At 50.4% G+C, this 57,671-nt stretch carries 50 protein-coding genes and 1 tRNA gene (2 of these 51 only partly in view); 32 read left to right on the top strand and 19 right to left on the bottom strand.

Going from position 1 to position 57,671, the window contains the following annotated elements; all coding sequences use genetic code 11:
- From GmarT_RS20980 to GmarT_RS20955, 6 genes are all read left to right on the top strand, one after another.
- On the top strand, positions 1–93 hold the 3' end of the coding sequence (locus GmarT_RS20980) for a hypothetical protein (protein WP_002643942.1). 1,917 nt of this gene lie to the left of the window's left edge; the window shows 93 of its 2,010 coding nt (coding positions 1,918–2,010); its start codon lies off the left edge, out of view; it ends in the stop codon at positions 91–93.
- A gap of 302 nt (positions 94–395) precedes the next feature.
- The gene (locus GmarT_RS20975; RefSeq protein WP_002643943.1) at positions 396–1,721 is read left to right on the top strand and encodes a tetratricopeptide repeat protein; all 1,326 of its coding nucleotides are present in this window, start codon (positions 396–398) and stop codon (positions 1,719–1,721) included.
- 40 nt (positions 1,722–1,761) lie between these two features.
- Positions 1,762–3,441, top strand: a complete 1,680-nt coding sequence (locus GmarT_RS20970; RefSeq protein WP_081459371.1) for a CRTAC1 family protein — start codon at positions 1,762–1,764, stop codon at positions 3,439–3,441.
- A 181-nt stretch (positions 3,442–3,622) separates the two neighbouring features.
- Positions 3,623–4,630: a DUF1559 domain-containing protein gene (locus tag GmarT_RS20965; protein WP_044236140.1), complete on the top strand. Its 1,008-nt coding sequence runs from the start codon at positions 3,623–3,625 to the stop codon at positions 4,628–4,630.
- Positions 4,631–4,845: 215 nt separating this feature from the next.
- Positions 4,846–5,172 carry a hypothetical protein gene (locus GmarT_RS20960; protein ID WP_149303198.1) on the top strand — a complete coding sequence of 109 codons (327 nt, stop codon included), beginning with the start codon at positions 4,846–4,848 and terminating at the stop codon, positions 5,170–5,172.
- Between the two features lie 192 nt (positions 5,173–5,364).
- Positions 5,365–6,816, top strand: coding sequence for a DUF1501 domain-containing protein (locus GmarT_RS20955; protein WP_002643947.1), 1,452 nt, complete (start codon positions 5,365–5,367; stop codon positions 6,814–6,816).
- A 72-nt stretch (positions 6,817–6,888) separates the two neighbouring features.
- On the opposite strand, the gene GmarT_RS20950 is transcribed toward GmarT_RS20955, so the two are convergent.
- Both GmarT_RS20950 and GmarT_RS20945 read right to left on the bottom strand, forming a co-directional pair.
- Positions 6,889–8,181, bottom strand: a complete 1,293-nt coding sequence (locus GmarT_RS20950) for an outer membrane protein assembly factor BamB family protein (protein ID WP_002643948.1) — start codon at positions 8,179–8,181, stop codon at positions 6,889–6,891.
- Positions 8,182–8,259: 78 nt separating this feature from the next.
- Positions 8,260–9,255 carry an NAD(P)H-dependent glycerol-3-phosphate dehydrogenase gene (locus tag GmarT_RS20945; protein WP_044236144.1) on the bottom strand — a complete coding sequence of 332 codons (996 nt, stop codon included), beginning with the start codon at positions 9,253–9,255 and terminating at the stop codon, positions 8,260–8,262.
- 386 nt (positions 9,256–9,641) lie between these two features.
- Between GmarT_RS20945 and GmarT_RS20940 the strand changes: the two genes are divergently transcribed.
- The 10 genes from GmarT_RS20940 (at position 9,642) to GmarT_RS20895 (ending at position 19,760) form a co-directional block, all read left to right on the top strand.
- Positions 9,642–9,881 (top strand): hypothetical protein, encoded by a 240-nt coding sequence (locus GmarT_RS20940; RefSeq protein WP_002643950.1) that lies wholly within the window; start codon positions 9,642–9,644, stop codon positions 9,879–9,881.
- Between the two features lie 562 nt (positions 9,882–10,443).
- Positions 10,444–11,598, top strand: coding sequence for a hypothetical protein (locus tag GmarT_RS20935; protein WP_149303196.1), 1,155 nt, complete (start codon positions 10,444–10,446; stop codon positions 11,596–11,598).
- 101 nt (positions 11,599–11,699) lie between these two features.
- Entirely contained in the window at positions 11,700–12,446 is a 747-nt protein-coding gene (locus GmarT_RS20930) for an NTP transferase domain-containing protein (protein WP_002643953.1), read from the top strand.
- A 214-nt stretch (positions 12,447–12,660) separates the two neighbouring features.
- Positions 12,661–13,608, top strand: coding sequence for a ribose-phosphate diphosphokinase (locus GmarT_RS20925; protein WP_002643954.1), 948 nt, complete (start codon positions 12,661–12,663; stop codon positions 13,606–13,608).
- Positions 13,609–13,660: 52 nt separating this feature from the next.
- Positions 13,661–14,161 (top strand): hypothetical protein, encoded by a 501-nt coding sequence (locus GmarT_RS20920; protein WP_002643955.1) that lies wholly within the window; start codon positions 13,661–13,663, stop codon positions 14,159–14,161.
- A gap of 19 nt (positions 14,162–14,180) precedes the next feature.
- A complete protein-coding gene (locus tag GmarT_RS20915; protein WP_002643956.1) occupies positions 14,181–15,098 on the top strand; it encodes an SDR family oxidoreductase in 918 nt (305 codons plus the stop codon).
- Positions 15,099–15,234: 136 nt separating this feature from the next.
- Positions 15,235–16,521: a 3-phosphoshikimate 1-carboxyvinyltransferase gene (aroA, locus tag GmarT_RS20910; RefSeq protein WP_002643957.1), complete on the top strand. Its 1,287-nt coding sequence runs from the start codon at positions 15,235–15,237 to the stop codon at positions 16,519–16,521.
- A complete protein-coding gene (rsmB, locus tag GmarT_RS20905; RefSeq protein ID WP_002643958.1) occupies positions 16,503–17,936 on the top strand; it encodes a 16S rRNA (cytosine(967)-C(5))-methyltransferase RsmB in 1,434 nt (477 codons plus the stop codon). Before aroA ends, rsmB begins: the two co-directional genes overlap by 19 nt.
- A 213-nt stretch (positions 17,937–18,149) precedes the next feature.
- Positions 18,150–19,475 carry a DNA-directed RNA polymerase subunit alpha C-terminal domain-containing protein gene (locus GmarT_RS20900; RefSeq protein WP_149303194.1) on the top strand — a complete coding sequence of 442 codons (1,326 nt, stop codon included), beginning with the start codon at positions 18,150–18,152 and terminating at the stop codon, positions 19,473–19,475.
- A 214-nt stretch (positions 19,476–19,689) separates the two neighbouring features.
- A tRNA-Gln gene (locus GmarT_RS20895) sits at positions 19,690–19,760 on the top strand.
- Between the two features lie 74 nt (positions 19,761–19,834).
- Here the strand turns inward: GmarT_RS20895 and argS are convergent.
- The 9 genes from argS to GmarT_RS20850 form a co-directional block, all read right to left on the bottom strand.
- Positions 19,835–21,799, bottom strand: a complete 1,965-nt coding sequence (argS, locus tag GmarT_RS20890; RefSeq protein ID WP_149303192.1) for an arginine--tRNA ligase — start codon at positions 21,797–21,799, stop codon at positions 19,835–19,837.
- Between the two features lie 117 nt (positions 21,800–21,916).
- Entirely contained in the window at positions 21,917–22,267 is a 351-nt protein-coding gene (gene rsfS / locus GmarT_RS20885; RefSeq protein ID WP_052301200.1) for a ribosome silencing factor, read from the bottom strand.
- A 171-nt stretch (positions 22,268–22,438) separates the two neighbouring features.
- Complete coding sequence (locus GmarT_RS20880; RefSeq protein ID WP_002643963.1) at positions 22,439–24,955, bottom strand: sodium-translocating pyrophosphatase; 2,517 nt, start codon at positions 24,953–24,955, stop codon at positions 22,439–22,441.
- Between the two features lie 484 nt (positions 24,956–25,439).
- A complete protein-coding gene (locus tag GmarT_RS20875; protein ID WP_149303190.1) occupies positions 25,440–25,856 on the bottom strand; it encodes a Minf_1886 family protein in 417 nt (138 codons plus the stop codon).
- Positions 25,857–26,158: 302 nt separating this feature from the next.
- On the bottom strand, positions 26,159–27,010 hold the full coding sequence (locus GmarT_RS20870; RefSeq protein ID WP_002643965.1) for a PSP1 domain-containing protein: 852 nt from the start codon (positions 27,008–27,010) through the stop codon (positions 26,159–26,161).
- Positions 27,011–27,209: 199 nt separating this feature from the next.
- A complete protein-coding gene (holB, locus tag GmarT_RS20865; RefSeq protein ID WP_002643966.1) occupies positions 27,210–28,271 on the bottom strand; it encodes a DNA polymerase III subunit delta' in 1,062 nt (353 codons plus the stop codon).
- A gap of 19 nt (positions 28,272–28,290) precedes the next feature.
- Positions 28,291–28,566, bottom strand: a complete 276-nt coding sequence (locus GmarT_RS20860) for a lipoyl domain-containing protein (protein ID WP_002643967.1) — start codon at positions 28,564–28,566, stop codon at positions 28,291–28,293.
- Positions 28,567–29,466, bottom strand: coding sequence for a lipoyl synthase (gene lipA / locus GmarT_RS20855; RefSeq protein WP_002643968.1), 900 nt, complete (start codon positions 29,464–29,466; stop codon positions 28,567–28,569).
- Positions 29,453–30,256, bottom strand: a complete 804-nt coding sequence (locus tag GmarT_RS20850) for a lipoyl(octanoyl) transferase LipB (protein ID WP_149303188.1) — start codon at positions 30,254–30,256, stop codon at positions 29,453–29,455. The genes lipA and GmarT_RS20850 overlap by 14 nt, the downstream gene beginning before the upstream one ends.
- A gap of 446 nt (positions 30,257–30,702) precedes the next feature.
- On the opposite strand from GmarT_RS20850, the gene GmarT_RS20845 reads away from it, so the two are divergent.
- Positions 30,703–32,826: a COG1361 family protein gene (locus GmarT_RS20845; protein ID WP_002643970.1), complete on the top strand. Its 2,124-nt coding sequence runs from the start codon at positions 30,703–30,705 to the stop codon at positions 32,824–32,826.
- 138 nt (positions 32,827–32,964) lie between these two features.
- On the opposite strand, the gene GmarT_RS20840 is transcribed toward GmarT_RS20845, so the two are convergent.
- Together GmarT_RS20840 and GmarT_RS20835 are read right to left on the bottom strand one after the other, a co-directional pair.
- Entirely contained in the window at positions 32,965–34,488 is a 1,524-nt protein-coding gene (locus GmarT_RS20840; RefSeq protein ID WP_002643972.1) for a trypsin-like peptidase domain-containing protein, read from the bottom strand.
- A 264-nt stretch (positions 34,489–34,752) separates the two neighbouring features.
- Entirely contained in the window at positions 34,753–35,133 is a 381-nt protein-coding gene (locus tag GmarT_RS20835) for a TraR/DksA family transcriptional regulator (RefSeq protein WP_149303186.1), read from the bottom strand.
- 503 nt (positions 35,134–35,636) lie between these two features.
- Between GmarT_RS20835 and GmarT_RS20830 the strand changes: the two genes are divergently transcribed.
- Positions 35,637–36,794, top strand: coding sequence for an LptF/LptG family permease (locus GmarT_RS20830; protein WP_149303184.1), 1,158 nt, complete (start codon positions 35,637–35,639; stop codon positions 36,792–36,794).
- Between the two features lie 18 nt (positions 36,795–36,812).
- Here the strand turns inward: GmarT_RS20830 and recG are convergent, their stop codons facing one another.
- The 3 genes from recG to infA all read right to left on the bottom strand — a co-directional run bounded on the left by recG (position 36,813) and on the right by infA (position 39,816).
- On the bottom strand, positions 36,813–38,888 hold the full coding sequence (gene recG, locus GmarT_RS20825) for an ATP-dependent DNA helicase RecG (RefSeq protein ID WP_002643977.1): 2,076 nt from the start codon (positions 38,886–38,888) through the stop codon (positions 36,813–36,815).
- A 66-nt stretch (positions 38,889–38,954) separates the two neighbouring features.
- Positions 38,955–39,449 (bottom strand): ribonuclease HI, encoded by a 495-nt coding sequence (gene rnhA, locus GmarT_RS20820; RefSeq protein ID WP_002643978.1) that lies wholly within the window; start codon positions 39,447–39,449, stop codon positions 38,955–38,957.
- A gap of 148 nt (positions 39,450–39,597) precedes the next feature.
- Positions 39,598–39,816 (bottom strand): translation initiation factor IF-1, encoded by a 219-nt coding sequence (gene infA / locus GmarT_RS20815; protein ID WP_002643979.1) that lies wholly within the window; start codon positions 39,814–39,816, stop codon positions 39,598–39,600.
- A 381-nt stretch (positions 39,817–40,197) separates the two neighbouring features.
- Here infA and GmarT_RS20810 point away from each other — a divergent pair, with 381 nt between their 5' ends.
- The 5 genes from GmarT_RS20810 to GmarT_RS20790 all read left to right on the top strand — a co-directional run bounded on the left by GmarT_RS20810 (position 40,198) and on the right by GmarT_RS20790 (position 44,156).
- Entirely contained in the window at positions 40,198–40,371 is a 174-nt protein-coding gene (locus GmarT_RS20810; protein ID WP_002643980.1) for a Flp family type IVb pilin, read from the top strand.
- Between the two features lie 143 nt (positions 40,372–40,514).
- Positions 40,515–41,258, top strand: coding sequence for a 2-amino-4-hydroxy-6-hydroxymethyldihydropteridine diphosphokinase (gene folK / locus GmarT_RS20805; protein WP_002643981.1), 744 nt, complete (start codon positions 40,515–40,517; stop codon positions 41,256–41,258).
- 136 nt (positions 41,259–41,394) lie between these two features.
- Positions 41,395–42,738 carry a DUF1501 domain-containing protein gene (locus GmarT_RS20800; protein ID WP_002643982.1) on the top strand — a complete coding sequence of 448 codons (1,344 nt, stop codon included), beginning with the start codon at positions 41,395–41,397 and terminating at the stop codon, positions 42,736–42,738.
- 82 nt (positions 42,739–42,820) lie between these two features.
- The gene (locus GmarT_RS20795; protein ID WP_002643983.1) at positions 42,821–43,354 is read left to right on the top strand and encodes a hypothetical protein; all 534 of its coding nucleotides are present in this window, start codon (positions 42,821–42,823) and stop codon (positions 43,352–43,354) included.
- A 133-nt stretch (positions 43,355–43,487) separates the two neighbouring features.
- A complete protein-coding gene (locus GmarT_RS20790) occupies positions 43,488–44,156 on the top strand; it encodes a nitroreductase family protein (protein WP_002643984.1) in 669 nt (222 codons plus the stop codon).
- A gap of 314 nt (positions 44,157–44,470) precedes the next feature.
- On the opposite strand, the gene GmarT_RS20785 is transcribed toward GmarT_RS20790, so the two are convergent.
- Positions 44,471–45,844, bottom strand: a complete 1,374-nt coding sequence (locus GmarT_RS20785) for a dipeptidase (protein ID WP_002643985.1) — start codon at positions 45,842–45,844, stop codon at positions 44,471–44,473.
- Between the two features lie 123 nt (positions 45,845–45,967).
- On the opposite strand from GmarT_RS20785, the gene lhgD reads away from it, so the two are divergent.
- The 6 genes from lhgD (at position 45,968) to GmarT_RS20755 (ending at position 53,892) form a co-directional block, all read left to right on the top strand.
- Positions 45,968–47,167 (top strand): L-2-hydroxyglutarate dehydrogenase, encoded by a 1,200-nt coding sequence (gene lhgD, locus GmarT_RS20780; protein ID WP_002643986.1) that lies wholly within the window; start codon positions 45,968–45,970, stop codon positions 47,165–47,167.
- 18 nt (positions 47,168–47,185) lie between these two features.
- Positions 47,186–48,361 (top strand): glycosyltransferase family 2 protein, encoded by a 1,176-nt coding sequence (locus tag GmarT_RS20775; RefSeq protein WP_002643987.1) that lies wholly within the window; start codon positions 47,186–47,188, stop codon positions 48,359–48,361.
- Between the two features lie 590 nt (positions 48,362–48,951).
- Positions 48,952–49,518 carry a sigma-70 family RNA polymerase sigma factor gene (locus GmarT_RS20770; protein WP_002643988.1) on the top strand — a complete coding sequence of 189 codons (567 nt, stop codon included), beginning with the start codon at positions 48,952–48,954 and terminating at the stop codon, positions 49,516–49,518.
- Entirely contained in the window at positions 49,505–50,941 is a 1,437-nt protein-coding gene (locus GmarT_RS20765; protein WP_149303182.1) for a FecR domain-containing protein, read from the top strand. Before GmarT_RS20770 ends, GmarT_RS20765 begins: the two co-directional genes overlap by 14 nt.
- A gap of 108 nt (positions 50,942–51,049) precedes the next feature.
- The gene (locus tag GmarT_RS20760; RefSeq protein ID WP_052301201.1) at positions 51,050–51,889 is read left to right on the top strand and encodes a DUF1559 domain-containing protein; all 840 of its coding nucleotides are present in this window, start codon (positions 51,050–51,052) and stop codon (positions 51,887–51,889) included.
- A 77-nt stretch (positions 51,890–51,966) separates the two neighbouring features.
- Positions 51,967–53,892, top strand: coding sequence for a metallophosphoesterase N-terminal domain-containing protein (locus GmarT_RS20755; RefSeq protein ID WP_002643992.1), 1,926 nt, complete (start codon positions 51,967–51,969; stop codon positions 53,890–53,892).
- Positions 53,893–54,142: 250 nt separating this feature from the next.
- Here the strand turns inward: GmarT_RS20755 and GmarT_RS20750 are convergent, their stop codons facing one another.
- Positions 54,143–55,435 (bottom strand): EDR1-related protein, encoded by a 1,293-nt coding sequence (locus GmarT_RS20750; RefSeq protein WP_002643993.1) that lies wholly within the window; start codon positions 55,433–55,435, stop codon positions 54,143–54,145.
- A gap of 409 nt (positions 55,436–55,844) precedes the next feature.
- Between GmarT_RS20750 and GmarT_RS20745 the strand changes: the two genes are divergently transcribed.
- Positions 55,845–56,534, top strand: a complete 690-nt coding sequence (locus GmarT_RS20745) for a coiled-coil domain-containing protein (protein WP_002643994.1) — start codon at positions 55,845–55,847, stop codon at positions 56,532–56,534.
- A gap of 105 nt (positions 56,535–56,639) precedes the next feature.
- On the opposite strand, the gene GmarT_RS20740 is transcribed toward GmarT_RS20745, so the two are convergent.
- On the bottom strand, positions 56,640–57,143 hold the full coding sequence (locus tag GmarT_RS20740) for a hypothetical protein (RefSeq protein ID WP_002643995.1): 504 nt from the start codon (positions 57,141–57,143) through the stop codon (positions 56,640–56,642).
- A 63-nt stretch (positions 57,144–57,206) separates the two neighbouring features.
- Here GmarT_RS20740 and GmarT_RS20735 point away from each other — a divergent pair, with 63 nt between their 5' ends.
- Positions 57,207–57,524 (top strand): hypothetical protein, encoded by a 318-nt coding sequence (locus GmarT_RS20735; RefSeq protein ID WP_002643996.1) that lies wholly within the window; start codon positions 57,207–57,209, stop codon positions 57,522–57,524.
- 31 nt (positions 57,525–57,555) lie between these two features.
- Positions 57,556–57,671, top strand: partial view of a DUF4259 domain-containing protein gene (locus GmarT_RS20730; RefSeq protein WP_002643997.1) — the 5' end (the start) only. 289 nt of this gene lie beyond the right edge of the window; only the first 116 of its 405 coding nucleotides appear in the window; its start codon is at positions 57,556–57,558; its stop codon lies beyond the right edge, outside the window.

The raw sequence follows: 57,671 nt of genomic DNA, 5'->3' as shown, positions 1-57,671 counted from the left end.
CCAGTTGCCATCAACAGTGTCAGACAGAAGCTGCGACGACTTACAGGGACGAAAAACCAACCCGGCCGAAATACCCCTCGTCGACAACAGTAAACGCTGCCTGCTAAATATTGTGCCGCTTACGGATTGTAGCTGTACGATTACAGACAACCCATTTCAGACGGCGAAACCGTGTTAGACAGAAGGGAATCAACCTTGCTATACTGTCTTGACAGCATTTCTGTACAGAACAATTTCTGATGATTAATTCAGAGTTGTCGTTAACTGTTTTATTGCGCTCGATGAAAAAAACATACTGATTAAAAGCCGGGTTATGCCAGCTGTGACAGGCTCATGTTCTCAGGTCTCATCGAGAGGTTACCGTTTCACCAGATTTTAGTTCGTAGTTAGCGTTCATGGTATCACATCGGGAAGACGAGTCTGGAAATCAGCATGGTTCCGGCAAACGCATTTCATGGATTCTTCCGGGAATACTCTGCGCAGGATTCCTGATCGCAGGCTTGATCTTGTGGAAATCAGTCTGGATTGAAATCTGTCAGTGGCAGGCTTCGAGGAATCTGCAGTCACACCATACGACTGAAGCATTGAGCTGGATTCAGCAGGCATATGAGTTAGATCGGCAGAACGCAGAAACCCTCCTGACTCTGGCACGTGCCCAGCGACGCACAAATCAGGTTGAAGACGCCGTGGAAACGCTGAAAAAATTATTTCAACTTTCCGGACAGACAGAAGAACTGCAGCGTGAACAATGGCTGGTGGAGGCGCAGGTTGGAGACCTGAAGAATCTGGAACAGCATCTGGCTGATATGTTAATTGACCCCAGGGGAAATGCGGCTGATATCTGCGAAACCTTTGTTAACAGCTGTATTCTGAATTATCGATTTGCAGATGCACAACGCGTGATCGAAGTCTGGCAGGCAGATTTTCCTGAGGATCCACTTCCCCATTATTACCAGGGACGAATCCTGGAACATCAGGGAAACTGGAACCAGGCAGAAACTGAATTCAATGCGGCGTTGAAGTTGAGTCCGGAACATATCCCTTCTGCCTATAACCTCGCGCGCATCAAACTGTCACAAAATCAGGTTGATGCCGCTCTGGAAATTTATCAACGTTGTCTGCAGCAGCAACATCAGCATGCTGCCGCACTGTTGGGAATGGCTCGCTGTCTGAGCATGCAACAGGATGTGGCAGCAGCCCGAAAAATCCTGAATCAGGTTCAGCAGATGCCTGAAAATCAGATTATGAAAGATTTTCGTGAAGTCGGCGATCCCGCGTACGCCGCCAGGAATGCAGTTGCATTGCAACGGGGGCAACTGGAACTCTCTGCAGGAAATTATCAGCAGGCGATCACGAACCTGGAAACAGCTGTATCACTAAACCCTAAAGACAGAAAAGCACGTCTGTCATTAGCGGATGCCTATCGGGGACTGGGTGAACTGAAAAAAGCAGAAGTACAGCTCCAGGTCATCCAGAAGTCTCAAGCCGCAATTACACGCCTGGATGAATGTTTTGACCTCTTGCAGAAAGATCTGACAAACGCAGAGTTGCGCGCGGAGATTGGAGAGATCTTTCTGGAACATATCTCAGAAAACCAGGGAATCGTCTGGCTGAAAAACGCCTTGTACTATGATGCGGATAATCAGAGGGCCACTCAGGCATTAAAAAAATATTATGAGCAACTTGAAAATGAGAAACAGAATCAGGTTTCGGAAGAATAAGAACTCCTGAGCGTTTTCTCAAATTTGTGATTGAGGTGACATGAGTTTACGATTTTGTTTCTGCTTTGTATGGCTTTGTTTATCTGCAGGCTGTGGTTCTCAATCCCCGGTACAGCCCCCGTCGTCGGTCAATCAGACAGAAGATGACAGTCCGTCACACATGCGATTCGTCGATCGTACGGAAGAACTCGGGATTGAATTTGTCTATCAGAATGGTGAAGCTGCCAATAAATATACTATCCTGGAGTCCATTGGCGGAGGAGTGGCGATCTGTGACTATGACCTGAATGGCCTGGATGACCTGCTGTTTCCCGGCGGAGGTTTGTTTTCCTCGGAAAATCAGCTGTCAGGTCTGCCGACGGCGCTCTTCAGTCAGGTTTCTTCGGACCAGTTTGTAAATCAGAGCCTGAACAGCGGGATTGCGGCAGCGCGATATTATTCGCACGGTTGCAGTGTTGCAGACTACGATAATGACGGGTTTCCGGATGTGGTGATCACCGGCTATGGTGGGATTCTCGTCTGGCATAACCTGGGGGACGGGACGTTCGAAGAAGTCTCTGAACAGTCTGGTCTGATTGATCCGAGCTGGAGCACTTCTGCCGGCTGGGGCGATTTAAATGGCGATGGTGCACTCGACTTGTATCTCACACATTATGTGGACTGGTCTTTCAAGAATGATCCGCTGTGTGGGGATGCAGCGAAACCACAGGATGTCTGTCCGCCCCGGAGATTTAAAGGCCTCGATGACCGCGTGTTCTTCAGTAACGGGGATGGTACCTTTCATGATGCAACGAAAGAAGCCGGATTGGTTAGTGCCGGGAAAGGTCTGGGGGTCGTGCTGGGAGATCTCGATGAGGATCTCGACCTGGATATCTACGTAGGAAATGACACGACTGATAACTTTCTGTATCTCAATCAGGGACAGGGGAACTTTCAGGAAGCTGCTCTGGTACGTGGTGTTGCCGTCGATGATGAAGCTGTGGCGAATGGAAGCATGGGGGTGGACATCGGCGACTACAATGGAGATGGCCAACCTGATCTATGGGTTGCCAATTATGAGGCAGACCGATTTGCATTGTATAAAAATATCGGCAGTGGTCAGTTCCTCTATGCCAGTCGAGAGACAGGAGTCGGTACGATTGGCAAACTGTTTGTAGGCTTCGGTACGAAGTTTGGTGATTATGATTCGGATGGGGATGAAGACATCATCGTTTCGAATGGTCATGTGATTCGTTATCCCAAACATACGACGGTACGCCAACTCCCGTTGTTGCTGGAGAATCGCGGCGGACGATTCCAGCGGCTTACTTTTGATGAAAAGAGTTACCTCGGAATGTTGCATCACGGTCGCGGTCTGGCGACAGGAGATCTCGACCAGGATGGTGACCTGGATCTGGTATTTGCCAACTGTAACGAGCGAGCCACCATCCTGGATAATCAGACCGAGACTGACTCAAAGTCAATACAGGTCAGGCTGATTGGCACAAAATCAAATCGTGATGGGATCGGTGCCCGATTAGTGTTTCATACCAGTCAGGGTGACATTTCCCGTTATGTGACAGGTGGTGGCAGCTACCTCTCACAAAACCGCTATCTAGTTCATTGTGCTCTTCCGTCTGATGCTAAAATGGAGGCATTTACCGTGTACTGGCCATCTGGTAAGAGGGATGTCTGCGATAAACCTCTGGCGAATGGTCTTTTGTATAATTATGTAGAATAGTTAACAATCTACTAGGTAAAAAACGCTCAAAACAACGGAATGGTCGTTGCTACAAACAGCAATTTTAAGGTACGATTTATAAAGCGTTAATTTTTCGAGAGTAAGTACCGCTTCCTGTCTAATTGGTGAAGAATGAGCGGTGTATCATGTATTTATTACTTATTTATCTGGGGAGAATCTGATGAAGCGCTTATTAAGTCGCAGGGGATTCACATTGATTGAATTGCTGGTGGTGATTGCCATTATTGCGATTCTGATCGCGTTATTATTACCTGCCGTTCAACAGGCACGCGAAGCCGCTCGCCGCTCAACGTGTAAGAACAACCTGAAACAATTTGGTCTGGCGATGCACAACTATCATGATGCACACGGCATGTTTCCTATTGCCAATGCGCCTTCTGTTTATGATTCCAGTGCGGGAGCTTATTCCTGGCGTGGAATGAGCGCTCATGCTTTGATGCTTCCTTATATGGATCAGGCGAACCTTTACAACCAGATCAACTGGAATCAGATGTATAATGATTCGGCTTCATCCAGTAATGATGCTGTTGGCAACAACACGGTTCCTGCATTCCTGTGTCCTTCCGATTTGAAGTGGGCGGGGGCTGATGCTGGTAACAATTACTATGTCAGTGCCGGTCCTTCAGTCTGGTGGAACCTGGGATGGTCGCAGCAGATTGGCATGTTTAATTATCGTAAACCTACCCGGATCAGCGATGTGCTTGATGGAACATCAAACACGATCGCCGCTGGTGAAAGAACAATTGGCGATAATGATGGCAGTAAATTTAATGTGAAGACGGACCTGGTCCGGGCACAGGCATTTCCTTCAGGCTGGTCGAACACGTTTACTTCTAAAGCAGCCCTTGATGCCTACGGGGCTCAGGCTCTGGCAGGGACGACCAACACTCACAGTCATGTGGGACGCGAATGGATGAACGGAGTAGGGAGTCAAACTGTCTTCAATACCCTGAACCCACCAAACTCACCAAACCCGGATGCCCATCCTTGTAGTGGTTGTGGCTGGTACGATTCTGCCGGAGTCTGGTCTGCCCGTAGTCGGCACACTGGTGGTGCCCATGTTCTAATGGGAGACGGTGCCGTCCGATTTGCCAGTGATAACATTGATATCACACTCTGGCAACACCTCGGTTCAACCGCTGGTGAAGAAGTGATTGGTGAATGGTAAATCTTTCGCTTGAGTTGTAATCAACTGAAAGAGCGATTCTCGTTACCATGAGTTTCGCTCTTTTTTAATTTAATCATTGCCAGTTTCAATCTTTCCCCGTTTCCTGATGAGGAAACAGCATTAACCTGCCGCGATAACGGGTAATCAGGATGGAAAACTGGTACAACTATCCCATACATCAATGACCTGAAATTGCTCAAAAAGGAACCGAACTGATGAGGATGACGTCGACAATTCTATTGCTCTTTACGATGTTTTTTGTGGGCTGTGGTAATGGAACTAACCAACCCTCCAGCGAAACCGATGCGGTTAACACAAACAATATCACGTCCACCGCGGATATGAAGGCTGCCCTTGAGTCTATTGCCGAGACCGGAGAAATGGGAAGTGCCGCCATGGGATTCCGAGAGACGCTGGAAGGTCTGAAGCAGTCAGATGCAGCGAAAGCGGATAAACTGTTATCCGATCTGGACAAGCTGGAAGCTTCCAAGTCCCCTGCTGAAACGAAAAAAATTGCCAAAGAAATGGCCGGGAAGCTCTGAAAAACCACGTTTTTACTAAGCCTCTGAGAAAAAGAAACTTTCCAGAGGCTTTTTTATTGCGCAGTATCTTTCAGCTGTTTTACGGGTTCGATTAGACAGAGTAGCGAACCGCATGGTATAATCCCGATAAACTACGATAGAAAATTACGCGCTCAGTCCAAAATCAATTTCGGACACCATTCAGGCATCGAGATGAAACAGCAATTGAACAGAAAGCAGTCCAATCAGGGGCCGACAGGAGCATCCCGGCGCGAATTCATGCGAATCGGCCTGGGGGGCTTCAGCAGTCTGTCTCTGCCCGGATTATATCAACTGCAGGCGGCCGCGGAATCGCAGAAAAAGACTCCAGCCACGCCCAAAAAAGAACGGACGGCAGTTATTCTGGTCTGGTGCCGTGGTGGCGTCAGTCATCTGGATACCTACGATCCCAAACCTGATGCTGCTTCTGATTATCGTGGCCCCTTTTCGCCGATCGCGACGAACACAGAAGGTCTGCTCATCAGCGAGTTGCTCCCCCGGCATGCACAGATCTCGGATAAATATACCATTCTGCGTTCAATCACCCATACCGGAGGTGGCCACCCCGCCGGTTCACTGCAGGTGCTGGGAGGCGATCCGGATCGCATTGATAAGCGCAAACCCAAACTGCCCGACTTCATGTCGGTTGCCAATTTTCTCCGTCGCGATTCAAACAATGCTCTACCCAATTATGTGGGTATCAATGCCATCACGAATTACGACAGCTTTCAGATTGCCGGCCCCACCTACCTGGGACCGGGGGCCGGTCCTTTCCAGATTAGTGGAGACCCCAGTGCGCCTGATTTCAAGGTTCCCAATATTGGTCTGACGGATGCTAAACAGACAGCACGACTGGCGCAGCGAATTTCACTGCGTCAGCAGTTCGATCAGTATCGTCGCGATCTGGATCTGGATGGCTCCATGGAAGCGATGAATCAGTTCGAAGCCCAGGCGACGAATCTGCTGACCAGCAAACAGGCTGCCGATGCTTTTGATTTAACCCGCGAGCCACAACATATTCGTGAGCGGTACGGCATGCATCAATGGGGGCAGCAATGTCTGATGGCGCGGCGACTGGTGGAAGCGGGAGTGGAAATCATTACGACCGAACTTTCCGGAAAACTATGTGGTCGGGTACAAAACTGGGATGATCATGCCGTCAATCACCACGTGTTTGATGCGATCAAATATCGGATGCCGTTCTATGACCAGGCAGTGACGGCTTTGATTGAAGACATCTACCAGCGGGGTCTGAATAAACGGGTACTGGTTGTTGTGGCAGGCGAATTTGGTCGTACGCCTCGCATTTCCTACTCGAAAAGTACGGGGGGCGGAATTGGCAGCGGCAGCGCGGGAACGACTCAGCCGGGCCGCGATCACTGGCCGAACGCGAATTCGATGCTGTTTGCGGGGGGAAATATTCAGACCGGGCAGATCATCGGTGCGACAGATGGAAAAGGGGAAGGCCCTGTGGAACGTGCCGTAGGACCCCATGATTTCCTGGCGACCATCTATTCACATCTGGGCATTGATTACGCCAATACGTTTTTACCCGATTTCTCAGGTCGTCCGACACCGATTGTCATGCACGGGAACGCCATTCCGGAACTGGCAGGCCGCGTTTGATCACACTGCCTGGCTCAAATCAGAACGAAAAAAAACGCCTCGCAGCAATGGTACTGATAGGCGTTTTTTGGCTTAAGGTTTACCCGAGATCGCATACAGGCGGTCAAACGAACGCAGGTAGATGACACCATCACTGATGGCGGGCGTAGAATAAAAAGTCCCCTGCAGTTGATTTTCCGCAATCAACTCTCCACTCGCCGCATTAACGACGGTGCACAAGCCTTCGATGCTCAGGAAGTAGACTTTTCCATCGCCGGCAACCAGGGATGAAAAATACTGTCCTTTCATTCGTTTCTTCCAGACGGGCTCTCCTGTCTTCAGATCCAGGCAGGTAGCAACGCCGTTCTGGCTGATCATATACAGTTTGTCATCCAGTACGAGTGGTGTAGATGAATCGGGAGTTGCAACATCAAATTTCCAGAGCAGTCCTGATTGAGTGATATCACCGGCTTTCCCATTCTGAAAGGCTTTGATAAATCCCAGACCACCGCCCCCCGGATTTCCGGAAGTCGCAATCACAGTACTGGAACTCGCGACGGGAGCTGCAATGATGCGGCCAAAGGGACTGGGAATATCCAGTCCACCTGCAATCCAGAGCTGTTTTCCAGTCTGGGGATCATAGGCATTCACATGATCCGAACCGGAGACCAGCAGTTCCGTTCGATCGCCATTTTGAAAAATCGCAGGAGTCGAATAGGCGTCGGCACCATCTTTTTCTGCAGGAAGTTTACGATTCTGTTTCCAGACCTCTTTGCCAGTCAGCTTATCAAAGGCGACAACATAAGAAGGGCCTTTTGTCATGCAACTCACAAACAGTAAGTCACCCCACAGGCGGGGAGTGGAACCCATGCCGAAGGTGATGTCGTACGCTCCGTAATCTTTCACCAGATCCCGTTTCCAGACAGTTTCCCCCGATTCCACATCCAGACAGACCAGTAAGCCTGACCCGAAGTATGCCCAGATATGCTCAGCATCAGAAATCGGGCAAGGCGTGGCAGCGTTGTGTCGATGTGCCCAGAGATTGCGGGGACCAGGGGCCGCCAGGGAACCGGTTCCCACTTTGACCTTGCGAATCTGCTGACCGCTTTTGCGATCGAATGACAGGATCCAGAGTCCATCATCGTCTGTCTTTGTAGTGACATCCACGCGGTTCTCCGTGATGGCTGGTGACGAATTGGCACGACCCGGTAAGGCCACCGACCAGAGAATGCCCTGTTCAGCAGACCATTTTTCCGGCAGATTCTTTTCCGGCGAGACACCACTTCCACTGGCACCACGGAATTGAGGCCAGGTTTCTGCCTGAGAATAATCAGACATCAAAATAATGAACAGGCAAGCTGTGAATGTCAGTCCTGAAAATCGCATCAAATACTCCGAGGGAATTGATAGTAAAAAATGAGTTGCTTAAAACGGTTCGACGACGAGAACTCTTCCAGTGATGATTTATTCTTCTCGCTGTGGCCGCGTCATCAGTGTCTGTGTTGCCGCTTCCGGTGACTTGCCTTCAAACAGCACGCGGAAAATCTCTGTGGTGATGGGCATGTCCAGTCCTTTTGCTTCAGCGAGATCATACACGCTGCGGGTAGTATTCACCCCTTCTGCGACCGCATCCATACTGGAAGTAATTTCTTCGCGTGTTTCTCCCAGACCCAGGCGTTCGCCCAGGCTGCGGTTACGCCCGAATGGACTCATGCAGGTTGTGATCAGGTCTCCGACACCAGCCAGCCCGGAAAATGTGGATGGCTCTGCTCCATAGGCAGAACCGAAACGATTCATCTCAACCAGGCCTCGTGTCATGATTGCGGATTTGGCATTGTCGCCGTATTTACCACCATCACAGATTCCCGCGGCTATCGCGATCACGTTTTTCAAAGCGCCTGCCAGTTCGACGCCGACAATATCCACGTTCGTATAGACTCGAAATCGATCTGTACTGAACAGCTTCTGGGTCTGCTTCGCCAACTGAATATCACCACTGGCGGCGACCACGCTGGCAGGCAGGCGGCGGGCGATTTCTTCAGCATGGCTGGGACCACCCAGTGCGACAACAGGGCGGGGGCCGAGTACGTCGGCGATGATTTCACTGGGGCGAAAAAACGTATCCTGTTCAATCCCTTTAATCACACTGATGACCGGTGTGACGTTCTTTAAATGAGGGGCGAGTTTCGTTAGTGCCTGCCTGAGGAATTCGGTCGGGATCGCTACCACCAGATAATCCGCATCAGAGACCGCTTCATCAACATCAGAAGTCACCTGGATTGATTCTACCAGAGTGACCCCAGGCAGCAGCCGTTTATTTTCCCGGCTTTTCTGCATATCCGCTGCTACTTCCGGTTTGCGGACCCACATCGAAACTGCAATATCGGATGATTCACTGAGTAGTGTTGCGCAGGCGGTTGCCATACCACCTCCACCCAGAATTGCCACTTTTGTATCCATAAAACTTTGATCTTTCATATTCGGAGAATGAAATTCCGTCTTTGTTACCGTTGATTGGAATCCCTCCTGACAAGTGCTGCATGACAGGCAGAATACCTATGATCGTAATACCTGTAATATAACGAGAAATGCCGTGTAAGCCAAAGAAGACGTACAGAACCGCCGATTCTATTTTTGACAGGAATATTCCGGGCCGAGATTGACTCCCCATTTTCCCTGCAAAAACGAGTTTTGCCGAACGTTTGCTATAATTCCCATAATCAGAACAGTAGATATTTTGAGCAGCAGATGACAGAAATAACCGCTGCAGATATCAAATATTCACACATTACCAGAAATCGTAACTTAAGGTTTAGCTGGTAAGTCAATCTTCAAGGAGCAATCTCATGAAACAGGTCACCGAGCAACAGTCTGCCACATTCGAGGATCGTCGTCAAAATCGGGACGACAGTCGTCCGGCTGGAATTGGTGAACGACGTCAGTTCAGTAATTCCTACAATTCAGAAAACCAGGATGTCAACGAACTGGCGCAAGCGATCGACCAGTACAAATTGCTTCACCGCCGTCGCTTTATCACCTTCGAAGAACTGCATTCAGTGGTCACCGGTCTGGGTTATCATAAATAAAAGCCGATTCACTCTTCTGAATTTTTGACTCTGACAGAAACAGTTCTGGGTGATCCAGAAGTGTTTTTACTGCCAGAGAGTCAATGACAGACTATCGGCAGCCTGCTCGCTTTTCTCATCTCTGGAATCTCGATAGTCCCGCAGGCGACCTTCATCTCTGACGGCCGATCAGCGTTGTCTGATTGAATTCCGGGTGCAGGGAAACTACTGATTTCGTGTCGGCAGGCATCGCTTCATCAAGTCTCGTGCCAGCGCCAGTGCACCTTAACGTAAGATTCTTCCCTCGATGGTGTTGCGTTCTGCGTCGCTTTCAGAATTCTCTGAACTCCCGTACTGACTCGCAAAAAAAGCTGTTGAAATTCTCTGAATAATTCAAACATTTCCTCAAGTTTCATCCTGAATGCCTTCAGATTGATGTTGACCTAATCGCCTGCATTTGGAAAATCCCCTCACTAAACCACCCCAACACAGAAGAGTTGTGCCACAGCGTGTTGCCGACTCCCCATTCAGACAGAGCACTTCTGCTCGCAAACTGATTAATCCTATATTCGCAGGTTGAACATTGAAAGCTTCCCTTCTTTGTCTTGCCATTGTTTTCTCCGCCAGCATTAACCTGAATGCGGATGAAATCACTACTATTTATACGCCCGCAGAAGACTTTGAGGCTGTAATTCGCGCTCAAAGTCCGCCACCAACCTATGAAGAAACGGCCCCGTATGGCACAACAATGCCTCAAAATGGCGGGCAGTTTATCGATCCGAATGCGCAGCCCTATGACCCCAATATGGGTGGGGGGAATCTGTATGGAGCACCTCAACAGGGGTACGATCCCTTTTTGACACCGGGTGGTGGTATGGACCCTTATGCAGCACAAGGTATGCCCGGAGGAAGCTATCCAGCCGGTATCAATGGTCCACAGCCTTATCGCTTTGGCTGGTCTTCGAAGTTTGAATTCGGTTTCCTGCCCAAGTCACGAACCTATGTCCAACCAGGGGGAGCACCGGGCGGAAACTTTGCTGTATTCGAAACAGACGTTGATTTGCAATATACGACTCCCACCCGGAATGGCTGGATTTTCACAGCGACTCCCGAGTTTGATTACCGTGGCTGGGATGGTCCCCAGTTCGTTTCGTTACCAGGGGCGGGATACCGTTTCGGCAGTGATCTGCAGATGTCAACACCCGCCAATGGTCTGTGGAGTGTCCAGTTAGGCTTCACGCCTGCTTTGGCTTCCGACTTTGGCAAGAGTTTGAGTTCACATGCCTGGCAGTTTGATGCTCGTGTCGTTCTGTTCTTCCGCCCTTCTGATACCTGGATGTTTGCAGCTGGTGCCGCATACTGGGACCGGGTCGGCGATTATGTCATTCCTTATGCTGGTGTCGTCTGGACTCCCAATGATCTGTGGGAAGTGCGAGCCATGTTCCCCAAGTCGCGCGTCAGCCGCTTCCTGGGTAACGTCGGTGATAAGAGCGTCTGGCTTTACGGTACCTTCGAATATGATATTGAAGCGTTCGAAGTGGAGCGGGCCGGCGTGAATGGCCGCGATCAGGTCGAATTCAAAGATTATGTCATGATGCTCGGTTTGCGGGGTGACAATGGCTGCATGTCAATGTTCATCGAAGCAGGGGGTATTCTGAAACGTGAAGCTGACTTCAGACGTGGTGGCGGATTTGACATCAAAGATGGTTTCATCGCCCGTTTTGGTGTGCAGTTTTAATCAAGACTGTCAAATATTGCTGAGTGACATGTCGACTGACATTGGTCATGATTTGAATTGTGCCGCACACCCATTGAATTGCTGATTAAAGGAAATCCATCGTGAGTCGTCCTGCCGCCGTGATTCTTGCCGCCGGTAAAAGTACCCGGATGAAATCAGAGCTTCCCAAGGTTCTGCATCCGGTTCTGGGCCGTCCGATGATCGAATACGTATTAGATGCCGCCCGAGTTGCGAACTGCGAAACGCTGGTCGTGATCGTCGGGCACAAAGCTGATGAAGTCAAAGCGGCGCTCGCCCAACACAGTGATATCGAATTTGCCCTGCAGTCAGAACAAAAGGGAACCGGGCATGCGGTCATGATGAGTGCCGAAAACCTGGCGGACCACGATGGTCCCGTGCTGGTTCTGGCCGGAGATACTCCTCTGTTAAAAGGCAGTTCACTCTCAAAACTACTCGAACTGCAGCTGGAACACCAGGCGGCCTGTGTCGTCGGAACCGCGGTTACCAAAGCCAATCATGGTCTGGGACGCATTGTTCGCGACGCAGAGGGGCAGTTTCTACGCATTGTGGAACAGAAAGATGCCACTCCCGAAGAAGCAGCAATTGAAGAAATCAATACCGGCTGTTTCGCGTTTGACGGACGGCAGTTATTCAGCGCGTTACAACAGTTGAAGCCCGATAACAGCCAGGCAGAATATTATCTGACGGACTGTGCTGAAATCCTGCTGAAAGCGGGACAGACTGTGAAAGCGTTTCCCGTTTTTGATATTCAGGAAGCGATGGGCGTCAATACACAGGAGCAACTCGCCCAAGTGGCAGAGATTCTGCAACAAGATTCTGCGAGATAATTGTCAGGGATTCCCTTGTCTTTGCCTTCGTCAAAGCCCGTAAACAAAGTTCGCGCGTTGGCATTTGAGCAGTTTCGTACGAAATCGAAAGCTCATGCTTGACTTCTCGCACTCGATAAGCGTGAATAGGGATGTAGGCTGGACAGTCCTGTCCGGCATCGCTCATTTTTTTCTCGCTACTCTATGTATTGCATTATTGCAGGCATCGTTTTAAATGTATGATCATCTGACTCTTCTCAGTGGACGAGCTCATCCCCAGCTGGCCGGAGAAATCGCAGAATATCTGGGAATTCGTCTGGCTTCTGTCGAATTATCGAATTTCCCTGACGGCGAAATCAGTCTGAAGCTCAATCAGAATGTCCGTGGTCGTGACGTGTTTATCGTCCAGCCGACTTCGCCTCCCGTGAATGATAATCTGATGGAACTGTTGATTCTGATGGACGCCTGTCGGCGCGCCAGTGCAGAACGCATTACCGCGGTCATTCCGTATTTTGGATACGCCCGGCAGGATCGTAAAGACTCAGGGCGTGTACCGATTACGTCCAAACTGGTTGCCAATCTGATCAACGAGGCAGGCGCTGATCGTGTGCTGGCGATGGATCTGCATGCCGCACAGATTCAGGGCTTTTTCGATACCCCGGTCGACCATTTGTATGCGGCACCGATACTCGATCGCTACTTCAGATCATTAAACATTCCTGACAAAGACCTCGTCGTCGTCAGTCCGGATGAGGGAAGTATCAAACGTACTCTGCAGCATAACAATAATATTGGCGGCACACTGGCAATTGTTGATAAACGCCGTAAAAATGCGATCGAAACACAACAGGCGAATATTATCGGCGGCCCGATTGAGGGCAAAGTGGCTTTGCTGTTTGATGACATGATTTCAACCGGAGGTTCGATCGTCGGTGCAGTCAATGTGGTGAAAGAACAGGGCGCTAAAGAAATTTATGTAGGAGCCTCACATGCCGTCTTCTGCGGACCTGCCATCAAGCTGCTGAGTGAAGCGCCTATCAAAGAAATCGTGGTCACCAACAGCCTGCCGATCCCCGATCAGGACAAACTTTCCAATTTGAGAACGATCTCGATCGCACCGCTGCTGGGGGAAGCCATTCGCCGCATTCATCGGAACGAATCGGTCAGTCATCTGTTCGATTGATTTTCAGACCGCGCAGAAAATCCTGCAGGATTCGACTCAGAAAAGGACGTGTATGGCTCTGCATGAACAGGACCGCGAAGACCTGATGCGGGAAGCGACGGCACTATTCCCTCGTGCTGAATTTCAGGTGGAACAGGTAAATGAGCGGCTCTTCTGGGGACAAAAGAAAAACGGCCATTTTTCCTTCTACTTCGGCAGTGATCCCGTTTATCAATTTGATCAGAATGCTTTTCTCCGTCGTGCTTTTATCAACGGAACGCTTTACCGTACCCAGGGCAACACACTGGCTCGATTGACACGGGTGCATAATTCCACTGAGTCTGTGCTCCAGAGATACGACCTGACTGAAACAGAACTCGCTACATGTCTGCAGGCAATGACACAGCATTTTCAGGAACTGGAACTCGTCTGGCTCGATCCTCAGAAAATTCAGATGATACAGTCATTAGCAGATTGCTCTGATTTGGAATTACAGCATCACATATACAAACAGATCAGGCTGGTCCTGCAGCACTCAGAACGGCTGGCACCGCGTATTCGTGGAAAACGCTGAAACAGAAAATGGTTGAAAAATGCGGAAACTGATTATTGGTTGTGGCTATGTCGGATTGACTGTCGCCCGAGAATGGGTGAAGCAGGGGGATCAGGTCTCTGCACTGACTCGCTCCAAAGACAACGCACGCAAATTTACGGAGTCCGGCATTCAACCCGTACTGGGAGATATCACTCAGCCGGAATCACTGGAAAGACTGCCGGAAGCGGATACAGTGCTCTACGCCGTCGGCTTTGATCGTACCGCGGACAAGTCCCGGCGGGAGATTTACGTGACGGGGCTGGATTCTGTTTTGAAAGTCCTGAAACAACGTAGTCAAAAAGTGATTTATCTTTCCAGCACGAGCGTATACGGGCAGACTGCCGGGGAATGGGTCGATGAAACTTCAGTCTGTGAACCGGAGCGGGAGAACGGTCAGATCTGTCTGGAAGCCGAACAACTGTTTGAACAGCACGGCTTTCTGTCAACTTCCGTACCGAAATCGAATGCCGCGACAGCCGTCATTCTCAGGCTGGCAGGCATTTATGGACCAGGCAGGTTGTTGGCTCGGATGGAACAGATTAATGCGGGTGAACCTTTAGCTGGAAATCCCGATGCCTGGCTCAATCTGATTCACCTGGCAGATATTGTCCAGGCAATCCTGAGATGCGATACGAACATTCACCTGGATGACCGCTATCTGGTCAGCGACAGTCGCCCGATTACCAGGCAGGAGTATTACCTGACGTTAGCGCGACTTTTGAATGCACCGGAGCCTCGCTTTGATTCCGATGGATCGGGGGAAATCAGCAGAAAATCGACACGTTTCAACAGCACTGAGCGTGCAGCAGGGATGAATAAACGCTGTAGTAATAAAAGGTTACGTGAAGAACTGGGGGTTTCATTGACATTTCCCACCATCGCGGAGGGGCTGCCGGATGCGATCAAAAAAAACTGAGTAAGAACATCCCTGATTGCCGCTCACTTTTGGTTTGATAGTCAACTGTGTATGCTGTGTCTTCACTGTAGGCATGAAACTGTTTTCGGTTCAAGCCGTTACTGAAGCTCTCGGAATCATTGATTACTCTTAACTTATGCCCAAAACTTACGAAGTCACTCCTGTTTCAGGTCCCATTCAGGGCACTGTCAGACCACCCGGCTCTAAAAGCATCACTAATCGCGCATTGATTGTCGCTGCACTGGCACAAGGCACGACTCATCTCACTGGAGTTCTGGACAGCCAGGATACACAGGTGATGATCGAGAGTCTGAACCGCCTGGGGATCAGAGTCGATCATGATCCGGCGACTTGTTCCATCGAAGTGGAAGGCTGCGGAGGAAAGATACCGAGTCGTGAAGCGACGCTCTGGCTGGAAAACAGCGGAACCAGTATTCGCTTTTTAACTGCCTTGTGTGCTGCCGGCGAAGGGGAGTTCGTATTGGATGGCAACGCGCGAATGCGGCAGCGTCCCATTCAGGATCTGGTTAATTCGCTTAATCAGCTGGGAATTGATGTCGCATGTGCCGAGGACACCGGGTGTCCACCAGTTTGTGTGAAGGCGCACGGACTGCCGGGCGGAGATACATCCATCGCAGGTAATGTTTCCAGCCAGTATCTGAGTGCGCTGCTGATGGTGGCTCCCGCTGCCCAAAGCCCGATCACAATCGAAATTCAAGGTGAGATGGTATCAAGACCTTATCTGGATATCACACTGGGAGTCATGGCACAATTTGGTGTGACCATTGATCGGATTCAGGAGTCAGTCTGGAGAATTCAGCCACAGACGTATCAACGCCCCGTTGCCTATGACATCGAACCAGATGCTTCTGCGGCCAGCTATTTCTTCGCCGCTGCCGCGATTACCGGTGGCCGTGTTACCGTTGACGGATTGAACCAGGATGCGCTGCAGGGCGACATCAATTTCATTCGGGTTCTCGAAGATATGGGCTGTGAAATCAAAAGGGAACGCAACAGCATTACCGTTCAGGGAAAACCGCTGCACGGGATTGATGTGGATATGAACGATATCAGTGATACTGCCCAGACGTTGGCAGCAGTAGCGCTGTTTGCCGAAGGATCCACCACAATTCGCAATGTGGGACACATTCGGCACAAAGAAACCGATCGCCTGTATGCAATTGCCACGGAAATCAAACGCATGGGGATCCAGGTGGAAGAAACAGATGATTCGGTCACGATTCATCCCGGCGCGATTCAACCGGCGACGATTGAAACGTACGATGATCATCGCATGGCCATGAGTTTTGCACTCGTCGGCTTGAAGGTTCCCGGGATTGTGATTGCTGATCCGGATTGTACCGTCAAGACCTACCCCCGGTTCTTTTCAGACCTGGAACACTTGTGCGGTCAGACATCGTGAAAAAGAAAAACGTCTGGCAGCAGAATGCCTCAGCCGATGATGCTGATGCAATACCGATCCCACAGTATTTTCGTTCCGCACGACAGCTGGCATTTTTCCTGTTGGAAGAATATCGTCGCACTGATCAGTTCATCTCTGATTCCATGCAGCAGTGGGAACGACGAATCGACCTGTCTTCCGCAGACTGGCGCCTGGCCATGGAGATCAGTATTGGCGTGGTTCGCAGGCAACTGACGCTGGATACGATTATTGAAAGCCAGTTAACGCGGCCTCGCGAAAAAGTGGAAGCTCCGCTCTGGACTCTGCTGCAGATTGGCGCATACCAGCTCGTGATGCTGGACCAGATTCCCGATCATGCAGCTGTTTCTGAAACAGTAGAACTGGCGGGAAAGCTGCAGCGTGTGCGCTGGAAAAAAATGGTGAATGCCATACTGCGATCGATTTCTCGTTTGACAGCAGATGACATCGCGACTGAACCGCAGTCGAATACGATTCCGCTCAGCGCAGACCGCTATCGTAGTTTTTCAATCGGTCTGTTTCCAAATCCAATCGCAGATCCGGCCGGCTACCTGTCGAAAGCCTTCAGTTTCCCGCTACCGGTCATTAGAGACTGGCTGACTCGTTTTAGTGTGCAGCAGACCATGCAGATGGCGCAGTGGTTTAATCAGCGCAATAATCTGTATCTGCGTATAAATGCTTTACAGACTGGCCGCGAACAGCTTCTGGAAGAACTGCAGGCAGAGGGGATTCAAGTCAGTCCCGGAGACGAGCCACAGGCAATCCGACTGGAAGAACCCGTAGCGATGGAAAATCTCGTGGGATTCTCGGCTGGTAAATTTACAATTCAGGATCAGTCGGCCATGGCTGCGGGAAATCTGCTGAATCCTCAACCGGAAGAAACAGTCTGGGATATGTGTGCGGCTCCCGGAACAAAAACGACCCATCTGGCCGAATTGATGTATAACCGTGGAACGCTCATTGCTACAGATGTTTCCTGCGACCGGCTTGAGAAAATTGAACAGAATGCCTCGCGACTGGGACTGACCTGTATTGAGACACATCTGGTGAATCAACCCGATGAAATATGGTCAACAAAGCAGTTCGATGCAATTCTGGTCGATGCACCCTGTTCGAATTCCGGGGTACTCGGAAAACGCCCCGAAGCCCGCTGGAGACTGGATGAAGTCTCATTGAAGGAATTGAATCAGATCCAGCGCGATCTTTTAGAGCAGGCCTTCCAGCATTTGAAATCATCCGGCAGGCTCGTTTATTCAACCTGCTCATTCGATCCACGAGAAAATGAAGACCTCCTGCAGGATGTTTTACGGGATCACCCGGAACGAAAACTGGTCCGGGAAAATCGACATCTACCTGGCAGCCCCTGCGATGGCGGATACCAGGCATTGATTGAGTAATTGCCTGGATGTGTATTTGTGTATATGTTTTTGGCGTCTGGAAGTGCTGAGGTACATCATGACAGCCGGAAAACAGGCGAAACAGGCCTTAATGGTTGCCGTTTCCCTAAACAGATTGTAAGATTCGGGTTTATGAACTTTGGCAATAGCTTGTATGAATAAACTCTATTGTCTGCTTCCATCTGCGCGCCTGCTGCAATAAAGGAAAATAGTGTGAGTGTCGACGAATTAATTGACGTAAAAAGTGTGTTGCAAAGCTCTGAAGGTGTAGGCTACTCGGACATAGAGCGATTGTCACAAATTGTCTGCTCTGACCAGGTTTCAGAGTTGAACAACGAAGTGCAGGCGCTGATCCGAAGTATTTCAGAAGGCCAGGCTTCAGCCGGACTGAGTGCCCGTGCCGGGATCGCCCTGCATCTGCTGGGAAAACACAAAGAAGCAGTCACACAACTGGAAAAAGTGCAAGACAACGCGACGGCCTGTTTTTATCAGGCCGTTTCACTGATTGCTCTGAAGCGATATGCTGAAGCAGACCAGAAGCTGGAAGCGGCTGCCAAACTGGGTTATGACTCCATTGAATGTTCTCTGCGAAGAGCAGAAACTCTGCGTCTGGTTGGGAAACTGGATGATGCTGAATCGGTATTGGGAACGATTTCGAAGGATGCTGCCGGGCGTGCTGAATATTCTTTCCAGATGGGATGCATTCGCTCAGACCGCGGTGACCTTTACGGCGCGATCGAATACTTCGAACGTGCCGTGGATATGGATCCTCGCCATTCACGAGCGATTTTCCGCCTGGCTGGTGAAAACGCTTCTCGTGGAAACGACGAAGATGCAATTCGCCTGTATGAGCAGTCACTCTCCAGTCCGCCGTTCTACCTGGGAGCAATCCTGAATCTGGGACTGTTGTACGAGGATATGGAAAACTATCCTGCTGCAGCTTTCTGTTTCCGCCGCATTCTGGAAGCAGATCCCACAAACGAAATGGCAGCGATGTACCTCAAGGACATCGAAGCTGCTGACAACATGTATTACGATGAAGAGACGGCCCGCAACGAAGCCCGCATGAAGCAGTTGCTGGATCGTCCTGTCACCGACTTCGAACTTTCGGTCCGCAGCCGCAACTGTCTGCATGCGATGGATATTCATACCCTGGGTGATCTGACACGCGTCAGCGAAAATGACCTGCTGGCTGGTAAGAACTTCGGTCAGACATCTCTCGATGAAATCCGCGAAATGCTTTCGTCATTTGGCCTGCATATCGGTCAGAACCTGCATGAGTCTTTGGGAACCGATGGCGGCTACGCTGCTCTGCCTCCCGAACTGGCAGACAACCCTGCCACAGAGAAACCAATTTCCGATCTGGGACTTTCTGTGCGTTCAAGAAAATGCATGTCCCGTCTGGGTATCGGAACTATTGGCGAACTGTTGCGTCGCAGCCCCGATGAGTTACTGGCCAGCCGTAACTTCGGCGTGACCTCACTCAACGAAATTCGGGAAAAACTGACTGAGATGAACCTCAAACTGCGAAACGATTAGTTCTACGCAAGAGGTTCCAGTATCTTCAGGAACAGCGGGTTGTGTCAGCAGGCGAAGACACAAACCGCGTTCTGTGAATTTCAAAGATGCGGAATTTCTCTCTGAGAAACTCTTGCCAGAAGTTGAGAGATACAATACACTTCGTTCGCCGGGCAGCACTGGGGAACCAGTGAACCCGAGTTGGGCTACTGTGTCTGAAAAACAGCATTTACATTACCCGGTAGTGTAATGGTAGCACAACAGATTTTGATTCTGTTAGTCAAGGTTCGAGCCCTTGCCGGGTAATCTTCAATAAAAAAACGCATTCCGATTTGGAATGCGTTTTTTTACGTGTTGACGGAGCTCTCCGCAGGCAGGGTTTACATGCGCTCGCAGGTTCGAATTCCCAGAAGGGACAGGCCGTGGTCGATGACCCGGGCCGTTAAATCACAGAGCAGGAGTCGGCTGGATTTGACTTGTTCCTCTTCGGCTTTCAACACAGGGCACTGGTTGTAAAACGTGCTGAAGAGGTTCGAGAGTTCGAACAGGTAGTTGGTCAGGTAGTTCGGTCGTGCTTCAATCGCGACGCTCTCCAGGGTTTCTGAATAGCGGTTGATCTGTAGCGCCAGTGCCCGTTCTGTCTCATCCTGTAGTTTGAGGGCAGACTGATTCTCCCGCAGCGTTACGCGGTCTATTTCCCCTTTGCGAAAAATGCCGCACACGCGGGCATAGGCATACTGCATGTAGGTTGCGGTATCGCCGCGATTCGCCAGCATTTTATCCCAGTCAAACATGTAGTCGCTGTCTCGGTTGTGTTTCAGGTCGGCGTATTTGATGCCACCCAGGCCGATGATTTCAGCAATCTCCTGGCGTCTTTCTTCACTCAGTTCAGAACCTTCGGGCTTGGCGTCGTCATTTTCTGCGATGATGGCATAAGCCCGTTGGATCGATTCGTCCAGCAGGCTTTCCAGGCCGACATTGTCTCCCGCGCGGGTTTTCAGGGGCTTTCCATCTTTACCCAGGACCGAGCCAAAGCTGACATGCTGCAGTTCCAGGTTCTGGAATCCCCATTCGTTCACGGTGGCAAACAGGAGTTGAAAATGTTCGCTTTGTCGCGAGTCGACAACATAGAGCACACGGTCTGCCTTCAGTTCCTCTGCACGATATTTAATCGTGGCGAGGTCCGTAGTCGCATAGGTAAATGCACCATCCTGTTTCTGAACGATGAAGGGGGCTTTGAAACCATCGATAAAGACGCAGATTGCGCCCTGGCTCTCTTTGGCGAGACCCTTCTGTTTCAGGCTTTCGACGACGTCTGCCAGCATGGGGTGATAATAACTTTCCCCCAGTGCCATATCAAAGTGAATATCGAGTCGATCATAGACGTTCTGGATCGCTTCCAGGCAGGCGGGTAGGAACTGATTCCAGAGTGCAAGATTTTCAGCATCTCCGGCATGCAGATTGGCTGTTTCATCTCGTGCCTGTCGCGCGATATCAGGGAATGCGACGGCTTTGCTGTGCAGATCTTCGTTCTGTTCCAGTTCCGTCAGCTTTTCCTGCATTGATCTGACATCAGATTTTCGTTCTGCGATATCAGACTTCAGCTTCTTCTCTTGCTTCTGGATTTTTTTATCCGTCTGGTCGGCGGAACTTTCGAGCGTTTTCAGTTTCGCTTCCAGTTGCTCAATGTCGTTTTCCCGCTGAGGCAGAGTCTTTTTGGTCGCATGGTAATCTGAGAGTTGGTTCACGAGCCGATACAGTCGCGCCAGTTCGGTAACCGGGGCTTCCTCAAAAGCGGCTTCGTTCAGGAAATGCTTGTACCCGAAAATAATCATACCAAACTGGGTTCCCCAGTCGCCGATATGATTGTCGCCGACCACATCGTGTCCCAGGAATTTCAGGACGCGATAATTGGCATCGCCGATCACGGTACTTCTTAAATGTCCCACATGCATGGGCTTGGCGACATTCGGGGCAGAAAAGTCAACGACCACCTTTTGTGGCGATTCTGCAGGGACAACCCCCAGACGTTCGTCTGCCACCAGATTTTGTGTCTGAGTGTTCAACCATTCCTGCTTGAGTTTGATATTAATAAAGCCGGGGCCCGCGACTTCCAGGGGTTCGCAGAAATCGGACAGATCGACTTTTTCCACGATCTGTGTTGCCAGGTCGCGTGGTTTCAAATCGGGGATTCTGGCTGCCAGGGGCATGGCGAAATTCGCCTGGTAGTCACCAAACTTTGCATCCTGCGATGCTTTCAGCATTTCGATCACCGAAGAGGGATCATCTGTCCATTCAGTCAGGACCGGTTCAAATCGACTTCTGATTTCTGCGAGAATATTCATTATACACGCCCGGGGCAGAGATGCCGGGCTCCTTGGCTACTGGAAAGATACGGACACAGATTCTTCTACGCCCAGAATACCGACTGCGAGCTGAGATTGGTAGAAACAGCGGATCTGTCAGTGGGAATCCGTGCGGAAAGACTGCCAGTCCACTTTTTTGGCGTCAGCCCAGAGGCGTTCGAGGTCATACTGTTCCCGGGCTTCTTCTGTGAAAATATGCAGGACAATGTCCCCATAATCTCCCAGAATCCATTCACTGTCTTTACCCTCAATGTTACGACGGCGCGTGCTCTCGCGTTTCATCAGAACGCGAATTTCCTCTGCAATCGCGTTGCTCTGCCTCTGGTTGGTGGCGGTTGCAATAATGAAGTAGTCAAACAAAGGTGTAATTTTAGCGACATCCAGTACAACGATGTCTTTGCCTTTGAAGTCCTCGCAGGTTTTTGCACACAGGCAGGCACGTTCCAGGCTGGACGCACTTTCAATAGAATCAGATTGTTGAGAAGGTTCGGTGTTGATTTTGTGACCTTTAGACTGTGTCCAGTTTTACTGTAGCATCTCCGTGGCTATTTGGATCGAGTATCATCGATCGGGAGACGCTATGGTTAAATGTGACGCGCTCTAGCCTGTTTCAAATACTTAAAATAACTCAAGTGCGTATTGAATAATAAATCCGGCTATGACAACAGAAACCATACTCATCAGCTTGATCAGGATGTTCAGACTCGGGCCACTGGTGTCCTTAAAGGGGTCACCAACGGTGTCGCCGACTACTGTGGCTTTGTGCGCATCAGTTCCTTTGCCGCCATGAGCGCCTGCTTCAATGTACTTTTTCGCATTATCCCAGGCACCACCGGCATTAGCCATCATAATGGCAACTGCAAACCCGCTCGTCAAGGCACCCACCAGCAGTCCGACGACCCCGGGAACACCCAGGATGACTCCCACGACGACTGGTGAAAGCAGACCCAGCATCGCAGGCAGGATCATTTCCCGTTGCGCCGCTGCCGTACTGATTTCGACACAGGCGGCGTAATCCGGTTCGGCCTTATTCTCCATGATACCTGTAATTTCCCGGAACTGGCGACGGACTTCGTCCACCATCGCGCCTGCAGCCCGCCCCACGGCTTTCATGGTCATGGCACAGAAGACGAAGGCGACCATTACCCCAAAGAAGATCCCGACCAGTACCTTCGGGTTCAGGATGGAAAAATTATAAAACCGGGAGAAGTCGGGCACCGTTGCCGTCTTGACGTCTACGCATTCTCCCCGTTCCAGCAGTTCTGAAATATTCAGATCACGAATGATCGAACCGACTTCTGCGCTCATGATTTTTTCCCGACCTGGAGTAATCTGAGCGACATTCAAAGCAGGGAACAGCAGGAATCCCTGGTTGTTATGTTTCACTTCCAGGCCATCCCTGTCCGGAGTCCGTAAGGCAATACAGTTCGAGCTTAATTTTAGTGCGGAAGCGTTAGTCATATCATCTGAAATGGTTTCCACAATGGCTGAATGTTCGACCCATCGCTCAAAGCCGACGCGAACTTCCTCAACATACGCGGCCAGCAAGGCCAGCGCGGTCAAAGCGGCAGAACCGATGGCAAATCCTTTTCCGGTGGCAGCAGTGGTATTTCCCAGGCTGTCCAGGGCATCGGTTCGCTGTCGGACGTAGGGTTCCTGTCCGCTCATTTCCGCATTGCCACCGGCGTTGTCAGCAATAGGGCCATAAGCATCCGTTGCCAACGTCACACCCAGAGTACTCAACATTCCGACGGCAGCAATCGCGACGCCATAGAGGCCCATCGCAAAGATTTGTGAATTGGCAAAATCGAATCCGGTACAAAGTCCAAACGCCATGATGATCGCCACGCCGATCACGACAATCGGAACCCAGACGCTGTAAAAACCTTCTGCAATCCCCGCAATGATCACCGTTGCCGGTCCAGTGGAGGACTGGTCCGCGATAAAGCGGGTCGGGCGAAATTCATCACTGGTTGAGTATTCGGTCCACTTGCCGATAAGCCAGCCGGAGACCAGTCCGCAGACAATTGCGCCGAATACACCAAACAGCCTGTTACCCACCAGGAGTGGAGAATCCGCGGGTATTCCAGATGACTGAGAAGGAATGACCAGCATGATCCAGACCAAAGCCAGTGCCGCGACAATCACGCCGAATGCACTGGTGTCAATTCCCTTGGCCAGCGCTTTCAGCAGGTTCTTCTGTGAAGCTCCTTCTTCCGTTCGGACCATAAAAATTCCGGTGACGGACAGGAAGATTCCCACGCCAGCCAGGCACATCGGCAACAGCAGACACATCATCTGCATTTTAGGGTAACCATGATAGGCGGCTACACCCAGTGCACCACTGGCAAGGATCGACCCGCAATAAGATTCGTAAAGGTCGGCTCCCATACCTGCGACATCGCCGACGTTATCTCCCACGTTATCGGCGATTGTCGCCGGGTTACGGGGATCGTCTTCGGGAATGCCTGCTTCGACTTTCCCAACCAGGTCGGCACCAACGTCGGCCGCTTTGGTAAAGATACCACCGCCTACGCGAGCAAACAGTGCCTGGCTGCTGGCACCCATTCCGAAGCAGAGCATCGTGACCGTGATTTCTGCCAGAGGCATTTTCACCACCCAGTGCAGGACGCCAAACCAGAGCGTGATATCCAGCAGGCCCAGGCCGACCACCACGAGACCCATTACCGCACCACTGCGAAAAGCGACCTGTAAACCGCTGTTCAATGATTCCTTGGCAGCATGGGCGGTGCGGGCAGAGGCGAGTGTTGCGGTCCGCATTCCGAACCAGCCTGCCAGCGCAGAAAAGAAGCCTCCGGTTAAGAAGGCGAATGGCACCCAGTGCGACTGTGTTTTTAAACCAAAGGCCATGAACGCCAGCAGGGCACAGACGATGGCAAAAAAGACGGTTACAACTTTAAATTGACGATCCAGATACGCACGAGCGCCTTCGCGGACATGCTCGGCTATCTTTCGCATCGTGGGATCGCCTTCACTCTGGTTGACCATCCAGCAGAAAAAGCGAAAGGCTGTGAACAGAGCGAACATGGCACCTGCGATGGCAATGCACCAGCTGATGACGACTGTTGAGTTTTCTGCTTCGATCGCCAGATCCGTGGAAGCTTCTGCTGCCATCAGCGGGGCTGAGCATAAAAGAATGGCGAAACTAGAGGTGATGAGAGTTGAGAAAAATCGTACGGGAGTGAGTCGAGCGCGGGGATTAAACCTCATCCTTAGAGTTAACTCCAATTAATTAGCCGTTGTAAATCTTGATGTAAAACCTCAAAACCTCAATTGATTCCGGGCAACAGTCAGCACGTAACTTGTATGCTCAAAAAATACGAAACGCATCTCATTAAACGAGAGCGTCGCTTGCACAATTCTCATCATTTCGAACTGTCCTGGAGACACTAACGTCAGCCTGAAAACACGCTGGGTAAACTCAAAAAACTCTATCGGGGGAGTGTATCATCTGGGATGAAGATTGCAATAACAGTAACTTAACAAACTTCGTTTAACACAAAACTTGCTAGACTGAGTGCGCAGCGGCGAACGTGGATAGAGCTGGAAATTTCAGGGAGAGTTGAGCGCTGATCGGCTGGTTCGCTGGCTCTTTGAATCAGACGTTTTTGGCAGGAGTCTGATTGAAAACCTGGCTTGTGTCGATGACATACGCAACATCAAAGACCTGTTCGAAATCATAGATGTCAACAAAGTCTTCCAGGCGGTCGTGCTCTGTTTTTCGCATCCGGCCATGTTCAATCATCTCAAACACCATCTTGCCGAAGTCTCTGGTGGATTGAACACCCCATTGTTTGAAAACCGTGAGTGTCATTAAGCCGAATTGTTTTAAGGCGAGTTCTCGCACACCTTCCAGCAGTTCCTGTCCGGAGACATGTGCTTCTTCCTGTTCGTCTTCCTGCGTTGCCTGACGTGAGAAGATTTCCTGAGCCTGCTGGAGTGCTTCAAAAATAAAGTCGTAGGCATTGGGATGAAATTGCAACTTGGGGCGGGAAAGATTTGTGGCAGATGTCATTTTTTCACCCATTACCTGTCTAAAACGTGAATAACAGCGGCGCTGTGATTTTTCTGATTTGTGACGCACGTGATAACAACGGCTGTGTCACTTTTTGAATACTCGATTTAATGGATCTGAAGACGCTACAGTAAAACCGGATACAGTCTAGTGTTTCTAATCAGTCTGGTCGGGTCAAGACTTTCTTATAGTATAACCCGTCAGATATGGGAAATTATCGATCAGGGATTCTGGAAAATCAATCCCGAGTTACTCGATTTCGTTAATAATCAGACTCCCCCTGATACCTGATTTATTTGCCGTTACTGCTTGGCAGGGTTTTCCCCGCGTTTCTTTTTGATCACTTCCAGAATGTCTTTTTTGTGTACGATCGTTCTTTTCATGTCAGGGTAGATGACTTGTACACACTCGGAAAGGATTTCCTGGTTCGTGACTTTCGCTTCTCCCTTGCTGGTAATAATCGTCGAGCCGACAGGAGGCAGTTCCTTCTTATAGCTTTTATAGGTTTCGTATTCATAACGCAGGCAACATTTCAGGCGTCCACATCGCCCTGAGAGCTTATTGGGATCCAGTGACGTTTTCTGCAGTTTTGCCATCTTCATGGAGACGGGAGGCATTTCCGTCAGATGGGTTCCGCAGCAGACCGTTTTCCCGCAATCACCATAATCCGCCAGCAGCTTCGCTTCATCGCGCACTCCAATCTGGCGCATTTCGATTCGTGAACGATATTTTCTTGCCAGCGCTTTCACCAGCTCGCGAAAGTCAACGCGTTTTTCTGCCAGATAGTAGAAGACGACCCGCTCACCACCGAACAGGTGCTCGACGTCAACCAGCTGCATTTGCAGTTTGTGTTCGTTTACCAGTTCCTGGCATCCCAGAAATTCATTGCGTTCTTCATGGCGGTTCTGGTCCCGCTGGCGATAGTCATCATCGGTCACCAGGCGGATAATTCGTCCGGCTACCGAAGCGTCCTTCATAAATGATTTAACGCGTTCTGTTGCAGGCGACAGGACTTCTCCCCATTCATGCCCCCGGTCGCTTTTGATGATTACAGCCGCATTACGTGGTAGTTCGGGCAGACCTTTGCTGGTAAATTCTCCAATGAGTCGGGTGGAACCGTAGCGTACGATATATCCGGAAGCTTCAATATTCATAGATTATGATTTCATCGAGTTGAGATTGGATGCAGCAGCCATTGTGCAGAATAAGTCAGCAACAGCATAGGAATCAGCATGACTGCTCAGATCAGTTTATTATAGCCGGACTCGATCTGGCAATCTCTAATTAAACGCAGGAAAACACATTTATTTGAAAACCGTACACTGTTTCCCGAATCGAGCTTGCAGACGGAGCTTATTTCGTCTGGATTTCCCGCAGATCCTGGCTTAAGCTCTCGATGCATAAAGGCAGCGTTACATTCTGATTGATCTGCTCCTCTGTCTGCAGCATCCGGCTCAACAGATTTCCAATCGTTTCAATCCGGTCTTCCGTTTCACCAGGCAAACCGGCAACAAATGATTCCACATTACCGGCAGTTGGAGCAGCCTGGTAAGCGGCGGCGCACTGTAAAGACTGATGGTAGAAATCGGCACAGAATTTGATGACCCACAATGCTGTTTTTCTCTGTGCGGCTGTATTGCCTCCCACGTCATCGATAGCCTGAATCACGGATTCGGAAAATGCCTGCGGTTGAAACGGATGTCGACTGAGCAGTCTGGTGATATTGCCCCGCAGAGACTGAAGATTTTCATCCAGAAGCTGCCTCGCAATATTCAGGGAACCTGCAGACAGACGCGCGATCTCTATTGCCTGGTCCTCGGACTCTACGAGTTGCTGATCTATTAACAGAGCGGCAACGTCTTCCTGGGTCAACCGGTTGAATCGGATCAGCTGACAGCGGGAACGGATCGTAGGCAGAATGGCATCCAGTTCACTCGCAATCAGAATCATTAAATAGTTCGCAGAGGGTTCTTCCAGTGTCTTCAGCAGTGCATTGGCACTTTCAGCATTCATTTTGTCCGCATCGTCAATGATGGCAATCCGGCGGTCACCCACCATGGGACGCAGCGACATTTCATAACAGACGCCTTCCCGACCTCGATGATCATCATCGCCAATGATCAGGCTGAGAGGCAGAATGTTTTTGTCGGGGGGGCATTCTATCGAAATCAGATCGGGGTGTGTTCCCGCTGCCATCTGTTTGCAGGAGTCGCAGGTCCGACAGCAGCTTAACTCGTCCGCGGGAGTTTGAAGACAAAACAGGCATTGGGCCAGATGTAGTGCGACCCGCTTCTTACCGATACCAGCTGCGCCTGAGAACAGGAGCGCATGAGGCAGGCGGCTGCGTGACAGCGCACGATCCAGCATTTCCAGAATGGGGTGGTGGCCTCGAATGGAGTCGGTTGTCGTGCTCATCCACATCTCTTTTCAGAAATCAGTCTTCCGTGTTCCAGTCCGATTCGGTTTCAGAATCCAGTGGCTCAATCCAGCCCAGGATCATACCCGTTGTGACTTCCATTCCGGGCTGACATTCACAAGAAATAATCGTGCCGGCACAGGGGGCTTCGACGTCAAAGGTAACGCCGGGAATCAGCAGTTCGACCACTCGATCACCGGTGGCGACAGATTCCCCTGCATGTGTCAGCCACAGACTGACTTTGAGCGGCTGAGGAGAACTGTAGACCGGAGGAACAAGGATCGGTGTCGCCATTCAGGAATCTTTTCCCAGGACAGATGCCATCTCGCCGGCATTATAACTGGAACGTACAAAAGGACCGCTGGCGACCAGTTTGAAGCCCATGGCCCGGACCTGGTCTCCGACTTCGTCAAATTCTTCAGGTGGCAGGAAGCGTTCTACAGGCAGATTCTGAGGTGTCGGCTGCAGGTACTGGCCGATGGTAATCATGTCACATCCGACGGCCCGCAGATCCGCGCAGACTTCCAGCACTTCTTCCCGGGTTTCGCCCAGTCCGAGCATGATTCCACTTTTGGTAACAATTGTCGGATCTGTTTCCTTGACCTGAAGCAGCAGGTCCAGTGTTCGTTGATAAACGGCGTTACGTCGCACGCGGTGATAAAGGCGAGGCACCGTTTCCGTATTGTGGTTGAAGACATCCGGGTGAGCTTCTATCACGCGCTGGATAGCTTTGCGATCGCCGCGAAAGTCGGGGGTGAGAACTTCGATGTCAGCGTCCATCCGTGCGCGGATTGCCAGGATGCAGTTGTAAAAATGCTCTGCTCCCCCGTCGGGCAGGTCATCACGGGTGACCGAGGTAATCACAACATGCTCCAGTCCGAGTCGCACTGCCGCTTCTGCCACTCGTTCCGGTTCATCCAACTGCACGGTTTCTGTTTTCCCTTTAGCGATCGAACAGAATCCGCAAGGCCGCGTACAGACATTTCCCAGGATCATCAGTGTCGCGGTCTTGTGTGACCAGCACTCGGTTCGGTTCGGGCACTTGGCGCTTTCGCAGACCGTGACCAGTTTCAAGTCGTCGATCACATTACTGGTGAATGCCATCCCTGGTTCGGGCAAAGGCCGCTTCAGCCATTTGGGAAGTCGCTGTCGGGGTTCCGGGGTGGTGTCTGTCAGAATATTAAGGGTGGACATAAACTTTTTTCTTCACTCTTTGCAGTAAGGGGTGTCGTGTGAATATATGGGTCCGTTGGTAACCAAACTGTTGAACCAGATTCCTGACGATGCTTTCGCGGACTGAACTCATACTGGCTTCCCGCGTGAGTGTCGCAGAAAGTGAGGTCAGACGATGGTCATGCTGATTGGCATCGATCAGCCGCTGTAATTTCATATCGGGTGAGACATTAATATACAAACCATAGTAAGAAATCCAGGATTTGATCGCAGCCCCCAGAAAGGCAAACTGGCCACAACGGCCGAAAATATCTGCGGAATCGGGATGCCGCTCGGCTTCAATTCCCAGTTCCGCAGACATTTGCAACAGGGACTGTACTAAACCGTTCTGAAAGTCATCCATCCCCAGGCCGATCTGTCTTAAAGGGAGCAGGGGATACACGGCTAACTGTCCGGGGGCATGTAATAAGGCCCCTCCCCCCCGGTTCACCCAGCGGACATCCAGTTGGCTGGCCTTGAATTCCTGGCTGGAATCGGCCAGCTGCGCATGACTGCCTTCCCGGCCTACTGTAATGATGGGGGGATGCTCACACACAAACAGAGTCGCCTGATCAGTATCCTGTTGTCTGATTTCCTGCAGAGCCCGTTCCTGAAGCGCGAGAAGCGAGTCGAAGTCGACACAGCCCAGCATATAGACCTTAATTGATGTATGGCGGGGAGTTGTCTGGTTCATATCAGGGTCAGGTAAATTCATGATCCTGTCTACAGGTTCAGGGTAATCAATCTGCTGTTCGATAACGGTCAGCGACACTGTCATTTTCAGGGGTTCACTCGCGGAGTCAATCTTCAGAACGTGGAAATCCTGATTTGTCCGGGATCCGGACAGCAGATCACATTTAGAACTCCCTGATTTCCAGTTTTCCTGTTGAGAGCTGGTATTGAATGAAGAATACAAGGTGTGGGGTGTTGTAAGTGACTTGTATGAATGCGATTAGGTGCTTTCTGGTTTGTGCCGTACGCCGTCCCGGAGAATAATCGTCATAACCGGAATACCTTGCAATTCCGGTTTATTTTAAAAAATCAGCATATCTGATTCAATTCCTTGGATCCTCAGATCCGATAGAGAGAAATGGATAAAACTAATACGCCGCTTTGTAATTTATCAGACCACTCCCGCTCTCAGAGCTCTTCATGTCAAATCAAACCTCAAATCAGTTCCGATCCAGCAGTAAATTCCAATCGGTAAGGAGAAACAAAATGCGACGCGGAAAAAAGATGCTCGCGATATTTTCAACTATGGTAATGAGTGCGAGTATCGCCACCGCCGATGATCGCATACTCGAATCAAAGTCGCCCTTTGATTCGGCTTCCACTTCCCGGTCCTCCAGTCAGTATTTTTCCGGTCAGGCACCTGAGAATAATACGGGACGGATCACGATTTCGCAGCCTCGTCAGAATGCAGCTGTCAAAGAGCAGTCAGCAGAATACAGGCCGACTGACAAAGAACGTCTCTCACAGGTTCCAAATTATTACAAGGAACTGTTTGGCCAGGAACGTCCTTATCGCCGACTGGATAACAAAGCAAAAACAGAGACTCCCGCGCCAAGCCAGTCTCAGTTCCAGCAGATTGGTCATTCTGAACCACAAAGTGGAAAAAAACAGTACCACTTCGAAACATTCAATTCAAAACAGTCAGACAAGCAGAATATTGTTCATGCTGAATTTCAGCAGGGTAACCAGAAATCTGCCCAAGGCAAGATTCAGCAGGTCAGTGCAGGGAACTCACGTGAAAACCAGTTCCGTCTGCCAACGGAGTTCAGTCAATCGGCTCCACAGACTCCCAGCCTTTCCATTCCCCGGATTCCGGATCGAAAGACTGTGGAAAACAAGCATCATCTGACTTTTGGATCCGCGGCTGCTGCACCAAAAACAGAGCAACCTTCCGGAATTACAATCAGTGCGTCTCCCAGCACTCGTCGTGTGAGTGAAATCAGTGTGAAACCTGTGGGTGCCGCTTCGGATGAAGCAACTGCAAAACTGACCCATAAATGGATCAAGAAAACAGAAATTAACGTAGGTCAGGAATGTGAATTCGAACTGGAAATTAAAAACGAAGGAAAACAGGCTGCCCAGGACCTGCTGGTCGAAGCATTCTTTCCGATTTCCGTGCGGCTGACAAATGCGGAACCTCTTCCCAGTTCCAGTCGTGATCATCTGGAATGGAAATTTGAATCGCTGAAAGCCGGCGAAACGAAAGTAATCCGGATTTCAATGATTCCCAGTCAGCGGGGTGCCATTTCTGCTGTTGCCAATGTTCGCTCAACCAGTGCTCTGGCTGAATCGTTCATGGTAGCAGAACCCATGCTGCAGGTTGCCGTCAAAGGTCCAACCAATGTAATGATCGGTGAACCCGCTTCTCAATCTGTCACCATCTCCAACCCGGGGACTGGTACATTGCACAATGTTGTGCTCGAAGCTGAAATTCCCAAGGGACTGGAACATGTGACCGCAGAATATCTGCAGATGCAGGTGGGATCACTCAATCCTGGTGAATCGCGAACCATTCGACTGGCTTTAGCCGCCGTGATGGGTGGTGAGCAGGTCGTGAACGTCCAGGCAAAAGCCGAAGGTGGTCTGGTTCAGGCGACACAGGCTCGTGTAAATGTTATCGCTCCGAAAGTTCAGGTTGCCATCGATGGTCCCGGACTTCGCTACAAAGGTCGCAGTGCTCAGTACGTCATCACGACACTCAACGATGGTGCTGCTGCTACGAATAATGTTCGCGTCTTGCACAAAATTCCTGAAGGATTTGAATTCGTCAATGCCGATCACGGTGGACAGTTCAATCCGGAAGATTCTACGATCAGCTGGTTTCTTGGTCGGATGGAACCAGGTCAAACTGCCAGTGTGAACCTGGAGTTAAAAACCAAAACCATCGGTAACTATGTGCATCACGTACGAGCCATTTCTGAACACAACGTAAAATCAGACGCTCAGATTCAGACACGAATTGAAGGAACTGCCCAGCTGGTTCTGGAAATCGCTGACCTGGACGATCCTGTCGAAATCGGTAAAGAAACCGGTTACAAGGTGGTTGTTAAGAATGATGGTAGTAAGTCAGCACAGAATGTTTCGGTCTCCTGCGAACTGCCTCCTGGTGTGGAACTGATTACTGCAACCGGTCCGACTCAGCACATTGCTGAAAATGGTGTGGTCGTCTTCAAATCTCTGGGAGATCTGGCACCTGGCGATTCGGTACAATACCAGGTAATCGTACGGGGTACTGTGGAAGGGAATCAGCGGTTCCGGGCTCGACTCGCCAGCGATTCGATCCGCGATCCTCTGCTGTTCGAAGAACTGACTCGCTTCTACAAAGACTAAGCGAAACAGCCTCAGGCTGCTGAAAATAATAAAAACCCGGTCAGTGATCTGCTGACCGGGTTTTTTTATTGAAGCGAATCAGGTTGAGAGAGACCGCTTCCATCAAAGATGGTTCCGATGAAATCCGCTGTCAGAGAATCAATTTCTCTTCCAGATGACAAGTTGATGATGTGTTTGACCCGGTTTGCCGTTCGAAATTTTCAGGACCAGGCTATCCAAAGATTTAGTCTGCTCCAGAACCTGTCGAAAATCGTTCAGGCTGTTGACCGGGGTTCCGGCGACTTCCTCAATGACATCATACAGTTTGACCACGTTAGACAGTGAACTCTGTTGATCCACATCCATAATGAGTAACCCGGTCTGATTGGCCTCAAATCCCAACTGGGTAGCCAGGTCTGCGTTCATCGCATGGACCTGCAGACCGGATAAAACATCATTTGCAGTCGTGTTTTTTATTTTCTGGAAGCTCATGGGGGCAGCCGAGGTACCCGGACGCCGTGACTGTTGAGTCTCTTTCTGCTTCCGTTCGAGTTCGTCCAGAATACGACGATTGGCCAGTTCCACCATTACATTGACCTTTCGGCCGCTACGTAACAGGACCACACTGACCCTGTTATCGATGGGGGTCAGGCTGACCAGATTGATCAGATGGTTCTGGTCGAGGACATCGATGCCACCAAAACTGAGGATGATGTCATCGTACTTCAGGTTGGCACGAGACGCCGGCGTATTTGAAATGACTTTCACAACCCGGGCTCCCCGTACACGGTCCATTTTCAAGCGGCCCGCAGTTGCAATACTGAATTCCGGATCAAGTTGCACACCCAGATAGGCCCGGTAAACCTGGCCATATTTTACCAGTTGGTTGAACACATGACGTACCAGCTTACTGGGGATACTGAAACCAATCCCGTCGTTACCGCCACTGTTTGATGCGATGGCTGTATTGATGCCGATGATTTTACCTTCGAGATCAATCAGCGGTCCACCACTGTTACCAGGATTGATGGCCGCATCGGTCTGCAGAAAGTTCTGATTGAGAACTTCCGATCCGCTGCCCAACTGAAGGGAACGCCGGCCTTTGGCACTGATGATTCCCAGGGTGACCGATTCACTTAATCCGAACGGGCTGCCCATCGCCAGTACCATATGTCCAATGTCCAGCTTGTCGCTGTCGCCCCAGTCGGCAGGTGTCACATCGGTAATCCCGATTTTCAGAATTGCCAGGTCGGTATCTTTGTCTTCCCATTTCTGCTGGGGATGTATCACACGACCATCATGCAGGGAGATGGAAATGGAGGTCCCCTCAGAGTCTCGCACCACATGCCGGTTGGTCACAATATATAAACCGGAGGTACCTTCACCTCTGACAATCACACCCGAACCGGTTTCTTCCACTGCACCGCGTGGCGTCTGACGTTCACACTGGATATGAACGACACTCGGGGTAGCCAGTTTGGCGATTTTAGCCAGATGACGGCTGCCTTCATGCAGGGGAGAAGTAGAGGGCAGTAGTGGGGAATGCGCTTGCCGGGGGTTCGACTGGGAAGGAACCTTTGCTTCCAGCTGATTCGATGACAGCGGGGAATCAAAGCAGGTATTCCACAGTGAAACGGAAACAACCAGACCAAAGACGAAAACCAGGGGGTATCGATTCTTCATGATGCAAATCTCTCAGCGTGACCCAGGATCTTTTTGCGATTTAGCTATTTATAGCTACGGCAAAATGAGGCAATCCTTCGCCAGTGCCGGACGATTTGATTACCAGTGACCGGCAACGGCACTGGTAATACCAGGGATCAGGTGACTGATTATTATGAATCTCTCCCCAATGAATGTCAGTGATGAGGGGCTGTCTCATTCGGGGGAGAAGAAAACAGTAATCAGTCTGTTAGAACCCTCTGGCATTATTATCGGAAGGGGATACTATTTTTCGAGATCCAAATCGTGAATTCTGACTTCCTGATCGTTAAGCCGTCCTTCGAATTCGTATGCGTTCTCCCAATCGCCATGAACATCATGAGTGGATAATCCCATTGATTCGCGCTGTTCTGCACAACTGACACAAAACATCGCATAAGGAACTGCTTTAAGCCGTGCAATCGGTATATTTTTATTGCAGCTTTCGCAGTGACCGTAACGGCCTTCCTGAATCAGCGAGATCGCTCGGCGGATTTGCATCAGCTCCTTGTATTCAATCTCGGCCAGATGGGATTCCAGATCCTGGCGGCGTTCGCGAATCGCAGCATCACCACTGTCCTCAACGGACGACTGGCTGCCCGACGAACCTTCTGAACTGTCACTCACCAGCTTCTTCAGTTCATCACGTCTATTCAGCAGTTGCTTGTGCAACCTGATTATTGCGTCTTTTCGTACCACTCTCTCGTCCCCTCATAAAGATCATATTCGGTGAGCAACTTCAAAAGTCGATTCTCCCAAAACATAGCTTTTAATTTGGCTAAAGAATTTGGAAACATGACCAGATATTTTCAGTTTTGCATCAAAGCTACACACAGGTATTATTCACTACGTGAATTAAATGTCGAGAGTTGGAAACTTTCAAAATAAGAAATTAATACATAAGTCAAAATTTTCCAGTAACTTAAGATGGCGTCTTTTCTTCGGATTTTCTGAATTTCCTGACCAGGAGCCCGTTTTACGTACTGGACGTTTAAAACCAAACGGCCGTAGCGAATGTACATTCGGATTCCAGGGCTGTTTCCTGATATTGACCCGGTTCCCCGATTGCGATGTAATACGCGCCCCTGAAACCAGTTTCTTAGCTCAGTGACAGTCAACGATTGGGAAACGTGTTTACGACCTTCGACCGCTATTTGCTCAAACGATACTTCCATGTATTCGTGATCGGATTCATCGCAACCTACGGCCTGTACGTAGTTTTTGACGGATTTACGAACATCGATGGCTTTCAGGCAGGAGCAGAAAAAGTCTCATCGAATGACCTTAACGGTCTTGAGGTCGATCAGAACGCATCGACCAGCCTGCTCTGGATTATGCTTGAATTCTACTTCTATCAATCTTCGCTCTTTTTTGACATGATCAGCCCGATTCTTTCCGTACTGGCTGGAGTCGTTGTCTTTTCCCTGATGGTGCGTCACGGAGAACTGAATCCCGTTCTCTCAGCCGGCATTCCTACATACCGCCTGGCCATACCACTGGCTATGGCAACGATTATTGTTAACTGTGTGATGTGTCTGAACCAGGAAGTCATCATTCCTTCCATTGCGGATAAGCTTCAGGCGGAACGTGGAGACATGGCAAGCTCTGCTCAGTTTGTCGAGCCCGTTTATGATTTCAGCACACGGATTATGATCAACGGTCAGGAAGTATTCCTGACTGAACAGAAAATGAAAAATGCAGAGTTTGTTCTGTCTAAACCGATGGTTCATGATTTCGTCACCGTCAAGTCTGACACCGCGATCTATCAGACCCCGACCCAAACCAGACCGGGAGGCTGGTTGCTGAAGCAGGCTACCCCGAGTTATCAGGAGCTGGAGATTGCTGAATTTGCCAGAGAAATAATCCAGCCCGGTCCTGAGCCGAATGAGATATTTATTGTGACGGATGTGGGCTGTGATCAACTCTGTAATCGCAATTTCAGTTCATTGATCTCGACTTCGGATCTGATTGCCCGCATCAATAATCCTTCTTTCAGTGATTTATCGATTCGTAAACAGAAACTGGACCTGCATTCCCGACTCACGCGTCCGATCATGAACCTGATTGCCGTACTGATTTCAATTCCATTTGTACTGCGCAAAGAAAGTCGCAGTCTGATCCTGAATATCGCGATCTGTGCCTGTGTGATGGGAGGCCTGTTCGGAATTTCGCAGTGTTTCCTTTATATGGGGTCCACAAAGCTGATTTCACCAGATCAGGCAGCCTGGTTTCCCGTAATAACGAACGGAACACTTGCCGCCTGGTTCACGAACCGGGTTCAGACCTGAGTATTAAGCGGGACAGAATCAACCGCTCTGACCCAGATCCATCAGTTGTCCGAATCGCTCCAGCACGCGAATCTTGAGAGGGGCGAACCGGGGCTGGTCAAACTCACCTCGTTCGACAAGTCGTAAGGCAACCTCATGCGTTTCCTGTAAAATGGCTGCGTCCCGTTTCAGATCCGCGACCCGCAGCGGCAGCTCACCATGTTGACGGGTTCCGAAGATATCCCCCGGACCACGTGCCTGGAAATCCGCCTCGGCTATTTCAAAGCCATCGGTGGTCTGCTCCATCACTGACAGTCGATTTAATGCGTCTTCGCTCTCCGTATAAGAAAACAGAAAACAGTTTCCCCGGTGAAGGCCGCGACTCACACGACCCCTTAACTGATGCAACTGTGACAGTCCAAAACGATCCGCCTGCAGAATGACCATCAGCGTCGCATTGGGAACATCCACGCCCACTTCGACGACGGTTGTGGAGACCAGCACCTGAATTGTTCCCTGGTGAAACTGCCTCATGATCTCGGCCCGTTCTTCGCGATCCATCTGGCCGTGTACCAGCCCGATCGAAGCCGTCGACAGCTCACTCTTCTGCAGTTTGCGATACACTTCCTCGGCACTGGACCGAATATTCTGTTCGTCTTCGGAGTCAATGCGCGGGCAGACAATATAAGCCTGTCTGCCTGCCGCGATCTGGGTCCTTAAAAAATCCCAGGCCTTTTTTCGTTGAGGCGTTGTCGAGACGCGGCTCGTCATTACCGGTTGCCGACCGGGAGGCAGTTCTGTATTCACTGAGATATCCAGTTCACCAAACTGCGTCAGACACAGACTGCGGGGGATCGGCGTCGCCGTCATCACCAGCATATGCGGGGTATTCTGATCGCTGGAGAAATGAGCCCGTTGCATCACACCGAACTTATGCTGCTCATCGATAATCACCAGTCCCAGGTTATGATATCGGACATCCTTCTGGACGACCGCCTGCGTGCCTACGATCAGTTGTTGTTCTCCGGAAGCGATCTGTTCCAGTGTCGCTTTGCGTTCAGAGGGAGACAGGCTGCCGGTCAGAAGGCAGTGTTTCACCCGACTGTGTTTTAAAATCTTGTTGATTGTTTCCCAGTGCTGTACCGCCAGCAGCTCTGTCGGGGCCATCAGAACCGCCTGATTTCCCCCGGCAATCATGGCCAGCATTGCATAAATCGCGATGGCGGTTTTGCCGGCGCCCACATCTGCCTGCAGCATGCGATGCATGGCTCGCCCTGAAGCCAGATCGGTTTTAATTTCTTCAATCGCCTGGTTTTGACCTTCGGTAAAATCATATGGAAACAGTCGTCGGATCCGGGCATCGACTTTCGCAGTGACTTTTACCAGCGGTGCATTATCGACACAGGTCCAGAGTCGTCTGCGCAGCGCCAGTGCCAGTTGAAATTCCAGAAGATCATCGTAGATCACACGATGCACACCGGCATGGTATTCCTCCATGGTCCGGGGTTTGTGCATCTGGATCACAGCCTGACTCAGCGGAATCAGCGAATGCGCCTCACGAAAACTTTCCGGCAGATAGTCGGGGATCAGTTGGGCATATTCCTCAACCGCAGCGCGCACGAAACGCCGCATCTGATACATCTTGATACCTTCGGTCAGGCTGTACCGGGGTAAGATCAGTCCCTGTGGATCATCCAGGTCTTCTTCCAGGACCTGGAACTGGGGATGAGAAATTTCCCATTTTCCGGAGCGGCGTTTGGGTTTGCCGGAAAACATCAGCAACTGTCCCTGGAAAAACCGTTTAATGACCCAGGGCTGGTTGAACCAGGTTCCCTTCAGGAACCCGGTGCCACAATCCAGCAGAATTGCAGTAATCGTCCGGCCGCGTGAGATTGTGCGGGCATCGAGGTCCACGACCTTGCCACAGACGGATGCGGGTTGGTCTTCTTCCAGTTCATTAACCGGGCGGACATCGGTCAGGTCCAGCACACTGCGAGGCAGATGCCACAACAGATCCTCTACGGTTTGAATTCCAAGTTTTCCCAGCAATTCACCGCGATCCGGACCGACTCCATTAAGGAATTGAACAGGAGTTTCCAGGGGAGATGCGGTCATTGTATTCTACAACCGTTCGAGCCGAGTTATAGGAATCAGGGGAGTGATGAGTTACCTGTTGTCAGGCTAATATTCAGACTCACTCTGTAACTTGAGTGCAAACTCCACTGCCAGTTCATCACAGCGTTCATTTTCAGGATGACCACTGTGCCCTTTGATCTGGGTAAAGCGGACTTCGTGGCGTTCCAGCAGTACATCCAGTTTCCGCCAGAGCTCTTCATTCTTCACAGGCTTCCAGCTTTTACCTTCCCGCCGGCGCCAGTTGTTTTTTTTCCAGTTCGGCATCCATTCTTTAGAGCCTTTGGCGACGTAGACACTGTCCGTAATCACCTCCACACGGGAAGTCCGTTTCAACAGTTCCAGGCCCGAAATCACCGCCTGCAACTCCATCTGATTATTGGTCGTGACTGCCTCGCCTCCGGAGAACTCTTTTTCCGTGCCGGTAGCAGGATGTCTGAGGATCACTCCCCAGCCTCCCGGTCCCGGATTTCCCCTGCAGGCACCATCGGTAAAGATCTGCACAAACGGGAGAGCGTCCTGATCTGCTGCATCATCAGTCATAATAATGGTAAACGCACGCCTGGCAAAAAATAAACGATGACTCAAATATGAGTCCCGGTACGAACAACAAATACAGGGGGGGCGCTGCAAATGAGCGTAAAATCACCCCTCGTGAATTCTGGGAAAGAAGCGGGTCGCGCTGTCGCGACTATCGTTCTCGATAGACAATACGTCCACGATTCAGGTCATAAGGGGAGACCTCGACCACGACTTTGTCACCCGGGACGATACGAATAAAGTGTTTTCGCATCTTGCCGGCTACATGCGCCAGAACCTGGTGTCCGTTTTCCAGTTCGACTCGAAACTGAGTATTTGCCAGTGCCTCGGTCACTGTACCTTCGACTTCAATGGCCTCTTCTTTGGCCATAACAATTGTATCCTGTCCAATAAAGTTCATAAAAAGGGAATAAGCGATACATTTCGCATAAACCTAACTCCAGTCTCTGTCTGATGAAAGACAGTCGGGAGTTCTTTGTGCCACATATTGTGACAGGGAGACAGCAAATATGCCAGTCTGAACAGACCCGCAAGTCATATAACCTCTGATTCAGGCAGGGAAATCCTCACAGAAACGCCGATTCAGCGTTTTTTTATCCCGGAGATAGAGTTTTTTCCGGAGCAGTCGTCAAACGTAAGGTACGCTTTAATAAATCGGACCCTGCTTATGGATAGTGAACCTCATCAGTTGTCGGTCCGTTAATCTGAAAGGTACCTTTCAGGTTACCACACATCTGACAGGATTCTAGTCATGCAGTATCTTAAAAGATTTCTCATCGAAGAAGATGGTCCTACCGCTGTCGAGTATGCTGTCATGCTGGCTGCCATTGTGATGGTCTGTATTGCCGCTATCGCCGCGATCGGGACCCGCACGAATGACCTGTTTGAAAATGCGACGACGGAAATGCAAAATCACGGCATATAACCGTCTGTTTTTAAACCAGCATTCAATTCAGTCTCGAACCTTCCGGATTCCTGTCTGCGTCCTGCAGAATTGCACTTCTTCACCATTCTATTAAACTGCAGGGATCGTTCATCTTTTTTTGATTTAAAACTCCCGGAACCGCTATGCCTGACTGCTATATTGCGCTCGGTGGAAATCAGGGCCCTGTCCACGAAACGTTCTCTCTGGCATTGGAACGCCTCGATCAGCATCCAGACATTTCTGTCATCAAAACCAGTCACTGGATTGAAACTGCACCAGTGGGTGATCAGACAACGGATCCTTTTCTGAATGGTGCCGCCCACCTTTCCGTATCACTCTCCCCCGAATCGCTGTTACTGGAGTTACAACAACTGGAAGCAGACATGGGACGCGTCAGAGAAGTCCGCTGGGGTGCTCGTCCCCTCGATCTGGATCTGCTGCTCTACGACCAGTTAATCATTCGCTCGCAAAACCTGGTGGTTCCTCACCCGGCCTGCTGGTACCGACGGTTTGTGCTTGATCCCCTGTCAGAAATTGCCGCAGATGTCATTCATCCGGAGAAACAGATCACGATTCAGGAATTACGTCAGCGACTGCTGATAAAGCCATTTCAATTTGTTCTGGCGGGGCTCCCCCCCAGAGAAGCCGCTTTATTAATTGAAAATCTGCAGGAAAAATATCCTAAAGTGCAGTTTTCCAACTGGGAAACTCAGGGTTCAGCCACCTCAATTACACCGGAACCGACGTTGATAGCCTGGCTGGGCACTCCGGCATCCACTACAAAATTCGAAGATTTGCCCCTGATTCCGCGTTTAGACCTCTCCGATTATCAGAATAATACTGAACGAATCGTTCATGTCTTGCAATCTGCGCTGGATTTCCAGTAAAAATCGTCTATACTTATAGATAAGGGCTCGCCGATATTTTTAACAGGGCTGCTTGAAGTCAAACAATGACGGTTTGAATCAGTCAGTCTTACCTGCCTTTGCCCTCCCACCTTTTCGAATTTGGAGACCTGACACGATGCTCAAGATCCTGGGTTCTCAAAAAAGCAAGTTTTGTGATCAGATTACACGCCGCAACTTTCTCCAGATTGGCGGTCTCGCTTTAGGTGGTATGTCGCTTCCGCAAATTCTGCAGGCAGAGAATTCGTCGAATCAGCGAAAAACACACAAAGGCATCATCATGATCTTCCTGCCGGGAGGTCCTCCCCATCAGGATATGTGGGATATCAAAGTTGATGCACCCAGCGAAATTCGTGGCGAATTCAATGCAATACAGACCAACGTCCCCGGTGTGGAAATCGGGGATCAGTTTCCGCGCATGGCGCAGATGGCTGACAAGTTCGCGTTCATCCGTTCCATGGTTGGTTCGGATGGCCGACACGATGCCTTTCAGTGTCTCACCGGTCAACGCTTTGGAAACCAGCCTCTGGGAGGCTGGCCCAGCTTAGGTTCGGTCCTATCCAAAAAGTACGGTCCCGTCGATCCGTCAATTCCTCCGTTCCTTGGTCTCTCTCCCAAGATGGGCCATATGGAATGGGCGCGCGCCGGAGATCCCGGTTTTCTCGGTCTGGCTCACGCTCCCTTCCGTCCGAACGGTGAAGGCATGGCTGATATGACCCTGAATGGGATCACCCTCGATCGACTCGATAACCGTAAAAAAGTACTCAGTTCGCTCGATCAGTTCCGCAGTAAAGTCGATGCGTCCGGCATGATGGAAGGGCTCGACTCCTTCAACCAACAGGCGTTTGGCATTCTCACTTCCAGTAAACTCGCTGACGCGTTAGATCTTTCCAAGGAAGATCAGTCACTCCGCGATCGCTATGGGCGGGGAACGTCCAAACTTCGCGCCGATGGCGGTCCGAAACTGCTCGATGATTTTCTGACCGCCCGTCGTCTGATTGAAGCCGGGGCCCGCTGTGTGACGCTGGCCTTCAGTCGCTGGGACTGGCATGGCGGCAACTTTAAACGCGGTCGCGAAGACATGCCGATGCTTGATCAGGGCGTCACGGCGTTGATTGAAGATCTGGAAAATCGTGATATGCTGGACGATGTCACCGTCGTCGTCTGGGGCGAATTCGGAAGAACCCCCAAAATCAACGCCAACTCCGGTCGCGATCACTGGCCGCGCGTCTCCACTGCTGTGGTTGCTGGTGGCGGCATGAAGACCGGCCAGATTATCGGTTCCACCAATCGACTGGGGGAATATGCAGAAGACCGCCCGGTTCATTTCCAGGAAGTTTTTGCGACCCTCTATCACAACCTGGGTATCAATGTTGAAACTGCGACCGTCGATGACCTGCAGGGACGTCCCCGTTATCTGGTCGATACCAATAAGTACAAAGTCATGCCCGAACTCATCTGAGCGGAACCGTTGACTGTATAATAACGATCCCCGACTCGATCAATGAATGGGATTCTTCTGTAATGGCAATAGGGCGTAACTCATGGTGTTGAGTCCTGCGCAGAACCGGTTGTTGAATATCGCAGCGTTGAGTTTCGCCGCATTTGGGCTTGCCTGGATTGTTTACCTGCAAGCGATCAGAGGGACCACCGCTGGGCCCGATTTTGTTCAGGCGATCAAATCCGGGGAAATCACAGCAGACTCTGTTACTTCCATCGAAGTGGTTGTGCCTCCTCCAGGATACTCTGCATTTACAGCCAGTGAATATGAACGCTTAACACGCCTGGCAACGATCACAGACCAAACGGCAATCAACGATATCCTGACAGCGTTGCAGGTCGCCACGCCCGGTCAATATTCTCAAAATCATCCGTCCTTACAGTCCCACGTGTATTTGAAGGTCAACTGTCAGGAAGACTTCTTCTGGTTGAACGTCGAGGAATATCAGGACGCGAAAAGCGCAGTTCTTCAAGTGGAAGCCAACAATCGGAACGCACTCAATCCCAATGGTGCCACTCTCTATTACCTGAGAAATTATTCTGAAGTTCTCAGCTTGCTGCAGCAGAAAGAGAAGTGACATCAATCCACAAAAAAAATACGCGGTACTTGTCTCTGAAAATTCAGTCACTTACACTCTCAACTCACAGTGATCATCAAATTGAGATAACAATCGCCCGCTTTGCCATGTGAAGAGACTTGAAGGACCAACGATGCCCGACAAATCGACACCCGAGACAGTAGAAACCATCATCCAGGATCGCAAAACAGAAAAAGTTCTGTGTGATATTGAAGCACATCAGCCTGTTCCCGCTGATATTGCAGAACGCAATCGCGAGATCGTACTGCAGGCGATCAAGACCGCGGGCTGGGCTCCGTTTCACTATCCACGCAAAGTCGATAATTTAGCAGAACCGTGGCGTGCCCATGTTTTATGGGATGAGCAGGCAAAACAGGCTGCGATTTATATGCGTGATGAATTGAACGTCACCTCCAAAGAGCCCCGGCTGGCAGCCGCCTGCAGTGCACTGGTCCTGGTGACCTGGCTGCCTGAGGTCTCTGCTTCAGAAGTACAGCAGGATTCAAAAGTCGAACGGGAAACGTTACTGGCTCGAGACGAAGAACACCTGGCGGCCGCTTCGGCCATGGTCCAGAATCTGTTACTGATGCTGACCGCGCACGATATGGGAAACTACTGGTCGAGTGGCGGAAAACTGAAGGGACCGGAGATGTTCCAGTATCTGGGCATTCCCGCACAGGAAAAATTACTGGCAGCCGTCTTCATTGAGTATCCGGAGATGCGAGACGATACCAGAGAGCGCAAACCGGGCAGTCTGCGAAACGACCGCAGCGATCAGTGGATACGCGAAGTGAACCTTTGAGAACACCCCAATGAGGCAAGTCCACTTTTTTCGATTCGTATTCCTCACTCAATTTTCACTCACACGTATTGGGGGGGCTCGAATAAAATTCGGGCCGAGCGCAGCGAGCAGGAATCTGACAGAGAACCAGAACAATGAATATGGATCGTGATTTTGAGTGATCGATAAAGGTTGATGTGATATTTAAAATCGATCAAATACCCTGACAGTTTCCTGTTGCTTTCAGCAATCCCGAATTGCATTCGGGACCACCCATGACAAATATTATTTATCCATGAGTCATACAGGTTAGTGAATTTCGTGGTAATAAAAACTCACGCCTGAATCTCAGACAGTTCCTGCCAGAGCAGGGCGCTGGCCAGTGTTCCCTGGCGAAACGATTCCAGCGAGAAGCGTTCGTTGGGGCTATGAAGGTTATCCGTATTCTGTCCCCAGCCCAGCAGCAGCGTTTCGACGCCGACCAGCGACTGAAACGTTTCGACGACTGGAATGGAGCCACCTTCGCGGATCATCACGGGGGCCGTTCCGAATGCCTGTTCAATGGCCGAACGGGCGGCTGTCATATAAGGACTATTGAAATCAAAGACCAGGCCGCGACAGCCGTGGAAGTCGATGAATTCCATCGTCAGTCCTGGCGGCAGCTGATCGCGTAGAAACTGCTCCAGCGCTTTCGTCAATGCTTTGGGATCCTGATCGGGAACCAGGCGGCACGTGATCTTCACGCGCGCCTGAGCGGGGACAATCGTTTTGGGGCCTTCGCCCGTGTAACCCGAGATCATGCCGTTCACATCACACGTTGGTCGTGCCCAGCGGCGTTCCAGCGTCGTAAAGCCCGCTTCGCCGGCGACTGCATTCACACCCAGATTGCTCATAAAGGTGGCTTCATCAAAAGGCAATGCTGCAAACTGCTCGCGCTCTTCCTGTGTCAGTTCCAGCACGCCGTCATAAAAGCCGGGGATTTGCACTCGCCCCTGATCATCGTGCAGTGCGGCGATCATTTTCGCCAGACCATTGCCCGGGTTGGTCACCGCACCACCAAACACGCCACTGTGCAGATCCTGGCGGGGTCCGCGGACAATCACTTCGCAGGCCAGAATGCCTCGCAGTCCGTAGGTAATCGCGGGCAGCCCCGGACCATACTGACTGGTATCGCTGATGACCGCGATATCGCTGGCTACCAGATCCTTGTTCTCGGCCAGAAAACGGTCCAGGTTGTCGCTGCCGACTTCTTCTTCGCCTTCAATCACAAAGACCACGTTGACCGGCAGCTCGCCGTGCGTTTTCATCCAGGCTTCAACTGATTTGATGTGTGTATACATCTGCCCTTTGTCATCGGTCGCCCCGCGGGCATAAATGTGTCCGTCGCGGATGTCTGGTTCAAAGGGGGGCGTTGTCCATTGATCCAGAGGATCGGGGGGTTGCACATCGTAATGGCCGTATACCAGTACGGTCGGTTTTCCGGCTGCTTTTTTCCAGGAGCCGTAAACAATCGGATGTCCGGCGGTTTCCACCAGGCGGCTTTCGATGCCAGCGGCTTCCAGCTGTTTCAGTACAAACTCGGCTCCGCGCCTCGTTTCCGATTTCAATGTCGAGTCGGCACTCACACTGGGGATTTTCAAGAATTCGATCAGTTCACTGACAGCCTGATCCTGATGTTGCTCTAAATAACTGCGAACTTGCTCAACCATTGTTTTCCTGTAACCTTGATCCTGCTAAGTTATGATATCATTGAAGGTGAGAGAGACTCCACGAATGATGTTCTGAAATTTGAGTATAAGTCCCCGTGGATCATTTGAGTATAGAAGTCATCCATGAAAACAGTAGATGTTGCAATAATTGGTGGGGGAATCATCGGTCTGGCAACCGGCTGGCAGATCAGTCAGCGGTTTCCGGACAAATCAATTCTGATCCTCGAAAAAGAAAGTCAGGTTGCCCAGCATCAGACCGGTCACAATTCGGGTGTGCTGCATTCCGGAATCTATTACAAACCGGGTTCACTCCGGGCCATCAACTGTCGCGAAGGCAAACGTGCGATGGAAGCGTTCTGTGATGCCGAAGAAATTCCCTGGGATCAATGCGGCAAAGTCATTGTGGCGATCGACAAGCGGGAGTTTTCCGCCCTGGATCGCATTTTTGAACGGGGACAACAGAATGGCGTCACCTGTGAAATGATTGGCGAGGAACGCGTCAACGAACTCGAACCACACGTCGCCGGCATCCGAGGTATCCATGTTCCGGAAACCGGCATCGTCGATTACAAACAGGTTTCCGCACGGCTGGCCGAACGCATTCAGGAAAAAGACAATCAGATCCTGACCGGCGCCGAAGTCACGGGCATCCAGCATCACGCCGACTCAATCACCGTCAAAACTAAACAGGGGGACTTTACCGCAAAGCAGGTCATTAACTGTGGCGGACTGTTCAGCGATCGCGTGGCCCGGATGGGCGGTTCGAAACCGGAATCCAAAATCGTCCCGTTTCGCGGCGAATATTATGTGCTCAAACCGGAGGCAGAACATCTCTGCAAAGCGCTGATCTATCCGGTTCCCAATCCCGAGTTCCCTTTTCTCGGCGTGCATTTCACCAGAATGATTCACGGCGGCGTCGAATGCGGCCCCAATGCCGTCTGGGCCTTTGCGCGGGAAGGCTATACGAGAACCAGTATCAATATCGGGGATCTGTTCGAAGCGGCAACGTATCCCGGGTTTCGCAAGATGGCATTCAAATACTGGAAGACCGGCTTGAAAGAGATGTGGCGGTCGTTCAGCAAACCGGCATTCGTGCGTGAACTGCAGCGACTGATTCCCGAAATCAAAGCAGACGACCTCGAAGCGGCCCCCGCGGGCGTGCGTGCCCAGGCGCTCGGGCCGGATGGAACTCTGGTAGATGACTTTCTGATTGATGAATCCGATCGCATGATTAATGTTTTAAATGCACCTTCGCCGGCTGCGACATCCTCTTTACGGATCGGATCAATGATCACGGATCTGCTGGCCCGACGGATTCAATAACGGAGAGAAGACCACACGATGCAGGCATCGATCATCACTTACTGGGGCTACGCCACCGTTGTCTTCTGGACGATCCTGCTGGTTCCTTCGTTACTGATGATGATCCGCAAACGCATTACCCGCTGTCTGCCCGCGACGGAAATTCCAGAAAAGTGGCCCCTGATCTCCGTCATCGTGCCCGCCAAAGACGAAGCGGAAACCATCAAGTTGACACTCAAATCATTACTCGCCTCCGACTATCCCCGGCTGGAAATCATCGCCGTCAATGATCGCTCGACAGACGACACGGGTGAGATCATGGAACAGGTTGCACAGCGCGCCAGAGAGCAGGACCGCGTCAACATGCAGATCGTGCACATCACAGATCTGCCTGCCGACTGGCTGGGGAAATCACACGCCATGCATCAGGCCGCCAAACAGGCAACCGGCGAACTGTTGCTGTTTACCGACGGCGATATCATTTTCGATCCCCAGGCCATTTCAGAAGCGACGCGTGTCTTCCTGCATCAGAAACTGGATCATCTCTGTCTGCTGCCTCAACTGGCACGCGGCGGGCTGCTGGAGATGGCCTTCATTACATTTTTCGGTTTCCTGCTGACCGGCGGCATGTTTCTCTGGCTGGTTCCGACCCGCTGGCACTTCGCATACATCGGCATCGGCGCCTTCAATCTGGTCCGGACCGAAGTGTATCAACAGGTTGGTGGCCACGCTGCTATCAAACTGGATGTGCTTGACGACATCAAGCTCGGCAAGCTGATCAAAAACTATTATTACAGGCAGGATTTTTACCTGGGGATTGAACAGCTCAAGGTCCGCTGGCAGCCTTCTGCGTGGGGTGTGATTACCGGCGTCGAGAAAAACTCGTTCGCGTCGTTTCATTATTCTGTGTTATGGGTCTCTCTGGCAACGCTGGTGTTTCTCCTGTTTTTTATCGCCCCGTTTATCGTCCCGTTTCTGTACCCGCTATCACAGACGATCGGCTTTCTGATTACCATCGGCCTGCTGCATCTCTGCTATGCCACGATTGCGGTTCTGTTCTCATCCGGTCTTCGCGTGACGCCGCTGCTGTTCTTCTCGTCGCTGGCACTTGCATTTGCCATCTGGCGTTCCGCCTGGATTACTCTCAAAAACGGCGGCGTCCGCTGGCGCGACACCATTTATCCGCTCGATGTGTTGAAGAAGAACCTGTATTAAACATCGTTTTAAGCTACGGTTTTCGAATCTTGAACACACGAATGTGTGCCACTGTTGGTTTGTGCCTGTGGTCGTGAGTGCTACAGAGAACCACTGTTGGTCTATCTGTAGCAGTCATTGCAGTCACCCGTCTCCATTGATTCACAGGATCTATTGAATCAGGAAATTCATCGAGTTTACGTTGAATCTGCATCAGGTTTATTTTAATCAGGAATCAATAAGAACACAGTTGTGGAGCCGTGTTTTTCTCCAAGGTGTACAAAGTTGGCTAATGCAATTTCCCGCCTGTAATTTATCGTGACATACAACTGGCACAACGAAGTCTGTAGCCACATGTAACAGTCGATGCGATTGACTGCAAACGGGTTCGTATCGTCAGCTCAGCCTGAGATGCTTAGAACCGCAGCCGCTGACCTTCATGGAAAATTCATAAACTAAATTGGAACCTGGAGTTAGCTCTATGATGCGTCTTGGGATTAAAGCGAAACAATTTCGAAAATTTGAAAGATATTCTGCCTAATTCGAGTGGCTTCTTTCTCATTAATAATACGCAGAGATCTACCAGTAACTTTGTTAGATGAATCAGTGAAATGAATATTGATAATTACCTTTCGGTTCGAACACGATTGCTCTTGCAGCACAGGACTGCCCTGTACGGGTATATCTTTTCCTGTGTGAGAAACCATACCGAAGCGGAAGATATTCTGCATGATGTTTGCGTGATCGCCATTGAGTCCTTTGATCAGCTTAAGAATCGGGATTCCTTTTTTCCCTGGGTACGTGAAATTGCCTTTCATCAGGTGCTGGCGCATCTGAAAAATCAGAAAAAAGAGAAACCGTTTAACCCGCATGTCGTCGCTGCGTTGGCAGACGCCGTTGACCAGGTGGAAGAAAATCATTCACGATTAAATTTTCGTGAAATACTGATGAAATGCCTCGACAAACTGCCGGGGTTCAGTCGGGAATTAATTCTGACCAGGTATGACGGATCCAGTGAAGATATCTCTGACATTGCTTCCCGCTATGGGAAGAGTTTGCATTCTATTTATTCTCGTCTGAAACGAATCAAGACCTTACTTCGAAACTGTGTGGAGAAACAGGTGACGTCAGAGGTATCGCCAGACAGATCATCGGAGGTGTCATATGATTCAGTCTGATGATCGAGATCTGCTCGAAACCTACCTTGCTTCTGATTTAGAAGTAGACGAAGTCAAGGCACTCGAATATCGAATTTGTACAGAAGAGGATCTGGCGCGTTTGCTGATCGAGATCTCCTGTGAAGAAAAGGTCATTCGTGAATGGGTCGAAGTTCAGAAGTCCCGAGTCTGGATACATAAGCTGGTTGGGGAGACACCTGATCGCAAGAAATCTCTGCTTCGCCGATATTTTTCGATTGCGCTCATGCTCGTGGTGGCCGTCACGCTGGGATATGTATTGGGGCTGCCTCACTCGATCTCAGAAAGGGTTACGTCTTCGAGGTCAGAAAATGAAACTTCTTTGATCTACAATGCGGCGACTTTTAAAGAGATCACGGGAGGAGAGTTAAAGTCTCTGGATGTGCTCTGCAAAGTTGATGAGCATTTGCAGACACGTCGGGAGTATAATTTAAATCAGGGTATCCTGCGCTTGAAAATGAATTCTGGTGTTGATGTGCTGGTCGCAGGTCCTGCCCGGTTTCATTTGTTGAACTCAAATGAGTTGTATTTGTCACAGGGAACGATGACAGCTGACGTCCCTCAGCGGGCAATTGGCTTCGAAATACAATCTCCTCGCATGAATGTTGTGGACCTCGGCACGCGGTTCGGATTCTTTGTTGACGAAACCGGCGGTGCGGAAGTGCATGTTTTCCAAGGCGCTGTCAGCTGCCAGGAGACAGAAACAACAGCAACACCTCGTTTACCGCAACTCTTGTTGACAGGACAGTCTTCAAAATTGGAACCCGGCGGAAATCTGGTAGAAAGCCAGACGGAATCGGATTCCCTGTTTGGAGCTTGCCTGTGTTATCAATCACGCATTAAGCAGCTCGCCGGTAATCTGAAATTGTTGTCAAACCTGCCAGAAAGTGTCGCGGTCACTAAATTGACTTCAAACGATAATATGTTCGTGTTTCAGGAGCGGCAGAGTTTCATTTTACCCGTCGACATCAACTGTAATGCCCCTGTTCCAGGTAAAGAACGGGATGCATCGGGCAAGGCGAGTCAGTCACAATTTGAAGCCGGCGTCATTAAAAAAGGGACTCGGGTAGACGTTTATTACGTTCATCACGATGCCTTTCATCCTGGAGATCCGCAATTTTCCAAAACACAAACGCGGATTCAACTGGAAGGACAGCTTCAATTTCAAAACAGGATCTTAGGTATCCTGCAGACAGATATGCTGCTACAGCAGACAGATCAGATACTCGGTCACCCTGAAGTTGAATATCTCGGTAATGGCAAGAAAAAGAATCTCCGTACCGCCGAAGATGAAGTCAGCCTGTTGCCAGACATGCGAACCCTTTCCCTGAACTGGGTCTTATCCAGAAACCAGGGACATCGAAATATGAATGCAATGCGAGTTTTAGTGGCAGTGGATGAGTGACAAATTACGAAAATTTTAACAAACACAAAGCAGATGGAATACTAAATCTGTATGGCAGCAAGGGGATCGAAAAGTGAGTTCCCTTAATTTATTTCACAGGAGAAGATGATGAAACTAATGCAAAAAAAGCGAACCGGATTTACACTGATTGAATTGCTGGTAGTGATTGCCATCATTGCCATTCTGATTGCCTTGCTGTTACCCGCCGTTCAGCAGGCACGCGAAGCCGCCCGCCGCAGCACTTGCAAAAATAATCTGAAACAAATCGGCCTGGCACTCCACAACTATCACGATACGCACCGCTCATTTCCGCCCTGTTATGTGGATCAGGTTGTGGGGGGAGTGACTTCGGGCAATAATCTGGGCTGGTCAATGTTTCTGCTGCCGTATATGGATCAGGCGACCCTGTATCAGAAAATCAGCGAAACGGGTGCGATGAATGTTTTCTGGACCACGCTGACTCCCATGACTGACAGCTCAGGTTTTGCAAAAGTAAGCTTGCCCGTTTTTAATTGTCCTTCAGACCCCTCGGGAGGCATCAATACAAAAATTACCGGCTCTTACGGTAAATCAAATTACAAAGCACTACGTTCTGTCCTGACTTATTACGCTGGAACTCCCACTTTTCATCCGGAGAAACGCATGTTACGTGATTTCACGGATGGAGCCAGTAATACCTTAATCGTAGGCGAATCAGATACGCAAAATCATAAAGGCGGGTTGTGGGTCGGGAAGTCATCTAACTCCCGTGACATTCTCTCCAATGCCAATGATACGTATCGGATCAACGGTCCGGATGTGGACGATGGCTTCAGCAGTGTGCACGTTGGTGGATGCCACTTTGTCTTTGCTGACGGACGTGTGAGGTTTCTCTCAGAAAATATCAGTGGAGATATCTATACTGGATTAGGAACCTATAATGGTGGCGAGATACTGGGCGAATTCTAAGCGACGGTCTTAATCGTTCGCTTTTGAATCGTCGGAATGTCGCTGGAATACAGTTTTGAAAAACGGAGAGTCAGGTAATGCGCTTCTATTTATTTCTTGGTTTTATTGTCATCGCCGCTGGAGTGATGACAGCTCCAGATATCCTCGTGTCAGCGGAACGAACGCCTGGCACAACGGATGTTTCTCAAACGTTGAAGCTGCTTCCGAAAGAAACGCCTCAGCCGAATTACGGAGCTAAGGTTCCTGCGGTGATTACCGGAAAGCTGATGCTGCATGCGTCTGGCACAGCCTCCGGTTTGCCGGGGGTGAGTGTTTCAGACGGGTATTCCGTTGTCAAAACAGACGCGCAGGGCGCTTATGAATTGAAACCGAATCCAGCTGCCGTGTTTATCAATGTGACGCGTCCCGCGGGTTATGATATTCAGGGGGACTGGTACAAACCGCTGGCGGGTGAGGTGAATTTCGAACTCAAACCAGCCGTAGATGACGAGCGCGAATTCATATTCATCCATGTTACCGACACGCATATCTCCAAGGATCCTGTCGCTCTCAAAGGATTGAGCCGTTTCGTTGAGGAAGCAAATAAACTGACTCCGAAACCACGGTTTGTGGTCAACAGTGGCGATCTGCTGAATCTGTCCAAAGCGCTGTTGAGCAGTCCCGCCAATGGACGCGCCGGCTTCCAAAATTATACGGGCATCATGAATCATCTGACGATGCCTTATTATAATGTGGCCGGCGATCACACGGATTCAGTGTATCGTCTTGATGAATTTCCGCGAGGCGACCATCGTTGTGCCAAGCCTCTTTTCTGGGAGTACCTTGGCCCGCATTTCTTTTCGTTTGAATATGGTAAGATCCATTTTGTCTCAGTCGATTACTGTTATCACCTGGGTAAGCGAAAACTGACTGTAAATGGGAAGAAACGGGACTACCCGACGCTCCAGGTTCAACCAATGCATACGGCGTGGATGAATCAGGATCTGCAGCAGCGCAGCCCGGGGACTTATGTCGTGACCACTTCAGAACACGATCTGACAGAATACTGTCCCGATTTTACAAAAATGGCGCAACAGCACGATATCCGTTTTCAACTGTTGGGTGATGACCATGTCGTTAGTGAGAAAACCCAGCCGGTCCCGTTTCGTACGGGGGGCGCTCTGGCCGGCTGCTGGTGGAATCCCAAAACGGAACAGCTTTGTCCGGATCTGTCTCCGCAGGGTTACCTGATTTATCGCGTTGTCGGCGAGGAAATGGATTATTTCTATAAGGGACTGGGACAGCGCATCGCCATCGTGTCGCCTCGTATTGGTGCCGACTGGCAAGGGAAAACTGAAGTGCAGGCACATCTGGTGCAGCCTGAGCCGGGGGAATTCCTGGAATATTCACTGAATGGTACAGACTGGAAACCGATGCGGGAAACGGGTCAACCCTTTTATCGAAAACAGTACGCTGTCACCGTAGATTCGGCTTCATTGCCGGATGGACATCTCAATTTTCAGGTCAGAAGCAATCTTGCCACTGAAATTCGCGACAGACAATTCGTCGTGGCCAACGGTGCGAAACCCGCAGGCAACTGGCCTGATGCCATTCTGGAATTTTCAGTCGGAGCGCGCATCTCAAACGCTAAGATTAAGAAGACGCCGACCGGCAAGGTTCAAGTCTTATTCAACGAAGAGGTTGTTGGATCGATCCCCGCCAACACGCGTAAAGCGTATTCTTTTCCGATCAAGGCTTCACAACTGCACGCAGCCAATACACTTTCGTTTAAATTTTCTGATCCCGCTGATGGGATGACTCTCGGCAGTCCTGTTCTCAAAATCGGAAAGAACCAGCTGCGGGACCCAAGAGACACGGCGGTCAGAAAAGTAAAAGCCGCACATTGGGGAACTGGAGCAGTCGACTGGGGAGGTTATCTCGTAGGGGATTCTCCAGAACTGGTGGGGAATCCGTTTCAGCGTAAGCAAAGTCGCTTCTGTTTTGTGTTGAACGACGCTGAATAATTTGTGTCCTGAGCAAGATCGCGTCACATTTAACCATAGCGTCTCTCAATCTATTATACTCGCTCCAAATGGCTCTGGAGCCGCTATAGTAAAACTGGACACAGTCTAAGTCTGACTTAATCAGAATCCAGCTTATCTACTAGACTCTCTGTATCATTTCTCTCATAGGTATTGTGTATCAGGTGATGGTTGGCTCTGAGTCGTTTAAGCTGGACGTGCTGAAAAAGAACCTGTATTGAAGGGGGATGGCTCAATTCGCAATTTTTTTAGGCTGCTTCGCCTCAACGGGTTCTGCGTTCTGGTACCAGGGTTTATTTTTGACCGTCAGGTAGCGGCTGCTGGTCTGGCTGCCATCTGTTCCTAATAGCTCGATGCGTCGCTGCATCGTGTCAATGATGAAGCGTCTGCCGTCGGGCAGGTACAATTCGTTCCAGGCATGTCCGCCCACACGGCTGGCATCACCATAATTACCGCGGACCAGCGCCACGTCGAGTTCCGCCTCGTCGGCCAGCAGTTTGAACAGCAGGGCCCGATGGCGACAGACACCCGCGCCACACAGCCGAGTCACATCGCCCAGCAGTACTCCCTCATTCGCATATTCCCTGGTCAGCAGGACGACTGCCGGGGTACTCCAGCGATTGTTTTTATCGAGTGACATATTCCGATCCACATATTTCGCCAGTCGCGTCGCCCGGTGAAGTGGCTCTAATGCTTTTAATTCCTCGGAATGAGCGAAATCCAGATGTTGTTTGAGGGCGGCGTCACGCTGGCGGTCGACGATAATCAGCTCGCGCCGAGAAAATGCCTGTCCCTTTTCATCCAGCTTCATTCCCCGACCACCGTCGACATAACCGTCCATAATCTTGATTTTCGGCCCGACAAAATGTTTTGATTGATAATCGACGGTCGCCTGTCGCGCCTGTTCCCGCATTTTCGGACGTAAGGAATCATCATCAGGATATCCCCGCAAAGCCAGGTCCAGAAAGAGGTCGCTGCTGCGGGGATCCACCTGATGAACTTCAATTGCTACTACATTCGCGCCGGATACCAGCTGAACCGCATCGATTTTAAAATACTGGTAGAGACGTTCTTCCAGACCGTCGGATCGCTTCAAAGCACGCGTGTCTGCTGTAATTTGACCCTGGGGGAGATTGTGCCTGAGAATTTCTTTCCCGTTCAGATAAACAACACAGCCATCGTCGCTGCGAATCATGAATACCAGCTGTTTGAGTTGGTCGGCGTCTGGTATCTGAAACGAATGTCGAAAACGAGCTGTGATCGGTTTCTGCTGTGGTACGCTGCCGAAGCTTAGCGTGGTACTGATATCTGCTTCCCCGTAACCCAGCGGTGCAGTACCGGATTTCCAGTTTGAATCATCAAATTCCGGCTCAATCCAGTTGGGAGCCAACGGTTGGCCATCATCCTGGTACCGCCATGTGCTGTGCTTGCCAAATGGAATCAGGGTGGTTTGTGCCCCGGCCCGGGATGCGAACAGCATTAAAACAAGAAAGATGAGAGGGCTGGCGAATTGGGTACGACGCATGTGGTTCGGTCCATTTTCAAAGCATATTTGTTTGGGTCGCTGGCGGCTCTGAGACGGTTCAGGTTTTCGAAATCGTATTGCATGTCAAATTACGAATCAAGAAAGCGCTTCGGGAATTCATATTTGACCAGAGTCGTTCTTTCCTGCAGACGGGCAAACCGGTTTTTTTGTGTACGCTAAACGACCTGACTGGATGCTGATCGTTCGACAGGAATGTCGATTTGACGTACTGAAATGTTTTTACCCCCTGTTTCTGAGGGGTTGCTGAATACTGGCATAGAATCTGCATAACTGTATTCACAACGAAGTGAGGTACAGGAGATATCACCAGATACAAACAAGGCTCACGTGGGGAAGCCCAGCCAAATACCCCAGCCAAATATAATTGAACAATTTACAGGAGAGAAACATGTCATTTTTGAAACTAAGCTCTGCATCGGCACTCGCTGCCCTGGTTCTGGTAGGCTGTGAGACAAACTCAGAGTCCATTGAGCAGGCCCGCAAGAATGTGGACGAAGCCAAGATGGAAGGCCAGGAGCAGATCGCTCAGGCCGAACAGGAAGCGACTGCTGAAATGCACGAAACCAGACGCGTCGGCACCGAAAACATTCGGGAAGAAATGCAAGACGTTCAGGAAGCCCGTCAGGAACGTGAATCATCGGCTGAAGTCAGCGAAGAAATGCGCGATGTGAATGAAGCACAGCGTGAGCTGGACGAGTCACTTGCTCAGGCCCGGAAAGCCAACGCGGAAGATGTTGCGGAAGCAAAAAAAGAGGCTGAAGAACGTGTGACGGAAGCGCGAAACCGATTAGCCGAAACGAAAGTGGAAGCTTTGAAGAACGCTCAGGAAAACGTGATGGAAGCCGAAAAAGCTTTGAAAGAAGAACAGGCTGAAGTCACCGAAGCGGAAGCGACTCTCGCTGCTGCGAAAAAGAAGCTGAGTGAAACCAGTGAAGCCGACAAAGAAGATGCTCAGGAAGCAGTGAAAGACGCAGAAGAATCACTGGCAGCTGAAGAGGAAGATATCGCCGAAGCAGAACAGAACCTGCAGAAAGCCAAGCAGGAACTTGATAAAGTGAAAACGCTGATCAACAAATAAACCACGAAATAAACGGATCAGTCCGCATTCACGATTTAACAACCCGGATCGCAAGGCCCGGGTTGTTTTTTATATTAATCTCTGTCTAAAGCAAGATATTTGATCTCACTGGTCTGCAATCGTCTGAGTGTCCCACTGGATCCTGGCATCTTTCACATAGCGAGGCTCTCCCGTATTCAGCAGGACCCAGCGACCTTGATGACGGTCCGGTAGTCGGGCTGCGACATAAAAGCGTTCGACAAAATCAACCGGTCGCGTTTCTGGTTTTATCAAGCGGGGATGCAGCACCAGCATCGGATCACCGGACACCGGTTGAGTGAACCAGTTAAAAGGGCTGTTCGAAGTTTCAGACCATTCTGGCGAGTCCTCAAATTGCACAGGCCCTTTCAATTCCGTCAGATCACAATGCTGTTCTACCAGAAACTGGGGAGTCATGGCAAAGATCGTTTTTAAGGTACGCGCGTCTTCCCGATGTGAGGGCGGATAGGCATAAAAGGGCCAGATCATGAACCCGAGAAAAGTGAGTAACGCCAGCGTACAACAGCTATGAAAAAACCATTTCGAAGCATAAAATGCAGTCTTTTTTTTCTGTAACGGTTCATTGTTCATGGTATGATTTCCTGAGTATGATCATATCATGTATTCAATGAGTTGCGACGGACATTTTTCGTAATGAAAAAATCAGATCTGCAAAGGGAATCTACAGAACCTCAGTCTGGGCCTGCGGCTTCAGTGCTATTGGAAGCATTTGACATTTCACACAGGTCACTCTTCAAATTATCGCTCCCTGTGGACGAATACTACAGCAACTCGCATCCGCTTATCGATGAGGATGCTTATCGCGTTCAACAGAAGATTTGCTTTGTGACAGGAGTGATATTTGATTTGCAGGGAAAGCAGGATCAGGAATTCCATAACGAGTATGATGAAAAAGGAGCCTTGTTGCACAGCCGTACGGCTCATGCGGACGGCACGATCATCGATGGTTAAATCAAAATAAACAACATGAGTGGAGAATTCGATGGGCGCCTGGGGATGTACTACATTTGAAGATGACAGCACCTGTGACTGGGCATACGACCTGTACGCTGCCGAAAACACGGTTCAGTTTCTACGCGAATCCTTAACGCCGGAAGA

Origin of the sequence: Gimesia maris, assembly GCF_008298035.1 — a bacterium.
Lineage (GTDB): Bacteria > Planctomycetota > Planctomycetia > Planctomycetales > Planctomycetaceae > Gimesia > Gimesia maris.
Note: the sequence above shows the minus strand (reverse complement) of the source record. Positions and strands in the feature narration are given on the sequence as shown.

Excerpts from the sequence above, each read along its gene's own strand:
- GmarT_RS20795 (WP_002643983.1), top strand. The coding sequence starts at position 42,821 with ATGGTGTTGAGTCCTGCGCAGAACCGGTTGTTGAATATCGCAGCGTTG.
- GmarT_RS20785 (WP_002643985.1), bottom strand. The coding sequence starts at position 45,844 with ATGGTTGAGCAAGTTCGCAGTTATTTAGAGCAACATCAGGATCAGGCT.
- folK (WP_002643981.1), top strand. The coding sequence starts at position 40,515 with ATGCCTGACTGCTATATTGCGCTCGGTGGAAATCAGGGCCCTGTCCAC.
- GmarT_RS20755 (WP_002643992.1), top strand. The coding sequence starts at position 51,967 with ATGCGCTTCTATTTATTTCTTGGTTTTATTGTCATCGCCGCTGGAGTG.
- GmarT_RS20775 (WP_002643987.1), top strand. The coding sequence starts at position 47,186 with ATGCAGGCATCGATCATCACTTACTGGGGCTACGCCACCGTTGTCTTC.
- infA (WP_002643979.1), bottom strand. The coding sequence starts at position 39,816 with ATGGCCAAAGAAGAGGCCATTGAAGTCGAAGGTACAGTGACCGAGGCA.
- GmarT_RS20745 (WP_002643994.1), top strand. The coding sequence starts at position 55,845 with ATGTCATTTTTGAAACTAAGCTCTGCATCGGCACTCGCTGCCCTGGTT.
- GmarT_RS20945 (WP_044236144.1), bottom strand. The coding sequence starts at position 9,255 with ATGGATACAAAAGTGGCAATTCTGGGTGGAGGTGGTATGGCAACCGCC.
- GmarT_RS20735 (WP_002643996.1), top strand. The coding sequence starts at position 57,207 with ATGAAAAAATCAGATCTGCAAAGGGAATCTACAGAACCTCAGTCTGGG.
- GmarT_RS20880 (WP_002643963.1), bottom strand. The coding sequence starts at position 24,955 with ATGGCAGCAGAAGCTTCCACGGATCTGGCGATCGAAGCAGAAAACTCA.
- GmarT_RS20870 (WP_002643965.1), bottom strand. The coding sequence starts at position 27,010 with ATGAATATTGAAGCTTCCGGATATATCGTACGCTACGGTTCCACCCGA.
- GmarT_RS20960 (WP_149303198.1), top strand. The coding sequence starts at position 4,846 with ATGAGGATGACGTCGACAATTCTATTGCTCTTTACGATGTTTTTTGTG.
- GmarT_RS20925 (WP_002643954.1), top strand. The coding sequence starts at position 12,661 with ATGTATGATCATCTGACTCTTCTCAGTGGACGAGCTCATCCCCAGCTG.
- GmarT_RS20915 (WP_002643956.1), top strand. The coding sequence starts at position 14,181 with ATGCGGAAACTGATTATTGGTTGTGGCTATGTCGGATTGACTGTCGCC.
- GmarT_RS20750 (WP_002643993.1), bottom strand. The coding sequence starts at position 55,435 with ATGCGTCGTACCCAATTCGCCAGCCCTCTCATCTTTCTTGTTTTAATG.
- GmarT_RS20975 (WP_002643943.1), top strand. The coding sequence starts at position 396 with ATGGTATCACATCGGGAAGACGAGTCTGGAAATCAGCATGGTTCCGGC.
- GmarT_RS20970 (WP_081459371.1), top strand. The coding sequence starts at position 1,762 with ATGAGTTTACGATTTTGTTTCTGCTTTGTATGGCTTTGTTTATCTGCA.
- argS (WP_149303192.1), bottom strand. The coding sequence starts at position 21,799 with ATGAATATTCTCGCAGAAATCAGAAGTCGATTTGAACCGGTCCTGACT.
- GmarT_RS20940 (WP_002643950.1), top strand. The coding sequence starts at position 9,642 with ATGAAACAGGTCACCGAGCAACAGTCTGCCACATTCGAGGATCGTCGT.
- GmarT_RS20840 (WP_002643972.1), bottom strand. The coding sequence starts at position 34,488 with ATGAAGAATCGATACCCCCTGGTTTTCGTCTTTGGTCTGGTTGTTTCC.
- GmarT_RS20955 (WP_002643947.1), top strand. The coding sequence starts at position 5,365 with ATGAAACAGCAATTGAACAGAAAGCAGTCCAATCAGGGGCCGACAGGA.
- GmarT_RS20920 (WP_002643955.1), top strand. The coding sequence starts at position 13,661 with ATGGCTCTGCATGAACAGGACCGCGAAGACCTGATGCGGGAAGCGACG.
- recG (WP_002643977.1), bottom strand. The coding sequence starts at position 38,888 with ATGACCGCATCTCCCCTGGAAACTCCTGTTCAATTCCTTAATGGAGTC.
- GmarT_RS20845 (WP_002643970.1), top strand. The coding sequence starts at position 30,703 with ATGCGACGCGGAAAAAAGATGCTCGCGATATTTTCAACTATGGTAATG.
- GmarT_RS20760 (WP_052301201.1), top strand. The coding sequence starts at position 51,050 with ATGAAACTAATGCAAAAAAAGCGAACCGGATTTACACTGATTGAATTG.
- GmarT_RS20810 (WP_002643980.1), top strand. The coding sequence starts at position 40,198 with ATGCAGTATCTTAAAAGATTTCTCATCGAAGAAGATGGTCCTACCGCT.
- GmarT_RS20860 (WP_002643967.1), bottom strand. The coding sequence starts at position 28,566 with ATGGCGACACCGATCCTTGTTCCTCCGGTCTACAGTTCTCCTCAGCCG.
- holB (WP_002643966.1), bottom strand. The coding sequence starts at position 28,271 with ATGAGCACGACAACCGACTCCATTCGAGGCCACCACCCCATTCTGGAA.
- lhgD (WP_002643986.1), top strand. The coding sequence starts at position 45,968 with ATGAAAACAGTAGATGTTGCAATAATTGGTGGGGGAATCATCGGTCTG.
- GmarT_RS20770 (WP_002643988.1), top strand. The coding sequence starts at position 48,952 with ATGAATATTGATAATTACCTTTCGGTTCGAACACGATTGCTCTTGCAG.
- GmarT_RS20800 (WP_002643982.1), top strand. The coding sequence starts at position 41,395 with ATGCTCAAGATCCTGGGTTCTCAAAAAAGCAAGTTTTGTGATCAGATT.
- GmarT_RS20965 (WP_044236140.1), top strand. The coding sequence starts at position 3,623 with ATGAAGCGCTTATTAAGTCGCAGGGGATTCACATTGATTGAATTGCTG.
- lipA (WP_002643968.1), bottom strand. The coding sequence starts at position 29,466 with ATGTCCACCCTTAATATTCTGACAGACACCACCCCGGAACCCCGACAG.
- GmarT_RS20765 (WP_149303182.1), top strand. The coding sequence starts at position 49,505 with ATGATTCAGTCTGATGATCGAGATCTGCTCGAAACCTACCTTGCTTCT.
- GmarT_RS20740 (WP_002643995.1), bottom strand. The coding sequence starts at position 57,143 with ATGAACAATGAACCGTTACAGAAAAAAAAGACTGCATTTTATGCTTCG.
- GmarT_RS20875 (WP_149303190.1), bottom strand. The coding sequence starts at position 25,856 with ATGACATCTGCCACAAATCTTTCCCGCCCCAAGTTGCAATTTCATCCC.
- aroA (WP_002643957.1), top strand. The coding sequence starts at position 15,235 with ATGCCCAAAACTTACGAAGTCACTCCTGTTTCAGGTCCCATTCAGGGC.
- rnhA (WP_002643978.1), bottom strand. The coding sequence starts at position 39,449 with ATGACTGATGATGCAGCAGATCAGGACGCTCTCCCGTTTGTGCAGATC.
- GmarT_RS20790 (WP_002643984.1), top strand. The coding sequence starts at position 43,488 with ATGCCCGACAAATCGACACCCGAGACAGTAGAAACCATCATCCAGGAT.
- GmarT_RS20950 (WP_002643948.1), bottom strand. The coding sequence starts at position 8,181 with ATGCGATTTTCAGGACTGACATTCACAGCTTGCCTGTTCATTATTTTG.